The sequence below is a fragment of the Streptomyces sp. YIM 98790 genome, from assembly GCF_011421595.1.
Classification (GTDB): domain Bacteria; phylum Actinomycetota; class Actinomycetes; order Streptomycetales; family Streptomycetaceae; genus Streptomyces.
The window spans coordinates 1-40,482 of the sequence record NZ_WTLH01000033.1; the positions used below are offsets into that span (position 1 = coordinate 1).

General features: G+C 74.0%; 40 protein-coding genes, 1 pseudogene and 1 riboswitch. Of the genes and pseudogenes, 15 read left to right on the plus strand and 26 right to left on the minus strand.

Annotation, left to right across the window (positions count from 1 at the left end; genetic code table 11):
• Positions 1 to 342: 342 nt before the first annotated feature.
• Positions 343 to 1,038 carry a DNA-3-methyladenine glycosylase gene (locus GQS09_RS08495; RefSeq protein ID WP_165985392.1) on the minus strand — a complete coding sequence of 232 codons (696 nt, stop codon included), beginning with the start codon at positions 1,036 to 1,038 and terminating at the stop codon, positions 343 to 345.
• Positions 1,039 to 1,143: 105 nt separating this feature from the next.
• On the opposite strand from GQS09_RS08495, the gene GQS09_RS08500 reads away from it, so the two are divergent.
• Positions 1,144 to 1,692, plus strand: coding sequence for a YbhB/YbcL family Raf kinase inhibitor-like protein (locus GQS09_RS08500; RefSeq protein WP_165985393.1), 549 nt, complete (start codon positions 1,144 to 1,146; stop codon positions 1,690 to 1,692).
• Between the two features lie 268 nt (positions 1,693 to 1,960).
• Entirely contained in the window at positions 1,961 to 2,473 is a 513-nt protein-coding gene (locus tag GQS09_RS08505) for an HNH endonuclease (protein WP_165985394.1), read from the plus strand.
• A gap of 141 nt (positions 2,474 to 2,614) precedes the next feature.
• On the opposite strand, the gene GQS09_RS08510 is transcribed toward GQS09_RS08505, so the two are convergent.
• The 3 genes from GQS09_RS08510 to GQS09_RS08520 all read right to left on the minus strand — a co-directional run bounded on the left by GQS09_RS08510 (position 2,615) and on the right by GQS09_RS08520 (position 5,035).
• Positions 2,615 to 3,595 (minus strand): SPFH domain-containing protein, encoded by a 981-nt coding sequence (locus GQS09_RS08510; RefSeq protein ID WP_165985395.1) that lies wholly within the window; start codon positions 3,593 to 3,595, stop codon positions 2,615 to 2,617.
• 76 nt (positions 3,596 to 3,671) lie between these two features.
• The gene (locus tag GQS09_RS08515) at positions 3,672 to 4,094 is read right to left on the minus strand and encodes an NfeD family protein (protein WP_313896053.1); all 423 of its coding nucleotides are present in this window, start codon (positions 4,092 to 4,094) and stop codon (positions 3,672 to 3,674) included.
• A gap of 149 nt (positions 4,095 to 4,243) precedes the next feature.
• Entirely contained in the window at positions 4,244 to 5,035 is a 792-nt protein-coding gene (locus GQS09_RS08520) for an ABC transporter ATP-binding protein (RefSeq protein WP_165985396.1), read from the minus strand.
• Positions 5,036 to 5,197: 162 nt separating this feature from the next.
• Here GQS09_RS08520 and GQS09_RS08525 point away from each other — a divergent pair, with 162 nt between their 5' ends.
• Positions 5,198 to 5,986 carry a hypothetical protein gene (locus GQS09_RS08525; RefSeq protein ID WP_165985397.1) on the plus strand — a complete coding sequence of 263 codons (789 nt, stop codon included), beginning with the start codon at positions 5,198 to 5,200 and terminating at the stop codon, positions 5,984 to 5,986.
• 106 nt (positions 5,987 to 6,092) lie between these two features.
• Here the strand turns inward: GQS09_RS08525 and GQS09_RS08530 are convergent, their stop codons facing one another.
• The 4 genes from GQS09_RS08530 to GQS09_RS08545 all read right to left on the minus strand — a co-directional run bounded on the left by GQS09_RS08530 (position 6,093) and on the right by GQS09_RS08545 (position 8,732).
• The gene (locus GQS09_RS08530) at positions 6,093 to 6,332 is read right to left on the minus strand and encodes a chaplin (protein ID WP_165985398.1); all 240 of its coding nucleotides are present in this window, start codon (positions 6,330 to 6,332) and stop codon (positions 6,093 to 6,095) included.
• A gap of 165 nt (positions 6,333 to 6,497) precedes the next feature.
• Positions 6,498 to 6,752: a chaplin gene (locus GQS09_RS08535; protein WP_165985426.1), complete on the minus strand. Its 255-nt coding sequence runs from the start codon at positions 6,750 to 6,752 to the stop codon at positions 6,498 to 6,500.
• Between the two features lie 194 nt (positions 6,753 to 6,946).
• Entirely contained in the window at positions 6,947 to 7,582 is a 636-nt protein-coding gene (locus GQS09_RS08540; protein WP_165985399.1) for a response regulator transcription factor, read from the minus strand.
• Positions 7,575 to 8,732, minus strand: coding sequence for a GAF domain-containing sensor histidine kinase (locus GQS09_RS08545; protein WP_165985400.1), 1,158 nt, complete (start codon positions 8,730 to 8,732; stop codon positions 7,575 to 7,577). Before GQS09_RS08545 ends, GQS09_RS08540 begins: the two co-directional genes overlap by 8 nt.
• 401 nt (positions 8,733 to 9,133) lie before the next feature.
• On the opposite strand from GQS09_RS08545, the gene GQS09_RS08550 reads away from it, so the two are divergent.
• Positions 9,134 to 9,559 (plus strand): lytic transglycosylase domain-containing protein, encoded by a 426-nt coding sequence (locus tag GQS09_RS08550; RefSeq protein WP_165985401.1) that lies wholly within the window; start codon positions 9,134 to 9,136, stop codon positions 9,557 to 9,559.
• Positions 9,560 to 9,703: 144 nt separating this feature from the next.
• Here GQS09_RS08550 and GQS09_RS08555 read toward each other — a convergent pair whose 3' ends face one another.
• Entirely contained in the window at positions 9,704 to 12,145 is a 2,442-nt protein-coding gene (locus GQS09_RS08555) for an FHA domain-containing protein (protein WP_165985402.1), read from the minus strand.
• Between the two features lie 303 nt (positions 12,146 to 12,448).
• On the opposite strand from GQS09_RS08555, the gene serB reads away from it, so the two are divergent.
• Positions 12,449 to 13,765 (plus strand): phosphoserine phosphatase SerB, encoded by a 1,317-nt coding sequence (gene serB, locus GQS09_RS08560; protein WP_165985403.1) that lies wholly within the window; start codon positions 12,449 to 12,451, stop codon positions 13,763 to 13,765.
• Between the two features lie 79 nt (positions 13,766 to 13,844).
• Here the strand turns inward: serB and GQS09_RS08565 are convergent, their stop codons facing one another.
• The 3 genes from GQS09_RS08565 to GQS09_RS08575 form a co-directional block, all read right to left on the minus strand.
• Positions 13,845 to 14,363: a histidine phosphatase family protein gene (locus tag GQS09_RS08565; protein ID WP_165985404.1), complete on the minus strand. Its 519-nt coding sequence runs from the start codon at positions 14,361 to 14,363 to the stop codon at positions 13,845 to 13,847.
• 112 nt (positions 14,364 to 14,475) lie between these two features.
• Positions 14,476 to 14,697 carry a hypothetical protein gene (locus GQS09_RS08570; RefSeq protein ID WP_165985391.1) on the minus strand — a complete coding sequence of 74 codons (222 nt, stop codon included), beginning with the start codon at positions 14,695 to 14,697 and terminating at the stop codon, positions 14,476 to 14,478.
• A gap of 303 nt (positions 14,698 to 15,000) precedes the next feature.
• Positions 15,001 to 16,413 (minus strand): MFS transporter, encoded by a 1,413-nt coding sequence (locus tag GQS09_RS08575; RefSeq protein ID WP_165985405.1) that lies wholly within the window; start codon positions 16,411 to 16,413, stop codon positions 15,001 to 15,003.
• 160 nt (positions 16,414 to 16,573) lie between these two features.
• Between GQS09_RS08575 and GQS09_RS08580 the strand changes: the two genes are divergently transcribed.
• On the plus strand, positions 16,574 to 17,239 hold the full coding sequence (locus GQS09_RS08580; protein WP_165985406.1) for a FadR/GntR family transcriptional regulator: 666 nt from the start codon (positions 16,574 to 16,576) through the stop codon (positions 17,237 to 17,239).
• Between the two features lie 132 nt (positions 17,240 to 17,371).
• Here GQS09_RS08580 and fabI read toward each other — a convergent pair whose 3' ends face one another.
• From fabI to GQS09_RS08595, 3 genes are all read right to left on the minus strand, one after another.
• On the minus strand, positions 17,372 to 18,151 hold the full coding sequence (gene fabI, locus GQS09_RS08585; RefSeq protein ID WP_165985407.1) for an enoyl-ACP reductase FabI: 780 nt from the start codon (positions 18,149 to 18,151) through the stop codon (positions 17,372 to 17,374).
• A 3-nt stretch (positions 18,152 to 18,154) separates the two neighbouring features.
• The gene (gene fabG / locus GQS09_RS08590) at positions 18,155 to 18,859 is read right to left on the minus strand and encodes a 3-oxoacyl-[acyl-carrier-protein] reductase (protein ID WP_165985408.1); all 705 of its coding nucleotides are present in this window, start codon (positions 18,857 to 18,859) and stop codon (positions 18,155 to 18,157) included.
• A gap of 218 nt (positions 18,860 to 19,077) precedes the next feature.
• Complete coding sequence (locus GQS09_RS08595; RefSeq protein WP_243761229.1) at positions 19,078 to 19,545, minus strand: ATP-binding protein; 468 nt, start codon at positions 19,543 to 19,545, stop codon at positions 19,078 to 19,080.
• 380 nt (positions 19,546 to 19,925) lie between these two features.
• Between GQS09_RS08595 and GQS09_RS08600 the strand changes: the two genes are divergently transcribed.
• The 5 genes and pseudogenes from GQS09_RS08600 to GQS09_RS08620 all read left to right on the plus strand — a co-directional run bounded on the left by GQS09_RS08600 (position 19,926) and on the right by GQS09_RS08620 (position 25,613).
• Complete coding sequence (locus GQS09_RS08600; protein ID WP_313896056.1) at positions 19,926 to 21,440, plus strand: TldD/PmbA family protein; 1,515 nt, start codon at positions 19,926 to 19,928, stop codon at positions 21,438 to 21,440.
• Between the two features lie 137 nt (positions 21,441 to 21,577).
• The gene (locus tag GQS09_RS08605) at positions 21,578 to 22,915 is read left to right on the plus strand and encodes a metallopeptidase TldD-related protein (protein WP_165985428.1); all 1,338 of its coding nucleotides are present in this window, start codon (positions 21,578 to 21,580) and stop codon (positions 22,913 to 22,915) included.
• Positions 22,916 to 23,148: 233 nt separating this feature from the next.
• Positions 23,149 to 24,570 (plus strand): tyrosine--tRNA ligase, encoded by a 1,422-nt coding sequence (tyrS, locus tag GQS09_RS08610; RefSeq protein ID WP_165985410.1) that lies wholly within the window; start codon positions 23,149 to 23,151, stop codon positions 24,568 to 24,570.
• A gap of 44 nt (positions 24,571 to 24,614) precedes the next feature.
• Positions 24,615 to 25,010: pseudogene (locus GQS09_RS29240) on the plus strand (DUF3099 domain-containing protein); the annotation flags it as partial.
• A 336-nt stretch (positions 25,011 to 25,346) separates the two neighbouring features.
• The gene (locus GQS09_RS08620) at positions 25,347 to 25,613 is read left to right on the plus strand and encodes a hypothetical protein (RefSeq protein WP_313896054.1); all 267 of its coding nucleotides are present in this window, start codon (positions 25,347 to 25,349) and stop codon (positions 25,611 to 25,613) included.
• Positions 25,614 to 25,644: 31 nt separating this feature from the next.
• Here GQS09_RS08620 and moaA read toward each other — a convergent pair whose 3' ends face one another.
• The gene (moaA, locus tag GQS09_RS08625; RefSeq protein WP_165985412.1) at positions 25,645 to 26,634 is read right to left on the minus strand and encodes a GTP 3',8-cyclase MoaA; all 990 of its coding nucleotides are present in this window, start codon (positions 26,632 to 26,634) and stop codon (positions 25,645 to 25,647) included.
• A 166-nt stretch (positions 26,635 to 26,800) separates the two neighbouring features.
• Here moaA and GQS09_RS08630 point away from each other — a divergent pair, with 166 nt between their 5' ends.
• A complete protein-coding gene (locus GQS09_RS08630; protein WP_165985413.1) occupies positions 26,801 to 27,922 on the plus strand; it encodes a DEDDh family exonuclease in 1,122 nt (373 codons plus the stop codon).
• 37 nt (positions 27,923 to 27,959) lie between these two features.
• A complete protein-coding gene (locus tag GQS09_RS08635) occupies positions 27,960 to 28,859 on the plus strand; it encodes an SURF1 family protein (protein ID WP_165985414.1) in 900 nt (299 codons plus the stop codon).
• A 42-nt stretch (positions 28,860 to 28,901) separates the two neighbouring features.
• Here GQS09_RS08635 and amaP read toward each other — a convergent pair whose 3' ends face one another.
• The 5 genes from amaP to GQS09_RS08660 all read right to left on the minus strand — a co-directional run bounded on the left by amaP (position 28,902) and on the right by GQS09_RS08660 (position 31,450).
• Positions 28,902 to 29,492: an alkaline shock response membrane anchor protein AmaP gene (gene amaP / locus GQS09_RS08640; protein ID WP_165985415.1), complete on the minus strand. Its 591-nt coding sequence runs from the start codon at positions 29,490 to 29,492 to the stop codon at positions 28,902 to 28,904.
• A 101-nt stretch (positions 29,493 to 29,593) separates the two neighbouring features.
• Complete coding sequence (locus tag GQS09_RS08645; RefSeq protein ID WP_165985416.1) at positions 29,594 to 30,253, minus strand: DUF6286 domain-containing protein; 660 nt, start codon at positions 30,251 to 30,253, stop codon at positions 29,594 to 29,596.
• On the minus strand, positions 30,250 to 30,711 hold the full coding sequence (locus GQS09_RS08650; RefSeq protein WP_165985430.1) for a hypothetical protein: 462 nt from the start codon (positions 30,709 to 30,711) through the stop codon (positions 30,250 to 30,252). The genes GQS09_RS08645 and GQS09_RS08650 overlap by 4 nt, the downstream gene beginning before the upstream one ends.
• Before the next feature lie 28 nt (positions 30,712 to 30,739).
• The gene (locus tag GQS09_RS08655) at positions 30,740 to 30,940 is read right to left on the minus strand and encodes a hypothetical protein (RefSeq protein WP_165985417.1); all 201 of its coding nucleotides are present in this window, start codon (positions 30,938 to 30,940) and stop codon (positions 30,740 to 30,742) included.
• Between the two features lie 27 nt (positions 30,941 to 30,967).
• Entirely contained in the window at positions 30,968 to 31,450 is a 483-nt protein-coding gene (locus GQS09_RS08660) for an Asp23/Gls24 family envelope stress response protein (RefSeq protein WP_399552451.1), read from the minus strand.
• 220 nt (positions 31,451 to 31,670) lie between these two features.
• Between GQS09_RS08660 and GQS09_RS08665 the strand changes: the two genes are divergently transcribed.
• Positions 31,671 to 32,492, plus strand: coding sequence for a hypothetical protein (locus tag GQS09_RS08665; RefSeq protein WP_165985419.1), 822 nt, complete (start codon positions 31,671 to 31,673; stop codon positions 32,490 to 32,492).
• A 239-nt stretch (positions 32,493 to 32,731) separates the two neighbouring features.
• Here the strand turns inward: GQS09_RS08665 and GQS09_RS08670 are convergent, their stop codons facing one another.
• From GQS09_RS08670 to GQS09_RS08690, 5 genes are all read right to left on the minus strand, one after another.
• The gene (locus GQS09_RS08670; protein WP_165985420.1) at positions 32,732 to 33,511 is read right to left on the minus strand and encodes an enoyl-CoA hydratase/isomerase family protein; all 780 of its coding nucleotides are present in this window, start codon (positions 33,509 to 33,511) and stop codon (positions 32,732 to 32,734) included.
• A gap of 141 nt (positions 33,512 to 33,652) precedes the next feature.
• Positions 33,653 to 33,892 (minus strand): helix-turn-helix domain-containing protein, encoded by a 240-nt coding sequence (locus GQS09_RS08675; protein ID WP_313896055.1) that lies wholly within the window; start codon positions 33,890 to 33,892, stop codon positions 33,653 to 33,655.
• A 411-nt stretch (positions 33,893 to 34,303) separates the two neighbouring features.
• The gene (locus GQS09_RS08680; protein WP_165985422.1) at positions 34,304 to 35,902 is read right to left on the minus strand and encodes an ABC-F family ATP-binding cassette domain-containing protein; all 1,599 of its coding nucleotides are present in this window, start codon (positions 35,900 to 35,902) and stop codon (positions 34,304 to 34,306) included.
• Between the two features lie 155 nt (positions 35,903 to 36,057).
• Entirely contained in the window at positions 36,058 to 37,590 is a 1,533-nt protein-coding gene (locus tag GQS09_RS08685; protein ID WP_399552453.1) for a hypothetical protein, read from the minus strand.
• A 242-nt stretch (positions 37,591 to 37,832) separates the two neighbouring features.
• Positions 37,833 to 38,975 carry an alpha/beta hydrolase gene (locus GQS09_RS08690; protein ID WP_165985423.1) on the minus strand — a complete coding sequence of 381 codons (1,143 nt, stop codon included), beginning with the start codon at positions 38,973 to 38,975 and terminating at the stop codon, positions 37,833 to 37,835.
• A 203-nt stretch (positions 38,976 to 39,178) separates the two neighbouring features.
• Positions 39,179 to 39,305: riboswitch (cobalamin riboswitch) on the plus strand.
• A 161-nt stretch (positions 39,306 to 39,466) separates the two neighbouring features.
• On the opposite strand from GQS09_RS08690, the gene GQS09_RS08695 reads away from it, so the two are divergent.
• Positions 39,467 to 40,399, plus strand: a complete 933-nt coding sequence (locus GQS09_RS08695) for a cobalamin biosynthesis protein (RefSeq protein ID WP_399552452.1) — start codon at positions 39,467 to 39,469, stop codon at positions 40,397 to 40,399.
• Positions 40,400 to 40,482 lie beyond the last annotated feature (83 nt).

Below are 40,482 nucleotides of genomic sequence, written 5' to 3' on the forward strand. Positions count from 1 at the left end.
ATCCACCACGGACAACCGGACACACATCCGGCCCCATGGCGACGGGGTTGCCAAATATCTGGCGTTGACTTTTGGCACGCTGTTGAGTTCTCAAGGAACGGACACTGCCTTCGGTAACCCTCTCGGGAATCCCTCCGGGTGTTTCTCCGCTTCGGTTCCTCCACTTTAGCGGATCTCCCAGCCAGAGCCTAATCGGCTCCGCGCGGTTCCGTTTCACCAATGGGAAACAGGCCCCGTACGGGAATCGTGATGAGTGGAGGTGGTGCCTCTAGCCGGGCACCTCGTACATGATCTCAAGGACCATGCTTCTGGGCACGTCGCTCTCTAGCGACTCGATCAACACTACGACCCCGGGGCGGCCACGTCAAGTCGGTCCTTGCGCGTCCTGGGACGGTGGGGACGGTAGGGGCTCACGGTGGGATCGGAAGCGATCCAGAAGCGCCAGGGATGATCGGCTCCGTCGCCGCCGACTCCCGTCCGTGGGCCGTTCCTCACCTCGCGTGCCGGCACCGGGACGCCGTGGCGGATGCTGAGCGCCGCGTCCGGATCTCCGCCGCAGACGTCGGTGCCGTTCAGCGTACCGTCGACGTCCAGTGCGGTGGCCAGCCGGGCGGGCCCCTTGGCCAGGTCCGTGTCCTTGCGGGCGGTCGGCCTCCGCGGACGGCACAGCTCGGCACCGCGCACCACTTCTCCGGCGCGCAGCAGCACCCCGCCCGCCCGGCCGGGCGGGCCGCAGACCAGGTTCAGGCAGTGCCACATCCCATATGTGAAGTAGACGTAGGCGTGTCCGGGCGGGCCGAACATCACGGCGTTGCGGTCCGTGCGCCCCCGGTAGGCGTGGGAGCCCGGGTCCTGCTCGCCGGCGTATGCCTCGACCTCGGTGAGGCGGAGCCCGACGGGACCCAGCGGGGTGTTCCGGACCAGGATGCGCCCCAGAAGGTCCGGGGCCACCTCCAGGACCGGGCGGTCGAAGAAGGCGCGCGGCAGCCTGCTGTCCCGGTCCGGGACGCCGGACGGCGTGCTGGTGGGGTTGTTCATGGCCCGGCCCACGGTACCGGGGCCGCCGACGGTGCGGACCGGGGGTGGCGACGTCACTAGGCTGTCGGCCGCGATCCATCCCGTCCCCGATGAGGAGGTTCTGAGATGGCCGATTCGGCCAGGCCCCCGCTTCCGCACGACTTCCACCCCCCGGTGCCGGCCTTCACCGTGGAGAGCGACGACGTGTCCGGGGGCATGCCGCTCAAGGACGACCAGGTGTTCGCCAAGGGCAATACCTCCCCGCACCTGCGCTGGGGCGGCTTCCCCGAGGGCACCCGCAGCTTTGCGGTGAGCTGCTACGACCCGGACGCCCCGACCGGCAGCGGGTTCTGGCACTGGTCGGTGTTCGACATCCCGGTCTCGGTGACGGAGCTGCCGCGCGACGCGGGCAGGCCGGACGGCTCCGGGCTCCCGGAGGGTGCCGTCCAGGTGCGCAACGACTACGGCACCGCGGGGTTCGGCGGGGCGGCGCCGCCGCCCGGTGACGGCCCGCACCGCTATGTGTTCACGGTCTATGCGGTGGACACCGAGAAGCTGGGGCCGGATGCGGACGCCACGCCCGCCGTGGTGGGCTTCCATCTGCGGTTCCACACGGTGGGCCGGGCACAGCTCATCGGTATCCACGAGGAGCCGGCCGAGGGCGCCGGGGGCTGACGCCCGGGCGGGGCGGGGGCGGTGGCCGCTGTCCCGTCCCCTCCCTCCGGCCTTCTCCCGGGTCTTCCCGGGCCTCCGCCCCTTTCCCTTCTCTCTTCCTCTCTTCTTCCCCTGTGCCGTGCCTCGCTTTCCGCTCCGCCGGTGCCGCCTCTCCTGTTTCCCGCTGTTCGGCGTTACGGCACGGAAATCGCATTGTTCCGCCTGCCGGGCGTCGGCAGAGTTGGAGACAACCCGCCGCCGGGGCGGGGGGCGATGCGGAGGTGGGAGGGTGCGGCAGACACTGGTGCTCAATGCCAGTTACGAACCGTTGTCGACGGTGACGCTGCGGCGGGCTGTCGTGCTGGTGATGCAGGAGAAGGCCGTGGTGGAGCAGGAGCACCCGAGTCTGCACCTGCGGTCGGCGGCGCTGGAGCTCCCGGTGCCGCGGGTGATCAGACTGCGGCGGTACGTACGGGTGCCGTTCCGACAACGCGTTCCGTGGTCGCGGCGGGGTGTGCTGGTTCGTGACCGGCACCGCTGCGCATACTGCGGGCGCCGGGCGACCACGGTGGACCACCTGGTGCCGCGGTCCCGCGGCGGCGGGGACACCTGGCTGAACACCGTCGCCGCCTGCGCGGACGACAACCGGCGGAAGGCGGACCGGACGCCGGCGCAGGCGGGGATGCGCCTGCTGCGCGAGCCGTACGAGCCGTCGCCGGCCCATGCGCTGCTGCTGGCCCTCGATCCGCGGGAGGGCGAGGAGCCGCTGGCCTCGTGGCTGTCGCTGCCGCGGGCTGCCTGACTGACTGACCGGAACGGGAATGACGGCGCGGAGCCCCGTCCGGGCGGCAGTCAGCCACCATCCGGACGGGGCTCCGCGGCTGCGCCGCAGCTTCGGCCCCGCCGGCCCTCCACGGTCCGGCGGGGCGGGACGGGGTGGGCGTCAGTCGATGCGGGGCTGTTCGCGCAGCGGCTGCTTGCCCAGCCGCCCGCTGAGGCCGGTGCCACCGGTACCGCCGGGGGTGCCGCCGCTGTCGCCCGAGCCGCCGTTCTCCGCGAGCCTGCCGAGGCCGCCGCCCAGGCCCTTGAGGGCGTCGCCGATCTCGCTGGGCACGATCCAGAGCTTGTTGGAGTCGCCCTCGGCGATCTTCGGCAGCATCTGGACGTACTGGTAGGCCAGCAGCTTCTGGTCGGCGTCTCCGGCGTGGATGGCCTCGAAGACGGTGCGGATGGCCTGGGCCTCACCCTCGGCGCGCAGCGCCGAGGCGCGGGCGTCACCTTCGGCGCGCAGGATCTCGGCCTGCTTGGCACCCTCGGCCTCCAGGATCTGGGACTGCCGGACACCTTCGGCCTGGAGGATGGCGGCGCGCTTGTCCCGGTCGGCGCGCATCTGCTTCTCCATCGAGTCCTGGATGGAGGTGGGGGGTTCGATGGCCTTGAGCTCGACGCGGTTGACGCGGATGCCCCACTTGCCGGTGGCCTCGTCCAGCACCCCGCGCAGGGCCGCGTTGATCTCCTCGCGGGAGGTCAGGGTGCGTTCCAGGTCCATGCCGCCGATGATGTTCCGCAGCGTGGTGACGGTCAGCTGCTCGATGGCCTGGATGAAGTTGGAGACCTCGTAGGTGGCGGCCCGGGCATCGGTGACCTGGTAGTAGATCACCGTGTCGATGTTGACCACCAGGTTGTCCTGGGTGATCACCGGCTGCGGGGGGAAGGGGACGACCTGCTCACGCAGGTCGATCCGGTTGCGGATGGTGTCGATGAACGGGACGACGATGTTCAGGCCGGCGTTGAGCGTGCGGGTGTAGCGGCCGAATCGTTCGACGATGGCGGCGCTTGCCTGCTGGATCACCTGGATGGTCTTGACGAGTGCGATGAAAACCAGCACCACCAGGATGACCAGCACGATGATGATGGCATCCATCGTGTAACTCCCCCTGCATTAGACGGGCTTGACAGTGTTGTACCAGTGATGTCCGAGGTGCGTGCCACTGCCGCCATCACATCACGACGGCTGTTGCGCCGTCGATCTCCACGACGTTGACCTGGCTGCCTGGTTCGTAGACTTCGCCGGCGTCCAGAGCGCGGGCGGACCATATCTCGCCGGCCAGCTTGATCTGGCCCCGGCTGCCGTCGACGCGTTCGACGACCACGGCCGTGCGGCCCTTGAGCGCCTCGATTCCGCTGGAGAGACCGGGCCGTTCGGCACGGGAGCGCCGGGCCACGGGGCGGACGGCCAGCACCAGCGCGGTCGAGACCACGGCGAACACGACGACCTGGATCACCACGTTGTCGGTGAACCCGGAGGTCACCGCGGCGGCCACCGCGCCGATCGCGATCATGCCCAGTTCGGGCATGGTGGTGATGACGAGTGCTATTGCCAGTCCTCCGGCGGCGATCAGCCACCACACCCAGAAGTCCACGTGACCATGGTAGGCCGCGGAACACGGCCGGAACAGTGCCTGTGACGGTGAGCGACGTTCCGCGGACGGTTTCCGGGCACGGGCGGGCGGTGCCCCGGCCGGCCGTCAGCCGGCCGCGTCCGCAGGCCTGTCGGTGTTCCGGGGCGGTGTCAGGCCAGCGGAAGGCCGTGGGCGGTCCAGCGGTCCTGGTTGTGCTCCACGACCAGCGGGAGTCCGAAGCAGCGCGAGAGGTTGGCCGAGGTGAGGACCTCCTCCAGCGGCCCGGCGGCCAGCACCTTGCCCTGACGGATCAGCAGCAGGTGGGTGAAGCCCGGCGCGATCTCCTCGACGTGGTGAGTGACCATCACCATCGAGGGGGCGTAGGGGTCGCGGGCCAGCCGGCCGAGACGGCGGACCAGGTCCTCGCGCCCGCCGAGGTCGAGTCCGGCGGCCGGCTCGTCCAGCAGCAGGAGTTCGGGGTCGGTCATCAGCGCACGGGCGATCTGGGTGCGCTTGCGCTCGCCCTCGGAGAGGGTGCCGAAGCGGTGGTCGAGCAGGTTGCTCATCCCGAGCCGGTCCAGGAAGGCGCGGGCCCGGGCCTCGTCCACGGGGTCGTAGTGCTCGCGCCAGCCGGCGGTCATGCCGTAGGCGGCGGTGAGCACGGTCTGCAGCACGGTCTGACGGCGGGGCAGGCGTTCGGCGAGGGCGCTGCCGGCCATGCCGATGCGCGGGCGGAGTTCGAAGACGTCCACGCTGCCGAGCTTCTCGCCGAGGATCTGCACGGTGCCCGTGGTGGGGAAGAGGTAGCTGGAGGCGATGTTGAGCAGGGTGGTCTTCCCGGCGCCGTTGGGGCCGAGAATCACCCAGCGCTCGCCCTCCGCGACCGACCAGGACACCTGCTCCACCAGAGCGTGCCCGCCGCGGATCACGGATACGTCCACCAGCTCCAGTACATCGCTCATGCCTGTGGTCTCTCTCCCATTGCGGCCGTGGTCAGGGGGTACGGCGCGGTACAAGGCGTTCCAGGACAACGCTACGCCACCCGGCCGCCGGTACGGAGGCCAGGCCGCCGGGAGCGGCCCGGATCCGCCACCGCGCCGGGCGGGCTCCGTAAGGTAGGGCGCATGCTGGAGGAACCACGAGCGGGCCGGCTGGCGGCGTGGGGCAATGCCCTGCTGGCCGGTCTCGTGTCACCGGACGAGGCGGCGGCGCGCGCGGTGGGCGCCGATGCGGTGCACCGGGTGGCGGGGCTGCCCGGCGAGGACGGGCAGGTGGGGCTGACGCTGGCGCTGGGCCGGCTGCGGGCGATGGGTGTCGCCGGGCTGCGGGTGGCGCTGCCGGTGCCGGGTCATCCGCTGGGGCTGTGCGGGCCGCCGGAGTTCAATGCGGCGGCGCTGGAGGCCGGTGAGGCGGTGCTTGCGCCGGCCGCCGCGGTGGGGCTGGTCCCGGAGATCAGCTCGGCCGGGCCGGCGGGGGATGTGCTGACCGAGGTGGTGTGGCGGGCCGGTGCGGTGCGGCCGGCGCCGCCGGCCGATGTGCCGTCGCTGGGCGAGGCGGAGCGGGAGCTGGCGGAGGTGCTGCGCACCGCGACGGAGGCGCTGACCGCCAGGGATCTGGCCGGGGCGGGTCCGGTGGCGCAGGCCGGTCTGGACGCCTACCGGGCGCGGACGGAGCGGGGGCGGCAGGTGCTGGCTCCGGGGTATCCGCCGCGGGCGGTGCGGGTGCTGGAGCTGGCGCAGCGGGTGGCGGCGCTGGTGGAGATCGCCGGTGCCGGGGAGCCGGGGAGCGCGGTGAGCGCCGGGGAGATGGCGGTGCGGGAGGAGCTGCTGCGGCCGGTGGAGCGGGCGGCGCGGCGGGCCCGGGTGGCGGCGTACAACTCGTTTGCGGAGGAGCTGGAGCGGCAGCGCGGCTGACCGCCGTGCCCGGGGGCGGGTGCCGGACCGACACGGCGCCGCGCGCCGCGGCGCCCCGCGGCCTGGCTGGCCGCGGGGCGCCGCTACGTCTGGCGTGCCGGGGGCGTCAGGCGTTGACGCAGGTGTTGCCGAACGCCGGGTTGAGGAAGGCGACGATGTTGATCGTGTTGCCGCACACGTTGATCGGCACGTGAACCGGCACCTGGATGACATTGCCGGAAAGCAGACCGGGCGAGCCGACGGCCTTGCCCACGGCCCCGGCGTCGGCAACCGCGGTGCCGGCGGCGGTACCCAGAGCGGCACCGGCGGCGGCGAGAACGAGAACAGCCTTCTTGGCGGTGTTCATGAAGGGAATTCCTCCTGGAGAAGCGGTACTACGGTGCGGCTCCGGCTGCCGGAGTCACACCTTCATCAACTCCCCGGATGGCGCGAATGGCACGGTCGACACGGAGAGGTACCGCGAATGGGTCACGGGATTGCGCCGAACGGGGCGGGCCCCGCCCGGAAAGGCTCAGTGGGCCTTGGAGCCGCCGTGGTGGCCGCCGTGGTGGCCGCCCTCGGCGTTCAGGCAGAAGTTGCCGAAGGTCGGGTTCAGGAGACCGATGATGTCGATGGTGTTGCCGCAGAGGTTGATCGGCACGTCCACCGGAATCTGGATGACGTTCCCCGACACCAGGCCCGGGGAGCCCACGGCTGCGCCCGAGGCGCCCGCTCCGTGGGCGGCTGCGGCGCCCGCGCCGGCGGCGACGATGCTGCCGGCGGCCATGGTGACCGCCGCGGCCTTCTTCAGGTTCTTCACTTGGACCCTCCTTGCATTCGCCGCGGCGGATCACCGCGGCACGCCAGCAAGAACGCGCCAAGCTCCGTCAGGATGCGTTTCGTTGCCCGCTGCCACACGACCGTATGAATCTCTTCGCGGAGTTTTTCGGACACTCCGGATCAACCTGCGCCAATCTCGCGTCAGTCCGTGATTCCATGGCGGACCGCCCACAGCGCGGCCTGGGTGCGGTCGGCGAGGTCCAGCTTCATCAGGATGTTGGACACGTGGGTCTTGACGGTCTTCTCGGAGAGCACCAGGGTGCGGGCGATCTCCCGGTTGGACCGCCCGCGGGCGATCAGCGCCAGCACTTCGCGTTCCCGGTCGGTGAGGGTGCCGCTGCGCGCCCCGGCCGGGGGTTCGTGGGCCAGCAGCGCCTGCGCCACATCGGCCTGGAGCAGCACATGGCCGGCGTGCACCGAGCGGATGGCGCAGGCCAGGGCGTCGGGGTCGATGTCCTTGTGCACGTAGCCGCGGGCGCCTGCGCGCAGCGCGGGGACCACGGTGCGCTGTTCGGTGAAGCTGGTGACGACCAGCACCCGGGCCGGGTGCTGCTGGCGGCCGAGGGTGTGCAGTGCCTCCACGCCGTCGGTGCCGGGCATCCGGACGTCCATCAGGATGACGTCCGGCCGCAGTTCCTCGGCGCGGGCGACCGCCTCGGCGCCGTCGGCGGCCTCCCCCACCACCTCGATGTCGTCCTGGATCTCCAGGAAGGTGCGCAGGCCGCGCCGGACCACCTGGTGGTCGTCGGCCAGCAGGACGCGGATGACGTCAGCCACCGGGAACCTCCATCTCCACCACGGTGCCCTTGCCGGGCGCCGAGTCCACGGTCAGGGTGCCGCCGACGCCGATGGCCCGCTCGCGCATGGAGACCAGGCCGAGGTGGCGGCCGGCCCGGCGCACCGCCTCGGGGTCGAAGCCGGATCCGTCGTCGGTGACACGCAGCAGCGCGCCCATGCCGCGCCGGTCCAGGGTGATGGCCACCCGGGCGGGGGCGGCGTGGCGCAGGGCGTTGTGCACGGCTTCCTGGGCGACCCGCAGCAGGGCGTCCTCCTGCTCGGCGGGCAGGGCGCGGGGCTCGTCGCAGGCGAAGGTGACGGTGGCGGGGTGGGCGCGGTCCAGCACCTGGGCCTGGGCGCGCAGGGTGGCCACCAGGCCGTCCTCCTCCAGGGCTGCGGGGCGCAGCTCGATGACGGCGGCGCGCAGCTCCTCGGCGGCCTCGGCGGCGAGGCGGGTGACCTGGAGGAGTTCGGCGCGGGCGCGCCGGGGGTCGCGGGTGATCAGGGCGGTGGCGGCCTGGGCGGTGAGCCGGAGCGAGAAGAGTTTCTGGGCCACGGCGTCGTGCAGTTCGTGGGCCAGGCGGGCGCGTTCCCGGGCGATGGTGAGTTCCCGGCCGCGTTCGTAGAGCCGGGCGTTGGTCAGCGCGATGGCGGCGTGCTCGGCGAGCAGCCGGACGAGTTCCTCGTCGTCGTCGGTGAAGGTGCAGCGTCCGCCGGGGCCGGTGCGCACGGTGCCGGGCGGGCACTTCTTGTTGGCCAGGAAGAGGGCACCGAGGACCTCGTCGCCGTCGGCGATGGGCACGCCGAGGAAGTCGGACATCTCGGGGTGGGCGGCGGGCCAGCCCTCGAAGCGGGGGTCGGTGCGGACGTCGTCGAGGCGCTCGGGGGTGGCGCGCTGGAGCATGGCGGCCAGGATGCCGTGCTGGCGGGGCAGCGGGCCGATGGCCTGCCACTGGCGGTCGCTGACGCCCTCCACGATGAACTGGGCGAAGCCGCCGTTGCCGTCGGGCACACCGAGAGCGGCGTAGCGGGCGCCGGCCAGGTCGCGGGCGGAACGCACGATGGTCTGCAGGACGCCGCGGACCTCGCGGGTGCGGTTCATGGCGAGCAGGGCCGCGCTGATCGCCGCCAGGCCGGTTGTGGGCTCCATGGCTCCGACGCTACCGGGACCGGGGGCGGGCCGGATCGGGCGGCGGGCGCGGCGGGGCGGGCCGGGGGTCGTAGGTCCCGGGGCATAGGTCCGTGGCACCGGGCCGGCGGGAGCGCGGGGCGGCGGTGACGGTGCGCGGCGGGGCGGTGGCTCCGGGTGCGGAGGCGGGGCGGGGGGTGTGATGCCGCCCACAGGACCGAGGTCCCGCCACTACCGGGCCCCGTAGCGGGCGGGGGCGGTTCGGCCGTGCCGGAGCGGGCCGGGCAGGGTCCCGGCCCTTGGTCGGGACCACTACAGGGGATCGTAAGAGGGGGCTTTGCCATGCCATTTCGGGCTCGCTAAGAATGGTCCGCGTTGCCGACCAAGGCCGGAGAAGCCGGCCGGAAGCAGAGGTTCACCTGATGCCCGACTCGAACACCTCGACCCGTTCCCGCATCGTCCGCACCCGTCGCGCGCTGGCCGCAGGCGCGGTTGCGGTGGCCGCGGCCGGGGTGGGCGTCCTGGGGCTGGCCGACACCGCCTCGGCCGCCACCTCGGAGAGCTCCAACAAGGACATCGCCCGGAAGGTCGTGGACGACTCGGCCCAGTTCACGTGCTTCGCGGAGATCGTGGAGCGGGAGAGCGGCTGGGACCACACCGCGACCAACCCGTCCAGCGGAGCCTACGGCCTGGTGCAGGCGCTGCCGGCGTCCAAGATGGCCTCGGCCGGCTCGGACTGGCGGACCAACCCGGAGACCCAGATCAAGTGGGGTCTGGACTACATGAACGAGCGCTACGGCAGCCCGTGCGCCGCCTGGGACTTCTGGCAGGCGAACCACTGGTACTGAGCGCGCCGGGCCGCCCCGTGAGGCGGGCCGCCCCGTGAACGGCCGCGGCGCCGGCACCCCGGAGGGAGGGTGCCGGCGCCGCGGCGCGTCCGTGTCCGTGTCCGGCCGGGTCCGCCGGCGGGCGGGAGCCCGCCGGGAGCCGGGTCAGGCGCGCATCACCTCGGGCTCGTGGCGGCGCAGGAACTTCATCACCAGGAAGCCGCAGAGCACCGCGAGCACCAGCAGCATGGAGATGTCCAGGATCCACACCTCGGGCGCGTGGTCCCACAGCCGGTCCGGATTGCCGGTCTGTGCCTTGCGGGAGAGCACATTGAGGTCGGCGGTGGCGCCGGTGCCGGCCAGGGCCCAGCGGGACGGCATCAGCCAGGCGATCTGCTCGACGCCCAGGCTGCCGTGCACGTCGAAGAGCACGCCGGTGAAGACGAGCTGGACCACGGAGATCATCACCAGCAGCGGCATGGTCATCTCGGAGGTGCGCACCAGCGAGGAGATCACCAGGCCGAGCATCATGGAGGTCAGGCCCAGCATCATGATGGTGATGGTCATCTCCACGCCGGGCGAGCCGGTGAGGATGACGCCCTCGGCGGGCATCTTGTCGCCGCGGCGGGCGAAGCCGATCACGCACAGCAGCATGCCCTGGAGCATGGTGACCACGCCGAGGACCACGACCTTGGACATCAGGTAGGCGGAGCGGGAGAGTCCGACCGCGCGTTCCCGCTCGTAGATCACGCGTTCCTTGATGAGTTCCCGGACCGAGTTGGCCGCTCCGGAGAAGCACATGCCGACCACCAGGATCAGCAGGATGATGCCGGCGTCGCCGTTGACCTGGGCCCGGTCCAGCGGTCCGTAGCCGAGGCCGAAGTCCGCCGGGACGAGGGTGGAGACCAGGCCGAGCACGACGGGCAGGGCGAGGGTGAGGCCGAGGAAGCCCTTGTCGGCGGCGATCACCGCGAAGTAGCGGCGGACCAGGGTCCACACCTGGGAACCCCAGCTCTGCTGTTTCTGCTGGTTGGCCTGGAGCGGCTGCACGTAGGCGGGCTGGGACTGCACGGCGTCGATGTCCGCGGCGTACATCTGGAAGTGCTGGGAGCCGCGCCAGCGGCCCATCCAGTCGTAGTCGCGGTAGTTCTCGAAGGCGGAGAAGACGTCGGCCCAGGTCTCGTAGCCGAAGAAGTTCAGGGCCTCGTCCGGGGGGCCGAAGTAGGCCACGCCGCCGCCGGGGGCCATCACCAGCACCCGGTCGCACAGGCCGAGCTCGGCCACCGAGTGGGTGACCACCAGCACGGTGCGGCCGTCGTCGGCCAGGCCGCGCAGCAGCTGCATGACGTCCCGGTCCATGCCCGGGTCCAGGCCGGAGGTGGGTTCGTCCAGGAAGATCAGGGACGGCTTGGTGAGCAGCTCCAGGGCGACCGAGACCCGCTTGCGCTGGCCGCCGGAGAGCTGGTTGATGCGCTTGGTGGCGTGCGGGGCGAGCTTGAGCTCGGCCAGCACCTCCTCCACCCGGGCGTTGCGCTCGGCGGCCTCGACGTCGCCGGGGAAGCGCAGTTCGGCGGCCAGCCGCAGCGCCTGCCGGACGGGCAGCGCGGTGTGCAGGATGTCGTCCTGCGGGACCAGGCCGATGCGGTTCCGCAGCTCGGCGAAGTGGGTGTAGAGGTTGCGGTGGTCGTAGAGCACCTCGCCCTCGGTGGCCGGGCGGTAGCCGGTCAGCGCGCGCAGCAGGGTGGACTTGCCGGAGCCGGACGGGCCGATGACGCCGATCAGCGACTTCTCCGGGACGCCGAAGGAGACGTCGTTGAGGATGGTCAGCTTGCCGTCGTTGACCTTGACGGTGAGGTGGCGGGCGGCGAAGGAGACCTCACCGGTGTCGACGAACTCTTCCAGCTGGTTGCCGACGATCCGGAAGGTGGAGTGGCCGACGCCCACGGTGTCGTTCGGGCCGAGCAGCTTGCGGCCGTTCTTGGGCAGCTGCTGGCCGTTGACGAAGGTGCCGTTGTGGCTGCCGAGGTCGTGGATCTCGAACCGGCCGTCGGGGGTGGCCACGAACTCGGCGTGGAGGCGCGAGACCTGCAGGTCGGAGACGACCAGGTCGTTCTCCAGGGCACGGCCGATCTTGGTGACCCGGCCGACCGGGAGCTGGTGGAAGGTGGTGGCGCTGCGCCCTCCGGGACCCCCGGCTCCCGGGTCGTGGGCCGGCATGCCGCCCTGCGGGGGGAAGCCCGCCGGGGGTGCGGGGGCGGCCTGCGGCTGGGCCGCCATGGCCGGCTGCTGGTAGCCCTGCTGGTGCGGGATGGCGGGTCCGCCGCAGACGATCGCCGGTCCGTCGGTGGCGTTGCCCAGGTGGATGACGGTCCCGGGCGCGAGCTGCAGCTGCTGGATGCGCTGCCCCTGGACGTACGTCCCGTTGGTGCTGCCGTGGTCCTCCACGATCCAGCCCTGGCCGCCCCAGCGCACCGTGGCGTGCCGCCAGGAGACGCGGGAGTCCTGCAGCACCACATCGCCCTGTGGGTCGCGCCCCAGCGCGTACGACCGCGTGGGGTCGTCCAGCGTCCAGGTCTGTCCGTTCAGTTCCAGTACGAGTTCCGGCACTCCATGCCCCAAATGTTGTCCCCCGAGGGACCCCTTCGGCGGGGTCCGGGGATGAGTGAAGGTCGGTCGGAACTATTCCAGGCCAGAGCGGTCCGCGGGAAGCCGCCCCCCGGATGTCACGTACCTGGTGCAGACTGTCGTCCGCTCTGTGACGTTGGTCGCATGACGGTCTCGGACGGGCCTTGCCGCATCCGTGCGCATCCGTGCCGGGTGCGGGTTCGCGCGGCGTCCGGGCCGCCGCCATGTCCGGGAGCCGGACAGGCAAGCGACCTGTTGTCGGTGCCAGCTACCGTGGAAGACACCATGATCACACATTCCGACCAGTCCCCTCCCGCCGCCGGCGGCGGGCCGGATCCGAGCGCACCGCAGGGCACGCAGGGTCCGGAGCGCCCGCCGGCGGTACCCGCCGACGAGGTCCCGACCCTGCTGGTCAAGATCTTCGGCAAGGACCGGCCGGGCCTGACCGCCGGGCTGTTCGACACCCTCGCCGCCTACGGGGTGGAGGTGGTGGATCTGGAGCAGGTGGTCACCCGCGGCCGGATCACCCTGTGCGCGCTGATCACCACCCCGGCTCCGGCCGGCGGTTCGGAGGGGGCGCTGCGGGCCACCGTGCACGCCTGGGCGGAGTCGATGCGGCTCCAGGCCGAGATCATCTCCGGGGTGGGCGACAACCGGCCGCGCGGCGCCGGGCGTTCGCATGTCACGGTGCTCGGCCACCCGCTGACCGCCGAGGCCACCGCCGCCATCGCGGCCCGCATCACCGGGGTGAACGGCAACATCGACCGTATCCACCGGCTGGCCAAGTACCCGGTGACGGCGGTGGAGTTCGATGTCTCCGGAGTGGCGACGGAGGCACTGCGCACCGAGCTGGCCGTGGAGGCGGCGCAGCGCGAGGTGGATGTCGCGGTGGTCTCCGCCGGGTTGCAGCGCCGGGCGCAGCGGCTGGTGGTCATGGACGTGGACTCGACGCTGATCCAGGACGAGGTCATCGAGCTGTTCGCGGCCCATGCCGGCTGCGAGGACAAGGTGGCCGAGGTGACGGCCGCGGCCATGCGCGGCGAACTGGACTTCGCGGAGTCGCTGCATGCCCGGGTGGAGCTGCTGGCCGGGCTGGACGCCTCGGTGGTGGACAAGGTGCGCGCCGAGGTCCGGCTGACTCCGGGGGCCCGCACCCTGGTGCGGACCCTGAAGCGGCTGGGCTATCAGGTCGGTGTGGTGTCCGGGGGGTTCACGCAGGTGACGGACGCGCTGCAGGAGGCCCTGGGCCTGGACTTCGCCGCGGCCAACACCCTCGAGGTGGCCGACGGCCGCTTCACCGGGCGGGTGACCGGCGAGGTGGTGGACCGGGCGGGCAAGGCGCGGCTGCTGCGCCGGTTCGCCGCCGAGGCCGGGGTGCCGCTGGCGCAGACGGTGGCCATCGGGGACGGCGCCAACGATCTGGACATGCTGAACGCGGCCGGGCTGGGGGTGGCCTTCAACGCCAAGCCGCTGGTGCGGCGGGCCGCGGACACCGCGGTGAGCGTGCCGTTCCTGGACGCGGTGCTGTATCTGCTGGGCATCACCCGGGAAGAAGTGGAGGCGGCCGACGCGGAGTTCCCGGTCGGCCGGGACGGCCGGTAACGGGCGGACCGCCGCACACCCGGACGGGTGTGCGGCGGCGGTGAGTCGGGCGGCGGGCCGGGCGGCGGGCCGGGCCGGGTCAGTCGTGCGGCGCCCAGTAGGCGGTCAGCCGGGCCACGCCGTGCTCCACGGTCTTCCAGTCACCGGGGACGGAGAGAACGGCGACGGCCGCGGTGGGATAGCCGCTGCGGGTCATCCGGTCCAGGGTGTCGCCCTCGGCTTCTCCGGCGAGGGCGTCGGCCAGTGCGTGCATGCCGGGGTTGTGCCCGACCAGCATCAGGGTGCGGGTCGCGTCGTCGGTGCCGTTGATGATCGCGATGAGTTCGCCGAGGGACGCCTCGTAGAGCTTCTCCTCGTAGACGGTCTTGGGCCGCTGCGGCAGGGCCGGAGCGACGAGCTTCCAGGTCTCGCGGGTGCGCCGGGCGGTGGAGCAGAGCGTGAGCTCGGGGGTGACCCCGGTGCCCGCCAGCCAGACACCCGCGGCGGCCGCCTCCCTCCGGCCGCGCTCGGCCAGCGGACGGTCGTGATCGGAGACCTGGGGCCAGTCGGCCTTGGCGTGACGGAGAAGGACGATCCTGCGGGGAACATCGACGCTCATGTGCCCCAGCTTCGCATGAAATCCGGGGCCGGCGCCCGGGGGCCGGAAAGCTGCCCCGGGCGGGCGGCCGGCGGCGGGAGATTTCCTGCCGCGCACCCTCCGCCCGGCCGGGTCACAGCGTGTTCAGCAGGATCTGCACCTGGCTGAGCAGGATCTGCGGCAGCGGGCCGGCGGGCTCGGCGGCGGCGGCCTCGCCGCCGGCGGCGAGCAGCATCAGCAGCGCCGCGAAGGCGGCGGCCGGCAGCAGGACGGCCCACCACGGCAGCCTGCTCCCGGCTGCCGGGCCGGGAACGCGCCGCCCGGGTACGGCGGCAGAGGGGGTGTGGGCCGACATGGGGCTCGCCTCCGATCGGGACCGCTTCCGCGGGTGAGCCGCTTCCGCTGCTCTCACTGTTCTTTCCGACGGTGAAAACGCTACGGAAGCGGTGCCCGGGATCCCATCCGGTGAGCCACCCAGTGCCCCCTGAACCTGGCCCCCTAAGGGATGGTGGGGCTAGCCCCACCATGGCCCAGGCATTCCGCGCCCGGGCGGCGTTGGCCGGTCGCGGGAGCGGTTCCCGCGGCCCGGTCCGGGCGGTCCGGGCGGTCCGGGCCGTCCGGGCGGCCAGGGCGAGGCCGGGGCCGCGACCGGGCAGGGTCAGACCTCGTCCTCGATGACGCGGTCACGGCCGGCCAGGATGCCCGCGCCGATCTGGGCGGCGGTCAGCACCAGCACCATCAGCAGCGGCACCGTCCAGCCGCCGGTGGCCTCCTGGAGCACCCCCATCAGCAGCGGGCCGGGCAGGGAGATCAGATAGCCGGTGCTCTGCGCGAAGGCGGACAGCCGGGTGACCCCGGCGGTGGTGCGGGCCCGCATCCCGATCATGGTGAGCGCCACCGGGAAGGCGCTCATGGCGATGCCCAGCAGCACCGCCCAGAGCCAGGCTCCCGCGGCGGGGGCGAGCAGCAGCCCGAGATTGCCCGCGAGGCCGCACAGGCCGAGCACGGCCACCAGCGGGCCCTGGTGGTCCAGCCGGGCGGCGATCCGGGGCAGCACCAGGCCCAGCGGCACGCCCATGCCCATGATCACGGCGAGCAGTACCCCGGCGGTGCCGGCGGGCACGCCCGCGTCCCGGTAGATCTGCGGCAGCCAGCCCATGGCGATGTAGGCGCCCGTGGACTGCAGGCCGAAGAAGACGGCGAGCAGCCAGGCGGTGGTGGAGCGGACCATCGGGGGCAGGGCCCCGGCCGGCCCGGCCACCGCCGGCCCGGTGCCCCTGCCGCCGCCGGAGGCAGGGACGGGAGCGGGGACGGGGACGGGGACGGACGGCGGTGCGGCCCGCCGCCGGGACCCGGAACCGGAGCGGTCCCGGAGCAGCACCGCCGCCCACAGCGGCAGGGCGGCCAGCGCGGGCACCGCCCAGATGCCCAGCCCGGTGCGCCAGCCGCCGCCCAGCGCTCCGGTGAGCGGCACGGTCACGGCGGCGGCCCCGGCCGTGCCCAGCGCCAGTGCCATGGAGTACAGGCCGGTCATGCTGCCGATCCGGTCCGGGAAGTAGCGGGTGACGAGGACGGGCATCAGCACATTGGTGACCGCGATGCCGGCCAGGGCGAGCGCGGTGGTGGCCAGGAAGACCCCGGTGGAGCCGGCCAGGGCGCGCAGCCCGGCACCGGCGGCGACGGCGGCCATGCCGGCCAGCACCACGGCGGCCGGGCCGTGGCGGCGGGCCAGCCGGGGCGCGGCGCTGCCGAAGAGGGCGAAGCAGAGCGCGGGCGCCGAGGTGAGGAGCCCGGCGACCGCGCCGTTCATGGCCAGGCCCGCGCGGATCTCCTCCAGCAGCGGGCCCAGGCCGGATATGGCCGGGCGCAGATTGAGCGCGGCCAGCACCAGTCCGGCCGCGACCAGGGGCAGCAGCGCCGCGCGGGGCGTCCCCGGGAGGCCGGGCGCCGCCTGCCGTGCCGCCGGAGGCGCGGCGGGTGCGGCGGGTGCGGCGGGTGCGGCGGGTGCGGCGGAGGGCAGCGGTTCCCGGGGGGCCCCGGGGAGGGAAGCGCCATTGCTCGTCAGTGCCATGCAGGCCATCATAGAATCATGGGATGAATATGCGGACGGGCCCTCCGGGGCCCGCGCTGTCATACTTCTGGGTCACACTGGGCCCTTGTGCCCTTGACACCGCGCACGCGCACCGCCGTCCCCGCCGGTGCGCGGTCCGGCCAGCCCCCGGGGGAAGCCCATGCCTCTTTCGTCGCCCCGCCGTTCCGCACTCGCCGACCAGGTGATCGCCGCGCTCCGGGAGCAGATCGTCTCCGGCGAGTGGCCGGTGGGTTCGCGCATCCCGACCGAGCCGGAGCTGGTCGAGCAGCTCGGGGTGGCCCGCAACACGGTCCGGGAGGCGATCCGGGCGCTGGCGCACAACGGGCTGCTGGACATCCGGCAGGGCTCGGGCACCTATGTGCTGGCCACCAGTGAGCTGGCCGGGGTGATGCACCGCAGATTCGCGGACGCCGATCCCCGCCATGTGGCCGAGCTGCGCTCCACCCTGGAGGCGACCGCGGCCAGGCTGGCGGCGCAGCGCCGGACCGAGCAGGAGGTGGCGCAGCTCGACACGCTGCTGGCGCGGCGGGAGGCGGCCTGGGACAGCGGCGAGGTGGACGCCTTCGTGGAGGCGGACGCCACCTTCCACATGGCGGTGATACGGGCCTCGCACAACGAGGTGCTCAGCGCGCTCTACGCCGACCTGGGGACCGTACTGCGCGCCTTCCTGCGTCATGACGTGGGCGACGAGCTGCGGCCCGAGGACCATCTGGACCACGGGCGGCTGGTGGCGGCGATCCGCGCGGGGGACACCGAGACCGCGGCGGCCGAGGCCGGTTCGTACGCCAAGACCTGCTGGGCCTAGCGGACACCGGGCAGCCGCGGCAGCCGCGGCGGGCGGGGCCGGCGGGAAGAAGCGGGACAACGGGGCGAGCGGTGCCGTCCGCCCGCGGGAGGGGCGGACGGCACCGCTCGCCCCGGCGCCGGGGAACCGGGCTCAGGCACCCATCATGTGGACGCCGCCGTCCACATGGACGACCTCGCCGGTGGTCTTGGGGAACCAGTCGGAGAGCAGCGCGCACACCCCGCGGGCGGCCGGCTCCGGGTCGGTCAGATCCCAGCCGATCGGCGCGCGGGTGTTCCACACGTCCGCCAGCTCCTCGAAGCCGGGGATCGACTTGGCGGCCATCGACTTGATCGGGCCGGCCGAGACCAGGTTGACCCGGATGTTGTGCTCGCCCAGGTCACGGGCGAGATAGCGGGAGGTGGACTCCAGCGCGGCCTTGGCCACGCCCATCCAGTCGTACTTCGGCCAGGCCACCTGGGCGTCGAAGTCCATGCCGACCACCGAGCCGCCGCGCGTCCGCAGCAGCGGCAGCAGCGCCATGGTCAGCGACTTCAGCGAGTAGGCCGAGACCTCCACGGCGGTGGCGACCGACTCCCACGGGGTGTTGAGGAAGTTGCCGCCCAGGGCGTCCTGCGGGGCGAAGCCGATGGAGTGCACCACGCCGTCCAGCGAGGCGTCCGCGCCCAGGTGGCCGCGGATCGCGTCGGCCAGCCCGGTGAGGTGCTCCTGGTTCTGCACGTCCAGCTCGATCACCGGCGCCTCCTTGGGCAGCCGGCGGGCGATGCGCTGCACCAGGGACAGCCGGCCGAAGCCGGTCAGCACCACCTCGGCGCCCTCCTCCTGGGCCAGCCGCGCCACGTGGAAGGCGATGGAGGCGTCGGTCAGCACACCCGTGACCAGGATGCGCTTGCCTGCGAGAAGTCCGCTCATGTGTCAGTGACCCATACCCAATCCGCCGTCAACCGGGATGACGGCACCAGTGATGTACGCGGCCTCGTCGGAGACCAGGAAGCGCACCGCGGCGGCGATCTCCTCGGGCCGGGCGTAGCGGCCCAGCGGGACCTGGCCGACGATGGCGGTCCGCTGCTCCTCGGTCAGGGCGCGGGTCATGTCGGTGTCGACCAGACCGGGGGCGACCACATTGCAGGTGATGCCGCGCGAGCCGAGTTCCCTGGCGAGCGAGCGGGCGAAGCCGACCAGGCCGGCCTTGGAGGCCGCGTAGTTGGTCTGGCCCGCCTGGCCGAGCAGCCCGACCACGGAGGAGATCAGCACGATCCGGCCCTGACGGGCCCGCAGCATGGCCCGGGAGGCGCGCTTGACCACCCGGAAGGTGCCGGTCAGGTTGGTGTCCAGGACGGAGGTGAAGTCCTCCTCGGACATCCGCAGCAGCAGCTGGTCGCGGGTGATGCCGGCGTTGGCGACCAGCACCTGGACCGGGCCCTGCTTCTCCTCGATCTCCTTGTAGGCCTGCTCCACCTGCTCCGGGTCGGTGATGTCGCACCGCACGCCCAGCAGGCCCTCGGGCGGTTCTCCGGAGCGGTAGGTCACGGCCACGTTGTCGCCCGCCTGAGCGAGCGACCGGGCGATGGCCAGGCCGATGCCCCGGTTGCCTCCGGTGACGAGTACCGAGCGGCTCAAGGGATCACCCCATCTCTGAGCTGCGTGAGCTCTGTGTCGGTGTGGTGGTCGGTGTCGTGCTGCCAAGCCCACGCTAGCCTCCGGAGGGCATCCGCCGGGCAGCGGGGCGTGACAGGGGCGCCGACGGTGATTCGTGGGGTTCCTACAGCACGGGGGTCACCGCCGCGGGGCCGTCACAGCCCTACGGTCACGGCCCGGCATGGTCCGGCCCTGCGCGGTCACAGCCCGGCGCCGTCCACCTCGACCTCGCACCACACGGTCTTGCCGACGTCCCGCTCGGTGACACCCCATTTGCCGGCCAGTGCCTCCACCAGCAGCAGCCCGCGGCCGTGCTCGTCCTCCGAGCCGGCGGGCGGGGAGAGCCGGGGGCGCAGTTCGGAACGGGCGTCCGACACCTCCACCCGGACCACCGCGGAGCCGTCCCGGCTGCGACGCGGGTCCAGGGTGAGAGCCAGCTGGAAGTCCCGTCCGGGGATGTGCCCATGGCGCACCGCATTGGCGGCGAGCTCGGACACCAGCAGGGCCACGGTCTGCGAGGCGCTGCTGCTGTACGGGATGCCCCACTCGTCCAGGCGCTGCACGGAGAGCAACCGGGCCAGCCGCGCACCTCGTCTGGTCGAGCTGAACATCATCGTGAACGTCCCGGCCGGAACCGGGAGTTCAACGCGGTGCGGACGGTCGTTCATGAGGAGAGCGTGATCGGCGATCGGCCATATTGCCAGACCGCCCGGACTACGGTCCGTCGCCCGCCCGGCACGGCCGGTGTCGCGCAGCAGGTGGCGGGCGGGCACGGTGTTCCGCCGGTGCCGGCACCAAGTCGCGTGAATATGACGGGCGCAGCTCACCCCGGTCTTGGCCGCGGCGCGACGTGCCCGACCAGCGGCGTTGCGTTAATGCCTGGGAAGCCCGGGGCGCGGACGGCATGATCGGTGGGGCGACCGCGCGGACGGCCGCACCCGCCGCCCGCGGCATACGGGAACAAGGAGACACCTTGCCTTCAACGCCTTCAACGCCTTCAACGCCGCCCTCGGCACGCACATCCCCCACCCCGGCCCCACGGCACACCATCGACGAAACGTTCCTGGCGCTACCGCTGCGCCCGCTGGCGGACGCCGCCCTGGCCCGGGCCGCGGCGCTGGGCGCCGAACACGCCGACTTCCGCTTCGAGCGCATCCGCAGCGGCAACTGGCGGCTGCGCGACGCCCGGCCGGAGGGCAGCGCCGACACCACCGAGACCGGGTATGCGGTGCGGGTGGTGCACGGCGGTGCCTGGGGCTTCGCCTCCGGCGTGGAGACGACCCCGGATGCCGCGGCCCGCACGGCCGAGCGGGCGGTGGCCATGGCCGGGCTGTCCGCCGAGGTGATCGCCGCGGCAGGCGGCGGCGAGCGGGTGGAGCTGGCCCCGGAACCCGGCCACGGCGACCGGACCTGGGTCTCGTCCTACCTGGTCAACCCCTTCGAGGTGCCGGAGGCCGAGCGGATGGCGCTGCTCGCCGACTACAGCGGCCGGCTGCTGTCGGGGGAGGGCGTCAGCCATGTCGACACCACGCTGTGGGCGGTGCAGGAGAACAAGTTCTACGCGGACACGGCCGGCACCGTGACCACCCAGCAGCGGGTGCGGGTGGCGCCGGAACTGACCGCCGTCGCGGTCGATCCGGACAGCGGCCGGTTCGACACCATGCGCACCCTGGCGCCCCCGGCCGGGCGCGGCTGGGAGTACCTCACCGGCACCGGCTGGGACTGGGACGACGAGCTGGCCCGGATTCCCGGGCTGCTGGCCGGGAAGATGGCCGCGCCCTCGGTCGAGCCCGGCCGCTACGACCTGGTGGTGGACCCGTCCAATCTCTGGCTGACCATCCACGAGTCCGTCGGCCACGCCACCGAGCTGGACCGGGCGCTGGGCTACGAGGCGGCCTTCGCCGGCACCTCCTTCGCCACCTTCGACAAGCTCGGCACGCTGCGCTACGGGTCGCCGGTGATGCAGGTGACCGGCGACCGGACGGCGGAGCACGGGCTGGCCACCATCGGCTGGGACGACGAGGGGGTGCAGGCGCAGTCCTGGGACCTGGTGCGGGACGGGATCCTGGTCGGCTACCAGACGGACCGGCGGATGGCCCGGCTGAAGGACCTCGGGCGCTCCAACGGCTGCGCCTTCGCCGACTCGCCCGCGCACGTCCCGGTGCAGCGGATGGCGAACGTCTCGCTGCGGCCGGCACCGGGCGGACCGTCCACCGAGGAGCTGATCTCCGGAGTCGAACGCGGCATTTACGTGGTCGGTGACAATTCGTGGTCCATCGATCAGCAGAGGTACAACTTCCAGTTCACCGGGCAGCGCTTCTACCTGATCGAGCACGGCAGGCTGGCCGGCCAGCTCCGGGACGTGGCCTACCAGGCCACCACCACCGACTTCTGGAACGCCATGGAGGCCGTGGGCGGGGAGCAGACCTACGTGCTGGGCGGTTCCTTCCTGTGCGGCAAGGCGCAGCCCGGCCAGACGGCGGCGGTCTCGCACGGCTGCCCCTCGGCACTGTTCCGGGACATCAGCATTCTCAACACCGAGCAGGAAGCGGCCCGCGCGTGACCAGTGAACAGAACTCCCCCCTGACCGGTACCCCCTCCGCCGCGGCGGCCGGGACCGCGGGCCCCCTCGGCACGGCCGCGGCGCGCCAACCGCACGAGATCGCCGAGCGGGCCCTGGAACTGTCCCGGGCCGACGGCATGGTGGTCATCGCCGAGGAGCACACCACCGCCCATCTGCGCTGGGCGGGCAACGCCCTGACCACCAATGGCACCACCGAGGGCCGCTCGCTCACCGTGATCGCGATGGCGGACGGGGCCGAGGGCACCGCCTCCGGCGTGGTGTCCCGGTCCGCGGTGACCGCAGACGAGCTGGAACCGCTGGTGCGGGCGGCGGAGGAGGCGGCCCGCGGCTCCCGTCCGGCCGAGGACGCCCGGCCGCTGGTCGGCGGCCCGGCCCCGGACCCCGGCTTCACCGAGCCGCCGGCCCGCACCTCGCCGGAGGTCTTCGGGGCCTTCGCCCCCGCGCTGGGCGAGGCCTTCGCCCGCGCCCGGGCCGAGGACCTGCTGCTCTACGGCTTCGCCAGCCATGACCTGGTCACCACCTACCTGGCCTCCTCCGCCGGGCTGCGGCTGCGCCACGACCAGCCGTCCGGCAGCCTCCAGCTCAACGCCAAGAGCGCCGACGGCCGCCGCTCGGCCTGGGCCGGGGTGCCCACCGCCGACTTCACCGACATCGACATGCCGGCCCTCCAGGACCGGCTCGTCCGGGAGCTGGGCTGGGCACGGCGGCAGATCGAACTGCCCGCCGGCAGGTACGAAACGCTGCTGCCGCCGACCTCCGTGGCCGACCTGCTGATCTACCTGTACTGGACCTCGGACGCCCGGAGGGCCGCGGACGGCCGCACGGTGTTCTCCGCACCGGGGGGCGGCACCCGGGTCGGCGAGCGGCTGTCGGAGCTGCCGCACACCCTGTACAGCGACCCCGGGGCGCCGGGGCTGGAGTGCGCGCCGTTCGCCGTGGTGCACTCCTCCGCCGATCCGTGGATTCCGGCCGTGTCGGTCTTCGACAACGGGCTGCCCCGCTCCCGGACGGAGTGGATCAGCCGGGGCGTGCTGAACCGGCTGCCCACCACCCGGCACACCGCCGAGGTGACCGGGCTGCCGGTGGCGCCGCTCACCGACAACCTGGTGCTGGACGCGGGCGGCACCCGGTCGCTGGAGGAGATGGTGGCGGACACCGGGCGCGGGCTGCTGCTCACCTCGACGTGGTACATCCGCGAGGTCGACCCCAGGAATCTGCTGCTCACCGGCCTCACCAGGGACGGGGTGTTCCTGGTGGAGAACGGGGAGATCACCGGCGCGGTGAACAACTTCCGGTTCAACGAGTCGCCGGTGGGCATGCTGGGCCGGGCGAGCGAGGCGGGCCGCACCGAGCGGTGCTACTCGCGCGAGTGGGGCGACTACTTCCCGCGCACCGCCATGCCCCCGCTGCGCGTTCCCGAATTCCACATGAGCTCCGTCGCCCCCGGCGTCTGAGCGGCCCGGCGGCGGCCCGGCGCGCCGTCCGGCGGGCCCCGGCGGGTGCCGGGGCCCGCCGGGGACCGCCGGACGGGCCCGGGTCATAGAATCGGGGCTGATCCACGGAGTCCTCCGGTGCCCGGCCCCGCACGCCCCGGCACGATCCGGCACCTCCCGGCACCTCCGCGTGCCGGACACCGGCGCACCGTCCCGTTGCACCCAGCCGTCCCTACGACCGTCAGGACCAGAACGTGACACGCCTCGGCGAATCCGTGCGGCGCGCGAGCGCGCTGCTGGCGCAGGACCTCTCCTCCGACACCGTCGTCCGGCAGCTGCTGGAGGAGACCCGGGCCCGGCGCTATCTGGACCTGACCGATCTCCCCCCGCGCCGGCAGGCCGAACTGATCGCCTCCCGGGCGGTGGAGATCCTGCCGTCGGTGGACCGGCTGGCCGAGGAGATCGAGAAGGCGCGGGCCGCCGGGCGCGGGCTGCACGTCAAGCTGGGCATCGACCCGACGGCCGCGGACGTCCACCTCGGGCACACCGTGCCTATGATCGTGCTCAGCCGGTTCCAGCGGATGGGACACGAGGTCACGCTGATCATCGGCGACATCACCGCGAAGATCGGCGACCCCTCGGGCCGCTCCTCGGAACGTCCGCCGCTCACGGACGAGGACATTGCCCGCAACCTGGCCGGCTACCGGGACCAGGTGCGGCCGTTCTTCAACTTCGACCGGGTACGGGTGCGGCACAACAGCGAATGGCTGGCCGGCATCACCCTGCCCCGGCTGATCGGCATCCTGGCCCAGGTGCCGGCCTCCGCGCTGCTCCAGCGCGAGGACTTCCGCACCCGGCTGGAGGCCGGGCACGGCCTGACCATGTCGGAGCTGATCTACCCGGTGGCGATGGCCATCGACTCCGCCGAGATCGAGGCCGACATCGAGCTGGGCGGCGTGGACCAGCTGCTGAACATGCAGATGGGCCGCCGGGTGATGGAGATCTACGGCCAGCAGCCGCAGATGATCTGCACCATGCCGCTGATCGAGGGCACCGACGGCTCGGGCGCCAAGATGTCCAAGTCCAAGGGCAACTACGTCGGGCTGACCGCGGCCCCGGACGACGTCTTCGGCAAGATCATGTCCATCCCGGACCGGCTGATGGAGCCCTATCTGCGGGCATGGACGGAGTGGTCGGACGAGGAGGTGGCCGCCGCGCTGGGCCGGGTGGCGGACGGCTCGCTGCACCCGATGGACCTGAAGAAGACGCTGGCCGGTGAGGTGGTGGCGGCCATCCACGGGGTGGACGCGGCCATGGCGGCCCGGGAGGGCTTCACCGCGCAGTTCTCCCGCCGCTCCTTCACCGAGGTCCGGAGCCTGCCGGAGGTGGACCTGGCCGAGCACGGCCGGGAGACCGCGGTCACCGTGCTGACCAAGATCCTCGACTTCGCGCCCAGCGCCTCGGCCGCCCGGCGGCTGGCCAAGCAGAACGGGCTGCGGCTGGTTCTGGAGGCCGCCGGGGGCGAGCAGCAGGCGGCCGTACTGCCGGAGGCGGATGCGCTGCGGCCGCTGGGCGAGGTGGTGGCCGAGCGGCTGTCCGGGGCGGGCGGCACTCCCCCGGCCGGGGTCTATCTGAAGGCGGGGCGGAAGCTGGCCCGGCTGCTGGCCGGCGAGTGAGCCGCGGCGGACGGCAGTAGGCTGGGCGGCGGGTGGTGAGTGACATGCGCTGGCGGCGCGGCCGCCGCGGCGGACAGAGCGGTGAGGTCTATCGGATCACCGGCGCCCCGGTCAGTCTGAGCGACGACGTGCGCGGGCGTCAGCGGCGCTATGTCGTCTCCATGCTGATCCGCACCGTGGCGGTGGTGCTGACCCTGGTGCTGTGGAACGTCAGCCGGCCGCTGGCCGTGGTGGCGCTGGTGCTGGGCGCGGTGCTGCCCTATGTGGCGGTGGTGATGGCCAATGCCGGGCGGGAGAACGCCTCGTCCCTGCCGGGGACGGCGGTGGAGAACCGCCCGGACAGCCGGCCGGCCCTGCCGCCGGGCGCCGGCCCGGGCCCCGCGCCCGGCCGCGCGGGCGGCACCGGGCACACGGATCTGACGGACCGGCGGGAGGAGCCGGGCGGCACGGCACCCGGTACGGCGGGTGACGGCCCCGGTCACGGCCCGGCCGGGGACGGTGGCACGGAGCGGGGCGCGTGGCGTCCACCGAGCGCCCCGGGAGCCGAGGGCGATTCCAACTCCCCTGATTCTTAGGGGAGTTGACGGACCGCCGGGTCTCAAGCTCAAGAAAAGCTCAACAGATCTGACCATTCCGCTGCACCAAGCGGCGCGTCGCGTGTCATACTGCAAGAGCGCTCCGTATCCCCCGTCGGAGCGACGGACCGACGCCGGGCGGCTCCCCCCGTGGCTGCCCGGCGTCGCTGTGTCCGGCACCGGGGTGATGGAATGGCAGGCGTGAACGCACCCGCGAACAAGGCGGACGACGCCCAGGTGATCTGCTCGGCCCGCGGCTGCCGGGCGGACGCGCTCTGGGTGCTGGCCTGGAACAACCCGAAGCTGCACACCCCCGAGCGGCGCAAGACCTGGGTCGCCTGCGAGGAGCACCGCGAGCATCTCTCCCAGTTCCTGGGCATGCGCGGCTTCCTCAAGGACGTGGTGCCGCTGGACGAGTGGCGCGCCGCGCACCCCGGGGAGGAGGAGCAGCAGCGGCGGACGCCGTGACCCCGCCCCCGGGCCGGGGCGCCCCCGCCGCTCAGCCGCCGATGGCGGACATCGGGCGGTCGGGCTGCTCGAAGGAGGGGTCGTCCAGCCCGTGCCCGGCCTTCTTGCCCCACATGGCCCTGCGCCAGATCCCGGCGATGGCGCCGTCCGGCCGGCCGGAACGCAGAGCGCCGCGCAGATCCGTCTCCTGCCGGGCGAACAGGCAGGTGCGGACCTGGCCGTCGGCGGTCAGCCGGGTACGGTCGCAGGCCCGGCAGAACGGCCTGGTCACCGAGGCGATGATGCCGACCCGGTAGGGGCCGCCGTCCACCAGCCAGCGCTCCGCGGGCGCCGACCCCCGCTCCTCCTCCCGCTCCGGGGTGAGGGTGTGGCGGCTGCGCAGCGAGGCCAGGATGTCCCCGGCGGTGATCATGCCCTCCCGCTGCCAGCCGTGCTGCGCATCCAGCGGCATCTGCTCGATGAAGCGGAGCTCGTAGCCCTCCTCCATGGCCCAGTCGAGCAGGGCGGGGGCCTCGCCGTCGTTCAGCCCGGGCATCAGCACGGAGTTCACCTTGACCGGGGTCAGCCCGGCGGCACGGGCCGCGGCCAGGCCGCGCAGCACGTCTCCGTGCCGGCGGCGGCGGGTCATCCGGTGGAAGACCTCGGGATCGGTGGTGTCCAGCGAGACGTTGACCCGGTCCAGGCCGGCCTCGCGCAGGGCGCCGGCCACCCGCTCCAGGCCGATGCCGTTGGTGGTCAGGGACAGACGGGGGCGCGGCTCCAGCGCGGCACAGGCCGCGACGATGCCGACCAGGCCGGGGCGCAGCAGCGGCTCGCCCCCGGTGAAGCGCACCTCGGTGATCCCGAGCCCGGTCACGGCGATCCGGACCAGCCGGACGATCTCCTCGTCGGTCAGCAGATCCGGCTTGGCGAGCCACTGCAGGCCCTCCTCGGGCATGCAGTAGGTGCAGCGCAGATTGCACCGGTCGGTCAGCGAGACCCGCAGGTCCGTGGCGACCCGGCCGAAGCTGTCCAGCAGCATGCTCTTCTCTCCTCCGCCGTGCCATGCCGGATTTATCGCAGGGTACGCGAGGGCTCCGACATTCGACAGCGCGTGGCAGCCGGGTGCCCATCCGCCCCGGTGGCCACGGCGATTGGCCGGACTCGGGTGCGAGCACTGTCGGTGGCGGCCCGTATTCTCAGGGACCATGCTCGATGACCACCAGCCGGCCGGTCCGGTGCCCGCCGCGTCCCCGCCCGCGGCGTCCCCGGTGTCCCCGTCCGCCGTCGCCCTGCCGTCCGCGGTGCCCGCCGTGCCCGGGCAGCAGGACGCGCGGCCGGCCGCGGGAGGCTGGCCCAGCGGATATCCGAGCGGTTATGCGGTGGTCGACGTGGAGACCACCGGCCTGCGGCGGGACGACCGTATCGTCTCGGCCGCGGTGTACCGGCTGGACGCCCGCGGCCGGGTGGAGGACCACTGGTACACGCTGGTCAATCCGCAGCGCGATCCCGGCCCGAGCTGGCTGCACGGGCTGACCTCCGAGATGCTGGCCGGCGCGCCGCTGTTCACGGAGATCGCCGAGGAGTTCGGGGAGCGGCTGGCCGGGCGGGTCCTGGTGGCGCACAACGCCGTCTTCGACTGGACGATGATCGCCCGGGAGTACGCGCGGTCCCGGCGCCGGGCGCCGGTACGGCAGCGGCTGTGCACCATCGCGCTGGCCAAGGAGCTGTCCCTGCCGCTGGCCAACTACAAGCTGGAGACCCTGGCCGCCTACTACGGGGTGGTGCAGCGCCGGGCGCACCACGCGCTGGACGACGCCCGGGTGCTGGCCGAGGCGTTCCGGCCGGCCCTGGTGCGGGCGGCCCGCGGCGGGGTGCGGCTGCCGCTGCTGGCCTGCCTGCCGATCACGGAGTGGTCCGACACGCCCGGGCCGCAGGGCAGCTGGCGCCCGAGCTGGCGGCGCAGCAAGCGCCGTGATCCGTGCCCGTATCCGAATCCGGGGCGGTATGTGCCCGGCGGGCCGCTGGTGCGGGGCATGCGGGTGGCGTTCTCCGGGGACACCTCGGTGGACCGCGAACTGCTGGAGGACCAGGCCTACGAGTCCGGGCTGCACATCGCGCAGAGCGTGTCCCGGCGGACCAGCCTGCTGGTGACCAACGACCCGGAGGCGGCCACCAGCAAGGTGCGCAACGCCCGGGAGTACGGCATCCCGGTGCTGGACGAGGCGGCCTTCACCCAGCTGCTGCGGGAGGTGGCGCCGCCGGAGGCCATGCCGGGCCGGCCGGGCCTCCAGGCCCCGCAGGAGGCGCCCCGTGGGCGGGGGTGCTGAGCCGGAGGGCCGCCGCCATTGGGTACCGTCGGGGGCTGTGTACCGTTTCCTGCTCTCCCGGCAGTGGGTGCTGCTCACCCTCGTCGCGCTGCTGCTGATCCCGCTGATGGTGCTGGCGGGCTTCTGGCAGATGGGCCGGCACGAGCAGCGGGTGGCGCGCAACGACCTGATCGCCGCCAATCTGTCCGCCGAACCGGTGGAGATGGCCGAGCTGACCGCCCCCGGCCGGGGGCCGGACGCCGCCGACCGCTACCGGCCCGTGACCGTGACCGGCCGCTACGACCGGGACCACGAGGTGGTGGTGCGCCACCGCAAGGGACCGGGTGCGGGCGGCAGCGGCGGCATCGGCTACTTCGTGGTCACCCCGCTGCTGCAGGCCGACGGCACCGCGGTGCTGGTCAACCGCGGCTGGGTGCCGGCCGGGGACGACCCCGCGCGGCTGCCCGAGGTGCCCGCGCCGCCGGCGGGCGAGGTGACGGTCACCGGCCGGCTGATGGCCGACGAGACCACCGGCAGCCGCGGGGTGCAGGAGCGGTCCGGGCTGCCGGAGGGCATGGTGATGCTGATCTCCAGCCACCAGCGGGCGGCGGAGATGGGCGTCCCGGTGCTGGGCGGCCATCTGGAGCTCACCGCCACCGATCCCGCGCCGCCGGAGGACGTCCCGCAGCCCGCGCTGCTGGACGCACCCGACCACAGCGGCATCGGCGCGCACTTCGCCTACGCCCTGCAGTGGTGGTTCTTCGCCGCCATGGTCCCGGTCGGCTGGTTCCTGCTGGCCCGCCGGGAGGCCGCGGAGCGCGCTCCGGGCCGGAGGGACGCCTCCTCCGGCTCCCCCGGCGGCCCGCCGTCCGGACCGTCCGGACCGGCAGCCGGGGACGGGTCCGGGGACGGAACCCGCGCCGGGCAGCAGCCGCGGCCTGCCGGGACCACGGCCTGAGCAGCCCGCCCCGGCGGCGCGCCGGGGCACCGGGGAGGGGCGTCAGGAGACCCGTTCGGGGGCGTGGCGGGAGGCGCGCACCCGGACCTCCACCGGAAGGGTCTTCAGGCCCGTCGAGGCCCGGGCATGGGCCACGACCTCGGCGCGCAGCCGCCGCACCGCCTCGCCCGGTTCGCCCTGCGGGCCGAGCAGCAGACCGATCCGCAGCCGGGGCTGGCTGCGGCGCCCCACCAGGGTGACGCCCGCCCGGTCGACACCGGGAAGCGCCTCCGCCTCGGCCGCCACCACATCCTCCAGCGCGCGCCCGCCGAGATGCGCTCCCCCGCCGTCCCCGGTCTCCACCCACAGCTCGTGCAGCCGGTCGCGGCGCATCTGGGCCAGCACCCACCACAGGGCGAGCAGCACCAGCAGCACCAGGCCGCCGATCACCACCGGCCACCACCAGCCGTCGTCCCGCCACTGGACCCGGTCGGCCCGGGTGAGCAGCACGTCGTCGGGGCCGCTCCACGGCCACAGGTCCGCCAGCCCCAGCCGCCGGGGCAGGTCCAGGGCCCCGGCCAGCACGGCTGCGCCCGCGGCCATCAGCAGCAGCCCGGTGAGCGCCAGCAGCACCCGGTTGACGACTCGCAGCATGCTCCACCTCTCGTGCGCCCGCACCGCCCGGTGCGGGACCGGCGCGGCGGCCCCTCCGGCAGGGCCGGCGGGCCGGGCCGGGTCGGGTCGGGTCGGGTCGGTCAGCGTTTCGGGGGACGGCGGACATGGACCGCCAGCGCGGGCGGATGGGCCAGGCCCATCCGGTCGAGACTGTCGCCGAGCACCGCCTCCAGATCGGAGCGGACGTCGGCCAGATCCCGGAAGTGGGCCTGGGCCTCCGCCCGCACCCGGCGACGGCCGACCGCCACCCGGACCGACTGCACACCGGACACCTCCAGCGCGCGGTCGCGCAGCGCAACGGCGGCGGCATGGCGCTCTATGGCGGCCCGCAGCAGCCCGGCCTCGCCGCGCATCGGCATCAGATTGCGCAGCCCCGGGGTGACGGCCAGCAGCACCAGCCACAGCCCGGCCAGCACCGCGGCACAGGCGGCGGCCACCACCCAGGGGTCGTCCAGGGTGCGGGTGGCCAGTTCGTCGGCGAGCCCGGTGCGCCAGGCGGTGGCGGGCCGGTCGGCACGCACCGAGGCGATGTCGTAGAGCAGCAGCCCCACGGAACCCAGCAGGATCAGGGCGAGCAGGACGGCGGGCACCCGGCGCACCGACCAGAACCGGCTCGGTGCGGTGGCGGGCGAGCTCCCGGCCGGCGGCTCCGGCGGGGGCTGCGGCACCGGCGGCGGTGCCGTGTCCGCCCCGCCGCTGCCGGCCGTACCGGTTCCGGAAACGGTCTGCGCCCCGCTCATGTGACCCTCCGCTCCGCGGCGCCGCGCAGCATGTGCTCGGAGTGCAGCCGCTCCACGTCCACCGCCACGTCGGTCACCTCCATGCCCGCGAGTTCGCCCAGCCGCCGGGTGATGCGGCGGCGGACGGCCCGGCACTGGGCGCCGATGTCGGAGGGGTAGCGCAGTTCCACGGACACCCGGACGTGGGCCATGCCGCCGCTGCCGTCCGCGCCGGGGTGGCGCCGTACCGAGGCGGTGGCGTGCGGCATGGCCGGGGCGCCGGGCAGGGCCTCGCGGGCGGCGCGGGCCGCCAGCTTGGCGATCACCTGATCGGCGACGCGGGTGGCGCCGCGCTCGGCGGGCGGCACCTCGTTCAGGCCCAGGGTGCCGGGCCGGTGGTCCGGTGCCTCCGGATTCCCCGTGCTCTCCGGCGCACCGGACGCACCGGACGCATCCGCGGGCCCGGCAGGGGGTTCCATGGCCACGGCGCGGGAGCCGTGCGGTGCGTCAGTGGCGTCGCTCATCGTCCCGGCCGCGTTCCCCTGTCCGGAAGAACTCCCCGAGTTCCAGATCGCCTTCGGCGAACCGCCCGGCGACGAAGCCGACTGCGCCGAGTGCGGCAACCAGCAGAAAGGCACCGAAGCCACCGAAATAGCCGGCGAATCCGAGTGCCATTCCGGCGATCATGCCGGTCACGGCCAAGCTCATGATGCGCTCCTTCACCGGGCGTCCGGACTATTGCAGCCGGGGCCGCTCTTCTTCGTCTTCCTCTTCCTCGTCGTCGGGGAGTTTCACATCGCTCACCGCGATATTGACCTCGACGACCTGAAGTCCCGTCATCCGCTCCACGGCGGAGATGACGTTCTCCCGTACGGTACGGGACACTTCGGCGATCGAGACGCCGTACTCGACCACGATCTCCAGGTCCAGTGCGGTCTGGACCTCGCCCACCTCGGCCTTGACACCGCGCATGGCGGCGGACCGGCCGCCGCCGGGGACCCGGTCGCGGACCGCGCCGAAGGTGCGGGCCAGACCGCCGCCCATGGCGTGCACGCCCACCACGTCCCGGGCGGCGAGGCCGGCGATCTTCCCGACCACGCCGTCGGCGATGGTGGTGCGCCCGCGGCTGCCCGGATCGCCGGTGCCGCGCCGGGTGCCCAGGGTCTTGGCGGCGGGGGCGGAGTTCTCCGGTGCCGCCTCGGTGCTGCTCTCGGTCACTGTGCCAGCCTCCCTGTCCGGGACTCTACGCTTGGTCCGCGGCGAACCGGCCACGCCGTTCGCCCGTCCTGGTGCCACAGTACGCATATGTGGCGCATGGGACCCGCTTTCACCTCCGTTCGGGTGGAGCGGACGGCGGTGCCCGCGCCGCATACGCAATGCTGTACCCACACCCGGCCGTTCTGCACGGGATACGGGCCGGGTGGAGAAGGTGATCCGGATGAACGAGGTGGAGACGGGCGACCCGGCGGACGGCGGGCTGCGCGCCGCGGTGCGGGCGCAGCTCGGGCTGGGCAGGCTGCTGCCGCTGGGCGGCCCGGAGGACGGGGCATGGCTGGCCGAGCGGGCCGCCGTGCGGGTGCTGGGCGAGGCCGCGCGGGAGCCGGCCGGGATCCGCGTGACCCGGCTGCGGATCGGCCCGGCGGGCGGCGAACCGGAGGAGGGGGAGGGGCCGGCGGTGGTCACGCCGCCGCCGAGTGCGCTGCCGCCGGGGCCGCTGCGGGTGGCGGCGGCGTTCGCCGCCTCGGCGGTGCGGCCGATTCCGTCCTCCGCGCAACTGCTGCGGGAGCTGCTGACCGAGACCGCCGGCCGGCGGCTGGGGCTGCGGGTGGTGGCCGTCGACCTGCACGTCACCGGGCTCATCACCGAGAGCGCGGGCGGGCGGCGGCCCGGCCCGGAGCCGCAGGCCGAGGCGGCGGAAGCCGAGCCGGGGGAAGCCGAGCCGGGGGAAGCCGGGGCAGGGAAAGCCGCGGCGGCGGAGACCGGGGCGGAGGAGGCGCGGGGCGAGGCCGCCGGGGACGCCGAGGCACGGGTGGCCGCCGCGGTCCGGGCCGTGCCCGGAGTGCTGGGGCTGACCACGGCGCTTGCCGTGCCGGGCCGGGCGGTACGGGTGCGGGACGGGGAGGCGCATCTCCAGGTCCGCCTCCGGGCGCCGGGACCGGAGGGTCCCCGGACCCTGGACGTCGCCCGCGCGGTCCGCGACGCGGCGGCGCGGGCCGCCGGGACGGACCGGGTGGCCGTGCTGATCACCGACCTCGTCTGAGTCCCCGGCCCCGCAGCGGCGCGCAGGCGGCCGTCCCGGCGGTGTCCGGGCCGGGCCGGCCGGGGCCGGGCACGGCACGGTGCTGCCCCCAGCGAACGCATCCGGCGCGGAGCGGCCCGGCGTGGGTGCCGGGCGAGTCGGTACCCGCCGGGGGCCTGCGGCGCCGCACGGCCCCGGCCGCCGCCACGGCGAAGCCGGAGCAGCGGTGCCTTGTCAGCGGTGCCGTGGCGGGTGCGGGGCTACTCGGCGAGGCCGGCGAGGTCGCGCAGCCGGCGGGCCTGGGCCGCGCGTTCGGCGGCACGCTGGGCGTCGTAGCCGCGCCCCGCGGCACCGCGCAGCAGCGCCTTGGTCTCGATCACCGCGTCACGCGGCGCGGCCAGCAGCGCCGCGGCCAGGTCCTCCAGCGTGCCCGGCAGTTCCTCCAGCGGCACCACCAGATTGGCCAGTCCGATGCGCTCCGCCTCGGCGGCCGTGACCGCCCGCCCGGTGGTGCACAGCTCCAGCGCGCGGGCGTACCCGACCAGCGACACCAGCGGGTGCGTGCCGCCCAGATCGGGCACCAGGCCGAGCGAGGTCTCGCGCATGGCGAAGCTCGCGTTCTCCGTACAGATCCGCAGGTCGCACGCGAGCGCAAGCTGGAATCCCGCGCCGATGGCGTGCCCCTGCACGCCGGCGATGGTGACCACGTCGTTCCGGCGCCACCAGGTGAACGCCTCCTGGTACTCCGCGATGGCCGCGTCCAGGTCCTCGTCCGTGCCGCGGGCCAGGGCCAGGAAGCCCGGCTCGCCGGGGATGCCCTCCGGGGTGAAGGCCCGCTTGTCCAGCCCGGCGGAGAAGGACGGGCCCTCGGCGCGCAGCACCACCACCCGGACGCTGCCGGGCAGCGCCGAGCCCGTCTCGGCCAGCGCCCGCCACATGGCCGGCGTCTGGGCGTTGTGCTTGGCGCCGTTGGTGAGCGTGACCGTGGCCACGGCTCCGTCGACGGTCACCCGCACACCGTCCTTGTCGAGCAGGCTCATCCGCACCTCCGGTCGGCTACTCCTCGGTAATACCGAGCAGAGTAACGACCCGGCAGGGCACGGCCCGCTCCGGGGCGGGATACCGCCGCCGGCGCCGCGCACGGCGGGGCGAACGGCGCCGGGCGGCGCCGCCGGCCCGGCTCAGGATGCCGTGGCCGAGGAGGAGGGGGCGGCCTTCTTGCCGCGCGTCGCTCCGCCGCGGCCCCGCAGGGCCACGTCGGCCTCGCTGAGCATCCGGTGCACAAACCCGTACGACCGGCCGGTTTCCTCGGCCAGGGCACGGATACTCGCGCCCGATTCGTATTTCCTCTTGAGGTCTTCCGCGAGCTTCTCGCGCGCGGCGCCGGTCACCCGGCTTCCCTTCTTCAGAGTCTCGGCCACCCGTGCCTCCTCGTGGGAAGTGCGCTCTGGAACTCTCATGATCACCCCTATCCGCGTTCCTGGCCACCCATTCGGCGAGGTCGGTGAAGCGGCGGGATTTCCGGCCGTCCGCAATCTCCGGGGAACAGCCCCGGCGGCCCGGAACCCGGGCCCCGGCAACTCCCCCGAATGGCTGCCAAAAGGGCTGGTCAGCGCGGCCCGGCGGAATAGCCGCCAAGGACAATCGGGACACCGCTCCCCGCGGGATACCCCGGATTCCGTCCGGCGCCCTCCCTGCCCGTGTACCAGGCATCCTCACTCAGATGACGGACCCGGGGTCGGCCGAATGATCGAGAGCATCTGATGCGGAGCGTCCGCCACCGGTACGGCCGGCGGACGCCCGCCGGCCTCGGGCCAGGACGCCCGCCGGCCTCAGGCGAGCGCGACCAGATCCGCGTACTCCGCGCTCCACAGGTCCTCGACGCCGTCCGGCAGCAGGATGATCCGCTCCGGCTGGAGCGCCTCCACGGCGCCCTCGTCGTGGGTCACCAGGACCACCGCGCCGGTGAAGGTGCGCAGCGCGCCGAGGATCTCCTCCCGGCTGGCCGGGTCCAGGTTGTTGGTGGGCTCGTCCAGCAGCAGCACATTGGCCGAGGAGACCACCAGGGTGGCCAGGGCCAGCCGGGTCTTCTCCCCGCCGGAGAGCACGCCCGCGGGCTTGTCCACGTCCTCCCCGGAGAACAGGAAGGAGCCGAGGATCTTGCGGACCTCCACCAGATCCAGATCGGGCGCCGCGGAGCGCATGTTCTCCAGCACGGTGCGGTCCGGGTCGAGGGTCTCGTGCTCCTGGGCGTAGTAGCCCAGCTTGAGGCCGTGGCCCGGGATCACCGCGCCGGTGTCCGGCTGCTCCAGGCCGGCCAGCAGCCGCAGCAGGGTGGTCTTGCCCGCGCCGTTCAGTCCCAGGATGACCACCCGCGAGCCGCGGTCGATGGCCAGCCCCACGTCGGTGAAGATCTCCAGCGAGCCGTAGGACTTGGACAGGCCCTCGGCGGTCAGCGGGGTCTTGCCGCAGGGCGCGGGCTCGGGGAAGCGCAGCCGGGCCACCTTGTCGGCGGCGCGCTCGGCCTCCAGGCCGGCCAGCAGCTTGTCGGCCCGGCGCGCCATGTTCTGCGCGGCGGTGGCCTTGGTGGCCTTGGCGCGCATCTTGTCGGCCTGGGAGTGCAGGGCGGCGGCCTTCTTCTCGGCGTTGGCCCGCTCGCGCCGCCGGCGGCGCTCGTCGGCCTCGCGCTGGGCCAGGTACTGCTTCCAGCCCATGTTGTAGACGTCGATCACGGACCGGTTGGCGTCCAGGTAGAAGACCTTGTTGACCACCGTCTCCACCAGGCCGATGTCGTGCGAGATGACGATCAGGCCGCCGCGGTAGGTCTTGAGGAAGTCGCGCAGCCAGATGACGGAGTCGGCGTCGAGGTGGTTGGTGGGCTCGTCCAGCAGCAGGATGTCGGCGTCGGAGAAGAGGATGCGGGCCAGCTCCACCCGGCGGCGCTGGCCGCCGGAGAGGGTGCGCAGCGGCTGGCCCAGCACCCGGTCCTCCAGGCCCAGGCTGGCGGCGATGGTGGCGGCCTCGGCCTCGGCGGCGTAGCCGCCCTTGGTGAGGAACTCGGTCTCCAGCCGCTCGTACTTCTTCATGGCCCGCTCCCGGGTGGCGCCCTTGCCGCCGGCCATGCGTTCCTCGTTCTCCCGCATCCGGCGCAGGACGACGTCCAGCTCCCGGGCGGAGAGGATGCGGTCACGGGCGAGCATGTCGAGATCGCCGGTGCGGGGGTCCTGGGGCAGATAGCCGACCTCGCCGCTGCGGCTGATGGTGCCGCCGGCCGGGACGCCCTCGCCGGCGAGGCACTTGGTGAGGGTGGTCTTGCCGGCGCCGTTGCGGCCGACCAGACCGATGCGGTCGCCGCGGGCGACCCGGAAGGTTGCGGATTCGAGCAGGACGCGGGCGCCGGCACGCAGCTCCACGGCGTTGGCGGTGATCACGGACAGTCTCCATGGGGGGCGTACGGACAAGGGGTGCGCGGTTGCCGGGGCGGGGCGTGGGCACGCATGCGGGCATGCCAGGAAGGCATGCGCGGGCCCGGCGCCGGCGGTACGCCCGCTAAGCCACGAGGAACGGAATGTCCATGCGGACCAGTCTAACCGCGCCGGGCAAACGGTTTTCCGGGCTCTCCGGGCGCCCCCGGGGGCGCCGCAGGCCCCCCGGACCGCCGGGGCGGGCGGCCGCCCGCCGCCGGCCGCGTCCCGGTCCCGCCGCCGGCGCTTCTGCCGCCGCCCTCTCCGGTGTGGAGCTGGAAGGCGGCGCGGCGGATCCGTTTGGCGGCGGCCGGGTCCGCGTGCGCCGACGCCAGGGCCAGCAGCACCTGGACGGTGCGCGGATGCCCGCAGGCGCGGACCTCCTGCAGCAGGGCGGGCAGGCTGGGCTGGACGGCCGACTCCAGGTGGTCGAGCAGCAGGCCGGCGGCGCCGTGCTCGTGCGCGGCCGAGGCGGTGTCCACCCACAGCCAGGTGGCCTCCTCGCGGGTCAGCACGTCCAGCGGGGTGTCGGTGGCGTCCCGGGCTCCGCCGCTGTCCAGGTCGGCCAGCCAGAGCAGGGCGTAGGGGCGCAGCAGGGGCTCGTCTGCGGCGGCCTGCACGGCGTCCCGGGCCGGGGCGCCGACCACCCGCAGCGCCTCGAAGGCCAGGCCGCGGATCAGGGCGTCCTCGCCGCGCGCGGCGTCCAGCAGTTCGGCGACGGCCGGGCCGGTGGGGCGGGCGGCGAGCCAGGCGCGGTACTCGGCGCGGGCCGGGCCGGGGGTGAGGGTGACGCAGCCGCGCAGCATGGCGACGGCGGACTGCTCGATGTTGCCGGCGGGGCTCTGCGCGGCCACGCAGATGTGCTCCAGTTTGGTCCAGACCACCCAGCTTCCCAGGGGGGTGAGGCGGGCGCGGGCGGGATGGTCGCCGCGGGCGTGCAGGGTGAGGGCGCCGACGTCGGCCAGCGCGTCCAGGGCCCAGCCGAGCAGGCGGGTCAGCTCGGCCTGCGAGGGCGGAGCGCCGTCCTCGCGGCCGTCCGGACGGCCGTCCTGGCCGCCGTCCTGGCGGCGTTCGGCGCGCAGCTCGGCGACGCGCTGGTGCAGCAGGTCGCACAGGCCGGCGGCGGTCACCGGTCCGGCCGAGAGCTGCATCACGGACAGCAGCTGGGGCAGGGCGGCGACCACCTCGGTGACGGCGATGGGGTCGGCGTCGTCGGGGGCGGGGCGGACCAGCGACCAGCCGTCGAAGAGCGCGACCCAGCCGCGCAGCACGGCCGTGTCGTCGCTGTCCCAGGCGCGCAGCCGCCAGCCGGCGCGCACCGAGCGGCCGTCGTCGTCCTGCTCGACCAGGCCCGCCAGCCGGGCCCGGCCGAAGTGGTCGCGGACCTGGGCGGGGGTCAGGCCGAGTTCCGCGGCCGCGGCGGCGGGGTCCGCACCGGGGTCGGTCCCGGTCCGTTCGGCCCAGCGGGCCAGGCGGACCGCGGGCTCCAGCAAGTGGCGTACCAGAAGGGCGAGTTCGCGCTGAGAGGGGGTGCCGTGCGGCGGCCGGGGCGGCCGCCGCCGGGCGGCTCGGGCACTCCGCTCGGGGGCTGGCTGTTCGGGGACGGAGGACGCCGCAGAGGAGACAACGTGCAGCCGGGGCTCGCGCGGTGGGATCGTCACGCCAGCAGTGTCACCAATGAGAGGTCGAAAGCCCAAACCCCGTGCCCCCACCCCCCATATCGCCTCCCGCGCAGCGCCGCGGGAGGCTCCGTGGTCATGCGCGGCAGCGACGCGCCTGCCGCCGGGCGCCCGTCCCGGCCCCGCCCCGGCGGCAGGACCCGGCGGCAGGACCGGCGGGCGGGGACCCGGTCCAGGGCCCGGTACAGGGGCTCAGTACAGGGGCCCGGTCCAGGGACTCAGTACAGGGGGGTGAGGAAGCGGCGGAGACGTTCCTCGTACGGCCCGGGGGCGGCGTTCCACATGGCGGCGTGCTGGGCGTCCGGGACCGTCTCCAGCACCACGCTCTCCGGGTGGCGGCGGGCCAGCTCGCGGGACGCCCGCCAGGGGGCGATGGTGTCCCCCGGCCCGTGGAAGACCAGCACCGGGGGCATCCGCCGGCCGGGCAGGTCCGCCTCGGCGGGCAAACCGACCCGGGACGCGTCCGGCATTCCCAGCCGGCCCCGCGCCGCGCCCGGCAGCAGTGGCCGCAGCGGCGCGGGCACCCGCCGCTCCGCGGCCAGCGCGCGCAGCGTGACCCGCCAGTCGAGCACCGGCGAGTCGAGCACCATCCCGGCGATCCGGTCCCGCACCCCCGACTGTGCCGCGGCGCGCAGCGCCATGGTGCCGCCCACCGACCAGCCGAGGAGCAGCACCCGGCGCGCGCCGTAGCGCACCGCGTAGCGGATCGCCGCGTCCACGTCCTGCCACTCGGTCGTGCCGAGCCGGCCGAGCCCGCCCGGGGGCGCCGGGGCGCCGGGGTCGCCCCGGTAGCTGGGGACCAGCAGCGGGAGCTTGTGCCGGCGCAGAAACGGCATCAGGTTCATGGCCTGCTCCCGGGTGGTGCCCAGCCCGTGCAGCAGGATCACCCACAGGTCGCGCTCGCCGGTGAGGTACCAGGCCGGCATCGGCCCCAGGCCGGTGTGGATGTCCACCTCGGCGGAGCTGATGCCGAGCGCGCGGAACGGCTCCCCGGCGTAGAGCTGCGGGGTGAGCCGCACCCGGGAGCCCGGCCGCAGTTCCCCCTCGCTGACCTGCTCCAGGTGGCGTACCACCGTGTCGGCGCCGCCGTCCGGCCCGAGTACCTCGCCGACGATCGCCCGGCAGCCCGGCCCGGCCAGGCCGTAGCGGCCGGGCCGCACCGACTGCACGGTGCGGCTGAGGGTGACCTCGCCGGGGGACGCGGCGTGCACCAGCAGTTCCGGGCCGCGGAACCCGGCCGGTTCCCGGGCCGGGCGCAGAGCGGTGCCGCTGGCGTAGCGGCCGGCCGCCACGGCGGCGGCTCCGGTTCCGAGCAACAGGGACGTGGCGGCGGTCACGGCCGCGGTGGTACGCCGACGCATGCCCTCCAGCATGACCGCGGCGGCGGGCGGCGGCGACCGGAGGCGGCCGGCGGGGTGAGCGGGCCGGCCGCCGTACGGGACTGCTGTGCGCGGTGGCGCGGGGGTGGCGTGTGGGACTGGGCACATTACGAGGCCGCAGGTCAAGGGGGAGTTGACGCCGTTACGGGGGCGTGGTGGACTCATGGATGCCAAACGGCGGCAGGAGAGGAAGCCGGTGCGAATCCGGCGCGGTCCCGCCACTGTCACCGGGGAGTGCACCCCCACCGCAACGCCACGGCCCGCAGGGGCTGGAAGGCCGGGGGAGGCATCGATCCGGGAGCCAGGAGACTCTCACCGCCGGTCACGTCGAGCCAGGGCGCGGACCCTGAGTGAGGACATTCCCATGACGGGCTATCGCCTGATCCTGTCACGCCCGGAACACCTGCCCCCGCCCGCCCGAGGGGTGACGGCGGGCTGACACCATGCCGACGCCGTCTCCCACCGCGTGCGGCATGGCCCTTGGTTTCTGCGCCGATCTGCTCACCGGCGACCCCCGCAGGGGGCATCCGGTGGCCGGATTCGGCCGGGCCGCCGCTGCCCTGGAACGCCTGCTGTGGCGCGACCGGCACAGTGCCGGCGCGCTGTACACCGCGCTGTGCGCGGGCCCGGCCGTGGCCGCGGGCGCGCTGCTCGAACGCCGCACCGCCGCCGCGCCGGTGCCGCGCACGCTGGCGACCGCCGCCGTCACCTGGACCGTGCTGGGCGGTACCAGCCTGGGCCGGCAGGCGCGGCGGATCGCCGCCGCGCTGGAGGCCGGGCGGCTCGGGCGCGCCCGGGAACTGCTGCCCGGCCTGTGCGGGCGCGATCCGCACTCCCTGGACGCCGACGGCATCGCCCGCGCGGTGGTGGAGTCGGTGGCCGAGAACACCTCCGACGCGGTGGTCGGCGCGCTGGTGTGGGGCGCCGCGGGCGGCATCGCCGGCCTGGCCGGCTTCCGGGCGGTCAACACCCTGGACGCGATGGTCGGTCACCGCTCCCCGCGGCACCGGCGGTTCGGCTGGGCAGCGGCCCGGCTGGACGACGCGGCCGGCTGGCCAGGAGCCCGGCTGACCGCCCTGCTCGCGGCGATGGCCGGCCCGGACGGGCGGGGGGCGGTGCGCGCCTGGCGGGCCGACGCCCACCGCCATCCGAGCCCCAACGCCGGGGTGGTGGAGGCGGCCTTCGCCGGCGCCCTGGGCGTGCGGCTGGGCGGCACCCTCTCCTACGGCGGGCGGGTCGAGCACCGCCCGGTGCTCAACCCGGGCGGCCGCCGGGTGACGGTCGCGGACATCGAACGCGCGGTCCGCCTCTCCGGCCGGGTCTGCCTGCTCGCCCTGCTGCTGGCCGCAGCCGGGCGGGCCGCGGCCGAGGCCGCCCGCGGCAACCCCCCGGGAGGACCGCGATGACGGCGGCCGCATCGCCGACGGCGGCGGCGACCGTGCCGGTGACCACGGCGCGCCGCTCACCGCTTCCCCGCCCGGGCACGCCC

What these genes read in the sequence shown, in the direction of transcription:
- GQS09_RS08495 (WP_165985392.1), bottom strand. Translation starts at nt 1,038, where the DNA reads ATGAACAACCCCACCAGCACGCCGTCCGGCGTCCCGGACCGGGACAGC.
- GQS09_RS08500 (WP_165985393.1), top strand. Translation starts at nt 1,144, where the DNA reads ATGGCCGATTCGGCCAGGCCCCCGCTTCCGCACGACTTCCACCCCCCG.
- GQS09_RS08510 (WP_165985395.1), bottom strand. Translation starts at nt 3,595, where the DNA reads ATGGATGCCATCATCATCGTGCTGGTCATCCTGGTGGTGCTGGTTTTC.
- GQS09_RS08520 (WP_165985396.1), bottom strand. Translation starts at nt 5,035, where the DNA reads ATGAGCGATGTACTGGAGCTGGTGGACGTATCCGTGATCCGCGGCGGG.
- GQS09_RS08525 (WP_165985397.1), top strand. Translation starts at nt 5,198, where the DNA reads ATGCTGGAGGAACCACGAGCGGGCCGGCTGGCGGCGTGGGGCAATGCC.
- GQS09_RS08530 (WP_165985398.1), bottom strand. Translation starts at nt 6,332, where the DNA reads ATGAACACCGCCAAGAAGGCTGTTCTCGTTCTCGCCGCCGCCGGTGCC.
- GQS09_RS08535 (WP_165985426.1), bottom strand. Translation starts at nt 6,752, where the DNA reads ATGGCCGCCGGCAGCATCGTCGCCGCCGGCGCGGGCGCCGCAGCCGCC.
- GQS09_RS08545 (WP_165985400.1), bottom strand. Translation starts at nt 8,732, where the DNA reads ATGGAGCCCACAACCGGCCTGGCGGCGATCAGCGCGGCCCTGCTCGCC.
- GQS09_RS08550 (WP_165985401.1), top strand. Translation starts at nt 9,134, where the DNA reads ATGCCCGACTCGAACACCTCGACCCGTTCCCGCATCGTCCGCACCCGT.
- serB (WP_165985403.1), top strand. Translation starts at nt 12,449, where the DNA reads ATGATCACACATTCCGACCAGTCCCCTCCCGCCGCCGGCGGCGGGCCG.
- GQS09_RS08565 (WP_165985404.1), bottom strand. Translation starts at nt 14,363, where the DNA reads ATGAGCGTCGATGTTCCCCGCAGGATCGTCCTTCTCCGTCACGCCAAG.
- GQS09_RS08570 (WP_165985391.1), bottom strand. Translation starts at nt 14,697, where the DNA reads ATGTCGGCCCACACCCCCTCTGCCGCCGTACCCGGGCGGCGCGTTCCC.
- GQS09_RS08575 (WP_165985405.1), bottom strand. Translation starts at nt 16,413, where the DNA reads ATGGCACTGACGAGCAATGGCGCTTCCCTCCCCGGGGCCCCCCGGGAA.
- GQS09_RS08580 (WP_165985406.1), top strand. Translation starts at nt 16,574, where the DNA reads ATGCCTCTTTCGTCGCCCCGCCGTTCCGCACTCGCCGACCAGGTGATC.
- fabI (WP_165985407.1), bottom strand. Translation starts at nt 18,151, where the DNA reads ATGAGCGGACTTCTCGCAGGCAAGCGCATCCTGGTCACGGGTGTGCTG.
- GQS09_RS08595 (WP_243761229.1), bottom strand. Translation starts at nt 19,545, where the DNA reads ATGAACGACCGTCCGCACCGCGTTGAACTCCCGGTTCCGGCCGGGACG.
- GQS09_RS08605 (WP_165985428.1), top strand. Translation starts at nt 21,578, where the DNA reads ATGGTGGTCATCGCCGAGGAGCACACCACCGCCCATCTGCGCTGGGCG.
- moaA (WP_165985412.1), bottom strand. Translation starts at nt 26,634, where the DNA reads ATGCTGCTGGACAGCTTCGGCCGGGTCGCCACGGACCTGCGGGTCTCG.
- GQS09_RS08630 (WP_165985413.1), top strand. Translation starts at nt 26,801, where the DNA reads ATGCTCGATGACCACCAGCCGGCCGGTCCGGTGCCCGCCGCGTCCCCG.
- amaP (WP_165985415.1), bottom strand. Translation starts at nt 29,492, where the DNA reads ATGCTGCGAGTCGTCAACCGGGTGCTGCTGGCGCTCACCGGGCTGCTG.
- GQS09_RS08645 (WP_165985416.1), bottom strand. Translation starts at nt 30,253, where the DNA reads ATGAGCGGGGCGCAGACCGTTTCCGGAACCGGTACGGCCGGCAGCGGC.
- GQS09_RS08650 (WP_165985430.1), bottom strand. Translation starts at nt 30,711, where the DNA reads ATGGAACCCCCTGCCGGGCCCGCGGATGCGTCCGGTGCGTCCGGTGCG.
- GQS09_RS08655 (WP_165985417.1), bottom strand. Translation starts at nt 30,940, where the DNA reads ATGAGCTTGGCCGTGACCGGCATGATCGCCGGAATGGCACTCGGATTC.
- GQS09_RS08665 (WP_165985419.1), top strand. Translation starts at nt 31,671, where the DNA reads ATGAACGAGGTGGAGACGGGCGACCCGGCGGACGGCGGGCTGCGCGCC.
- GQS09_RS08670 (WP_165985420.1), bottom strand. Translation starts at nt 33,511, where the DNA reads ATGAGCCTGCTCGACAAGGACGGTGTGCGGGTGACCGTCGACGGAGCC.
- GQS09_RS08690 (WP_165985423.1), bottom strand. Translation starts at nt 38,975, where the DNA reads ATGCGTCGGCGTACCACCGCGGCCGTGACCGCCGCCACGTCCCTGTTG.
- GQS09_RS08695 (WP_399552452.1), top strand. Translation starts at nt 39,467, where the DNA reads ATGGCCCTTGGTTTCTGCGCCGATCTGCTCACCGGCGACCCCCGCAGG.